The following is a 45,151-nucleotide window of genomic DNA, read 5'->3' on the forward strand; positions in this document are numbered from 1 at the left end:
GCGGCGTGTCGCAGCGGCACGGGCACCTCGCCGTCGGGTGCACCCGCCGCGAAGAGGTCGCGCAGCGGGCCCGACCAGCCCAGGCCGTCGAGGCGGGCGACCGCGCGTCCCGGCTCGGCGCGCTCGCCGGGCGCGATCTTGCCCTTGAGGTCGAGGCCGAGGGCGGCCAGCCCGGACGGCCACATCGCGCGCGGTCCGACCTCCACGCCGGGCCGGTCCATGTCGGCGCGCGCGGCGGCCACGGCCTCCGCGTCGGGGACGGCGGGCAGCGTGACACCGTCGCACCGGTCGCAGCGGCCGCAGGCCCAGCCGTCGGGCAGCTCCGGGTCGTCGAGCTGGGCGCGCAGGTACGCCATCCGGCACCCGGAGGTGGCCACGTAGTCGACCATGGCCTGCTGCTCCGCCTGGCGGGTGGCCTCCACCCGTGCGTAGCGCTCGGCGTCGTACGCCCAGGGGGTGCCGGTGGCGACCCAGCCGCCCTGCACGCGGCGCACCGCGCCGTCGACGTCGAGCACCTTGAGCATCGTCTCGAGCCGGGACCGCTTGAGGTCGACCTGCGTCTCGAGCGCGGCGGTCGACTGCGCGCCCTCGGACGCCCCGAGGGCGCCGAGCGTGGCGCGGACCTGCGGCTCGGCGGGGAACGCCTGCGACCCGAACCAGTCCCAGATCGCCCGGTCCTCGTGCCCGGGCAGGAGCACGACGACGGCGTCGTCCACGCCACGGCCCGCGCGGCCCACCTGCTGGTAGTAGGCGATGGGGGAGGAGGGGGCGCCGAGGTGCACGACGAACGCGAGGTCGGGCTTGTCGAAGCCCATGCCGAGCGCGGACGTCGCCACCAGGGCCTTGACCCGGTTCTCCTTGAGGTCCTCCTCCAGCTGCTCCCGCTGGGTGGGGTCGGTCCGGCCGGTGTAGGCCGCGACCGCCAGCCCCGCGCCCCGGAGCTGCTCGGCCACCTGCTCGGCGGCGGACACGGTGAGGCTGTAGACGATGCCCGACCCCTCGACGTCCTGCAGCGCCTCCACGAGCCACGCCACCCGCGTGGGCTGGTCGGGGAGCTCGAGCACGGCGAGGTGCAGCGACTCGCGGTCCAGCCCGCCCCGCAGCACGAGCACGTCCTCGTCGGGGACGGGGTCGCCGCCGGCGGCCGTTCCGTGCACGCCGAGCTGCTCGGCGACGTCGGCGGTGACGCGGGCGTTGGCCGTGGCCGTCGTGGCGAGGACGGGGATGCCGGGCGGCAGGTCGGCGAGCAGCGTGCGGATGCGGCGGTAGTCGGGCCGGAAGTCGTGGCCCCAGTCGGAGATGCAGTGCGCCTCGTCGATCACCACGAGGCCGGCGTCGGCCGCCAGCCGGGGGAGCACCTCGTCGCGGAACGCCGGGTTGTTGAGCCGCTCGGGCGAGCACAGGAGCACGTCGACCTCGCCCGCCGCGATGTCCGCGTGCACCTGGTCCCACTCGGTGACGTTCGAGGAGTTGATCGTCACGGCGCGGATCCCGGCGCGCGACGCCGCCGCGATCTGGTCGCGCATGAGCGCCAGGAGCGGGGACACGATGACGGTGGGACCCGCGCCCCGGGACCGCAGCAGGGACGTCGCGACGAAGTACACGGCGGACTTGCCCCACCCGGTGCGCTGCACGACGAGCGCGCGGCGGCGGAACGCGACGAGCGCCTCGATCGCGCGCCACTGGTCCTCCCGCAGCGTCGCGTCCTCGCGGCCGACCAGCGCGCGCAGCGACTCCTCGGCCTGCTCGCGCAGCGTGCCGCCGCCCTCGCCCGCGCTGTCGAGCAGCCCGCGGAGCATCGCGAGCTTCGCGCGCTTGGCGGCGTCGGGTGCCGACGCGGGTTCGGGGGACGGGACGGGCGGCGGGGCGGTCCGCGGCCCGGGCGGGGCGCCGTGCTCGTTCTCGTTCTCGGGCGCCTGGTCGTCAGGCGGCGGGACGTCCTCGTCCGTCGGGTCGAACACGAGGTCGGCGTACGGGTCGTCGGGGTGGCTCACGTCTTCGATCGTAGGGGGCGCCGCCGACGGCTCCGGCCCGTCCTCCACAGGCCGTCAGCGCACGTACTCCCGCAGGAGCGCCACGGACGACGCCACCACCGCGACCACCTCGGCCGCGGCGGCGACGATCTCGGTGGCCCCCGCGAACGTCTCGTTGACGCCGTAGAAGCCGACCGTCGTCGACAGGACGAACGCGAGCAGCGTCAGGCCGCCGAAGCCGATGCCGCCGACGAGCGGCAGCCAGTGCCGCCAGGCCACGAGCAGCCCGGCCAGCACGACGCCCGCCACGGCGTTGAGGAGGAAGAGGGGGCCGACGACGGCGATCGTGTCGTAGCCGTCGACGTACAGCACGACGTGGACGACGGCGGAGACGAGGACCGCGATCGCGGCCGCGAGTCGCCAGCCGCGCGCGACGGGCGGCCGGGCCGAGGGGGTGGGCCGCGGCCGGGGTGGCACCGCGCCGTGCGACGAGTCCATGATGATGATGCTCCCACTCCTCGGTGGTGCCGTCAGCGGAAGCGTCCGGCGGGCCGGGGCCCGACCCACCGGAGGCGCCATGCCGACCAGCCCAGCGACCAGCCCTCAGGCCAGCCCTCAGGCCAGCCCTCAGGCCAGCCCGACCGTGCCCGACGCGGCCGCCTGCTCCTGCGGCCCGACCCGCCGACAGCTGCTGCGCGGCACGGGCGCGGCGGCGGGCGCGATCGCGGGCGCCGGGGTGCTCGCGGCCTGTGCCGAGCAGAAGCCGACGCCGCAGGAGGCCGCGGCCTCCGCGAGCGCGGCGGGCGCGGGCACGGTCGTCGTCGCGCTCGCCGACGTGCCGGTGGGCGGCGCCGTCGCCGCGAAGGTCGGTGGTCAGGACGTGCTCGTGACCCAGCCGACCCAGGGCGAGGTGCACGCGTTCAGCGCGATCTGCACGCACGCGGGCTGCACGGTCGCGCCCGGCGAGGGCGAGCTGCTGTGCCCGTGCCACCAGTCGCGCTACGCGCTGACGGACGCCGCGGTGCTCGGCGGGCCGGCGCCCGAGCCGCTCCCGTCGATCCAGGTCGAGGTCTCGGGGGACGACGTCGTGCTCGCGTGACGGGGCGCACGGACGACGGGGGCCCCGCGGCCCCGGGCCCCCGGCCCCCCGCGGGGGCGGGGGGCGGCCGCACCCCAAGTGCAATACGACCCGGCCGTCGAAGGAGCCCCCCCTCAACTCCTCGAAAAAACCGTTGATGTCGCCGAGGGGGCGCACCGTGTAGGTCGGGTCGACCTTGCCGCGGGCGAAGAAGTCGAGGGCCTCCGCCATGTCCTTGCGGGTGCCGACGATCGAGCCGCGCACGGTGAGCCCGAACAGGACCGTGGTGAAGATGTCCAGCGGGAACTTCTCCGGGGGCAGGCCCACGAGGGACACCGTGCCGCCGCGGCGCAGCGCGCCGACGGCCTGCGGGAACGCGTGGGCGTTGACCGCGGTCACCAGTGCGCCGTGGACGCCGCCGCCGGTCTTCTCCTGCAGCTCGGCCGCGGCGTCGGCGGAGGTGGCCGCGTTCACGGTCACCTCGGCCCCGTGCTTGCGCGCCAGCTCGAGCTTGGCGTCGTCGACGTCGACCGCGGCGACGCGGCGGCCCATCGCGACCGCGTACTGCACGGCGATGTGGCCGAGGCCGCCGATGCCGGAGATCAGCACCCACTCGCCCGGCTTGGTGTCGGTGACCTTGAGGCCCTTGTAGACGGTGACGCCGGCGCACAGGATCGGGCCCACGGCCGACAGGTCGACGCCCTCGGGGACGATCGGGGCGTACCGGGAGTCGACGAGCATGTACTGGCCGAAGGAGCCGTCGACCGAGTAGCCGCCGTTCTTCTGGTTCGGGCAGAGGGTCTCCCAACCGGTCTCGCAGTACTCGCACTCGCCGCAGGCGCTCCACAGCCAGGCGTTGCCGACGGTGTCGCCGACCTTGACGCGGGTCACCTGGTCGCCGACGGCGACGACGTGCCCGACGCCCTCGTGGCCGGGGACGAACGGCGGGCTCGGCTTGACCGGCCAGTCGCCGTGCGCGGCATGCAGGTCGGTGTGGCACACCCCGGTGTAGTCGACCTTGACCAGGGCCTCGTGCGGGCCGGGCGTCGGGATCTCTCGGTCCTCGACGGTCAGGGGCTCGGTGAACGAGTGGACGACCGCGGCCTGCATGGTGCTCATCTGCTTCTCCCTCTCACGGGCCGCTCGCGGGCGGCCCACATGTCGAACTGCTGATACCTCGACGGTAGGCGCGATGCCTCCGCGACGCAGCCCCAGGGCCTTGTGAAGGCTGTCACAAGCCGCACGATCAGGCCGTTCGCTGCATGTGTAATCCTTCACAAAGTGGATGGTCGGTCGATCCGGCACGGTCGGCAGCGGTCGGCCCGACCCGGGCTCGCGTGCCCGGTCGAGGGGCGGACGCCGCCCTCGGGCGCTCCGGCCGTTCCGTAGACTGGCGCGGTGACCACCCCCCTGTCCGCCGCACCCGCGGGCGGCGTCGACGGCGCGCGGCTGCCGCTGCGTCCCGAGCTCGCCGCCGAGGTGCCCTACGGCGCCCCGCAGCTCGACGTGCCCGTGCGGCTGAACGTCAACGAGAACCCGTACGCCCCGTCGGAGGCCGTGGTCGCGACGATCGCCCACCACGTCGCCGAGGCGGCGCGCGGGCTCAACCGGTACCCGGACCGCGACTTCGCCGCCCTGCGCGGCGACCTGGCCGACTACCTGGCGCTCGAGTCGGGGGTGCGGGTGGCGCCCGAGCAGGTCTGGGCCGCCAACGGCTCCAACGAGGTCATGCTGCACCTGCTGCAGGCGTTCGGGGGTCCCGGCCGCACCGCGCTGTCCTTCGCGCCGACCTACTCGATGTACCCCGAGTACGCGCGCGACACGCACACGCGCTGGGTCACCGGCCGCCGCGAGACCGACTTCACGCTCGACGTCGACCACGCGGTCGCGACGATCGAGGAGGTCCGCCCGTCCGTAATCCTCCTCGCCAGCCCGAACAACCCGACCGGCACGGCGCTGCCGCTCGCGACGGTGGAGGCGATCCTGGACGCCGCGGCGAGGACCGAGGTGCTCGACGCCCCCGAGCGCGACGGTCGCCGCGCCGGCGCGGTCGTCGTGGTCGACGAGGCGTACGCGGAGTTCCGCCGCCCCGGCACGCCGTCGGCCCTCGAGCTGCTCGGCACGCACCCCCACCTCGCGGTCTCGCGCACGATGTCGAAGGCCTTCGCCGCGGCCGGGCTGCGGCTCGGCTACCTGGCCGCCTCCACCGCGCTCGTCGACGCCCTGCGTGTCGTCCGGCTGCCCTACCACCTGTCGGCCGTCACGCAGGCGGCCGCACGGGGAGCGCTGGCGCACCACGACGAGCTGCGGGCCCAGGTGCGTGACCTGCGCGACGAGCGCGACGCCCTCGTGGCGTGGCTGCGCGCGCAGCGCGTGGACGGCCGCCCGCTGCAGGTGGCGGACTCCGACGCGAACTTCGTGCTGTTCGGCACGTTCGAGGACCGGCACGCCGTCTGGCAGGGCCTGCTCGACCGCGGGGTCCTCATCCGCGAGACGGGGCCCGACGGCTGGCTGCGCGTCTCCGTCGGCACGCCCGGCGAGAACGCCGCGTTCCGGGCCGCGTTCATCGAGGTCGTCAGCGAGACGGTCACCGGCGCCACGGCGCCCGAGGAGGAGGACTGATGCAGCACCGCACGGCCCGCGTGGAGCGCACGACGAGCGAGTCGAGCGTCGTCGTCGAGCTGGACCTCGACGGCACGGGGCGCACGGAGATCTCGACGACCGTGCCGTTCTACGACCACATGCTCACCGCGCTCGGCAAGCACTCGCTGATCGACCTCACGGTGCGCGCGACCGGCGACACCCACATCGACGCGCACCACACGGTCGAGGACGTCGCCATCGTGCTCGGCGAGGCGCTGCGCGAGGCGCTGGGCGACAAGCGCGGCATCTCCCGCTACGGCGACGCGACCGTGCCGCTCGACGAGGCGCTCGCGCTCGCGGTCGTCGACGTCTCCGGCCGGCCGTACCTGGTGCACTCCGGCGAGCCGGAGGGGCAGGAGTACCACCTCATCGGCGGGCACTTCACCGGGTCCCTCACGCGGCACGTGCTCGAGTCGATCGCCCACCACGCGGGCATCTGCCTGCACGTGCGGGTCCTCGCGGGCCGCGACCCCCACCACATCGTCGAGGCCCAGTTCAAGGCGCTCGCCCGCGCGCTGCGCGCCGCCGTCGCCCCCGACCCGCGCGTCGAGGGCGTCCCGTCCACGAAGGGTGCGCTGTAGCCGCATGACCACCGATCCCGACCGGCAGCCCGAGCCGCAGCCGGACCTGCCCGACGACCTGCCCGAGGGCTTCGAGGTCCCCGACGACCTGTCGGGTCTCGACGGCACCCGCAAGGACCCCGACCTGGCGGTCCTCATCACACAGATCGCCGGCGCGGAGCCCTTGGCGGCCGCCTGCTCGCTCGCGGAGCTCGACGTCGACGCCGTGCCCACGCCCGTGGGCGCCGTCGCCGTGCTGCGCGACACGAGCGACGATGCCCCCGACCACGCCGCCGCGGCGATCTCGAAGCTCGTGGCGGGCGTCCCGCTGGTGCTCGTGACCCGCTGGGGCGAGCAGCTCACCTGCGTGCGCTACGCCGACGGCGAGGCGCAGGGCGAGCTGCCCCCGGGCCTGGTGCTGGGCGGCGCGCCGGAGGCGCTCGAGGACCTCGTCACCGGCCAGCTCACGGTGGCCGACCTGCCGGGCGTCGTGCCGTCGACGAGCATCGGCCGCTTCAAGGCGATGCGGATGCTCACGGGCGCCGCGCGCAAGGCCCGCAAGAAGCAGTAGGGGAGACGCATGCCGGACACGCCCAGCGACTCGACCAGCAACTCGACCAGCAACTCGACAGGCACGGTCGACCGGGACAGGATCACCGCGGCGCAGGAGGCGGCGGGGATCACGCCGTTGCTGCCGCACGGCGGCGCCGCGGCCGACCTCAACCCCGCGCCGGCGCCCGCGCGCCCGGACGGACGCTCCCACGTCGTGGTGCTCGACTACGGCTTCGGCAACGTCCGCTCGGCCGTGCGCGCGCTCGAGCGGGTCGGTGCCGACGTGGAGCTCACCGCCGACCTGGCGCGGGCCGCCGAGGCCGACGGCCTCGTCGTGCCGGGCGTCGGCGCGTTCGCCGCCTGCATGGCCGGCCTCCGTGCCGTGCGGGGCGACCAGGTGATCGACCGGCGCCTCGCGGGGGGTCGCCCGGTGCTGGGCATCTGCGTCGGCATGCAGGTCATGTTCGACGCCGGCGTGGAGCACGGCGAGCGCGCCGAGGGCCTGGGCGAGTGGCCCGGCGTCGTCGAGCGGCTCGACGCCCCGGTCGTGCCCCACATGGGCTGGTCGCCCGTGGAGGCTCCCGAGGGCTCCCGCCTCTTCGCGGGGGTCGAGCACGAGCGGTTCTACTTCGTGCACTCGTACGCGGCGCAGCAGTTCACGCAGGGGCACGACGGCGACGCGGACCCGCGCTACACGCCGCCGCTGGTCACCTGGGCGCGGCACGGGGCGCCGGGCGCGGAGTCCCGGTTCGTCGCCGCCGTCGAGAGCGGTCCGCTGGCCGCCACGCAGTTCCACCCCGAGAAGTCCGGCGACGCCGGCGCGACCCTGCTCGAGAACTGGGTCCGCTCGCTCTGAGCGCCGTCGACCCGATCACCCCCGCACCCGAACCTGCCGTTCCAGAAGCTGGAGACACCCTGATGACCGACCGCCTCGTGCTGCTGCCCGCCGTCGACGTCGCCGACGGCCAGGCCGTCCGCCTCGTGCAGGGGGAGGCCGGCTCGGAGACGTCCTACGGCGACCCGCTGGCCGCCGCCCGCGACTGGCAGGCGGGCGGCGCCGAGTGGATCCACCTCGTGGACCTCGACGCGGCGTTCGGTCGCGGCTCGAACGCCGACCTCCTCGCGCAGGTCGTCGCGGAGCTCGACGTCCAGGTCGAGCTGTCCGGCGGCATCCGCGACGACGCCTCGCTCGAGCGCGCGCTCGCCACGGGAGCCCGGCGCGTCAACATCGGCACCGCCGCCCTGGAGGACCCGGAGTGGACCGCCCGCGTCATCGCCGAGCACGGGGACGCCGTCGCCGTGGGCCTCGACGTGCGCGGCACGACGCTCGCCGCCCGCGGCTGGACCCAGGAGGGCGGCGACCTGTGGGAGGTGCTCGCCCGCCTGGACGACGCCGGCTGCTCCCGGTACGTCGTCACCGACGTGACCAAGGACGGCACGCTGCGCGGCCCGAACGTCGACCTGCTGCGCGAGGTCGCCTCGCGCACGCCGGCCAAGGTGGTCGCGTCCGGCGGCATCTCCTCGCTCGCGGACCTCGAGGCGCTGCGCGCCCTGGTGCCGGACGGCGTCGAGGGCGCCGTGGTGGGCAAGGCCCTGTACGCCGGGGCGTTCACGCTGCCCGAGGCGCTCGACGTGGCGGGCCGGCCGTGACGGCCGGGGACGGCCGGGCCCTGCCGGGCCACCTGAAGTCCATCCAGCCGACGTCGCAGTTCGCGGGCGACGACGGCTCGGCCGACCCGGAGCTCGCCGCGCTGCTGGTCGCGCACGCCGCGGGCACGGGGTCGCTGGAGGACGTCGTGCGGCGCCTCGCCGCGACCCGCGTGCTGGTCCCCGTGCTCGCCGAGCTGGCCGTCGCCGACGTCGTCGAGCACGAGGGGCCCTCGGGCACGCAGGAGCTGCACGTCGACAAGGAGGCCGCGGCCGGCGTGGTGGCGATCGAGGCGCCCGACGGTCGCCGCGCGCTCCCCGTCTTCACGTCGGTCGGCGCGATGACGGCCTGGCGGCCCGACGCCCGTCCCGTCCCGGTCGAGGCGGCCCGCGCGGCCCTCTCGGCGGTGAGCGAGGACTGGTCGCTGCTGGTCGTGGACCCGGCCGGGCCGGCCACCGCCCTCGTGCCCCGGCCTGCGGTCTGGGCGCTCGCCCAGGGCGAGGAGTGGCGCCCGGCGCTGGTCCCCGCGGGCCCGGACGGCGCCCTCGACGTGGACCCGGAGGTCGCGGCCGCGGTCGCGGACGCCGCGGCGCCGGTGCAGCACGTGGTGCGCGCGCACGCCGAGCGCGGACGCCGCGCGGAGGTCGCCGTCGTCCTGGCCCTGGACCCGGGGCTGGACCGGCCGGGGCTGGACCGCGTGCTCGCGCAGGTGAACGCCCGTCTCGGCGCCTCGACGGTGATCTCCGGCCGCGTGGACTCGCTCGAGCTGCGGGTGGGCGCGGCGCGCTGACCCGCGTGCCGACCCGGCGTGCCGACCCGGCGTCGCCGGGCCTCCTAGCCGGTGGGCGTCGCGGACGGGCTGCCGGACGGCTGTGCGCACGGCGGCAGCGCCCGGAAGCCGTCGGCGTCGTCGAGCAGCCGTTCCAGGGTGGAGAGCGGCACCAGCAGCGAGCGGCCGTCGGAGGTCTTCGCGTACACGACGCCGATCACCCGTCCCCGCGTGTCGAGGGCGGCCGACCCCGACGAGCCCGGTTCGACGGGGGCGTCGGTGAGCAGCACCTCGCCCAGGTTCTCGTGCAGCGGGTCGGTCGTCGGCCCGATGACCTCGCCGGCGGTGATCGTCAGCTCGCCGCCCTCGGGATAGCCGACCACGGTGACGGCGTCGCCGGGCCGCGGGTCGGCCTCCGCGAGCGTCGGGTAGCTGGGCAGCGGGTCCGCGGTGCGCACGAGGGCGAGGTCGGCCAGGGATGCGCTGCCCGCGGCGGAGACCTCCAGGTCGCGCCCGTCGTAGGTGCTGACCTCCAGGGACTCCGAGTCCGCCACGACGTGGCGGTTGGTGACGAGGGTGTGCGCGTCGACGGCGAAGCCGGACCCGGTCGACAGGCCGTCGCAGCCGACGTTCCGGATCCGCACGGCCATGCGCTGCACGGCGTCGAAGCCGTCGGGGGACAGGCCCTCCGCGTCGTCGGGGGAGAGCGACGCCGGGGCGGACGGCGCGACGCGCGTCGGGACGACGTCGTCCGGGACCGCGGGCGGGAGCGCGGGGAGCACCCCGCAGCCGGCGAGCGTCGCGGCGAGGAGGAGGGCCGGCGCCGGGCGCAGGCCGCGCGCGCGGCCTGGCCGGGTACCTGGCCGGGTACCTGGTCGGGTCACTGCTCGAGCTCCTGCTCGAGCTGGTCGTTCGCCTCGGAGGCCTGCCGGCACAGCGTCTCGACGTCGGAGGCGAACCGGTCGAGGTCCTTCGCGTCGTAGGAGCCGCGGTCCTCGAGGTACGTGATGAGCTGCGACTGGGCGTCGACGCAGTCGCCGAGCGCCGTGGTCACGACGCCCGCCGCCTCGCTCACGCGCCGCTGGTAGTCGAGGTACTGCTGCGAGGCGACGTTCTCGTCCCCGAGCTGGGCCTTCTCGTTGGCGAGGTCGGTGATGCGGGCCGTGGCGGTCGCGAGCTGCTCGCGGGCCGCGACCAGCTCGGCGTCGGTGGCGTCGAGCTCTGCGTCGAGGGACGCCACCCGGTCGGCGTACCCCCGCGCCTCGTCCTCCCAGGCCGCGCTGTGCGCCTGCCAGCGCGTGGTGGTCACCCACAGGTACGCGCCGATGCCGAGCGCCCCGGCGAGCAGCACGGCCAGGACCGCCACGACCGGGCGGCGGTCGCGGCGACGGACGGGTGCGCCGCTCCCCGCAGGGGGTGGCGAACGGTCCGGGGGCGGCGGCCAGGCGGACGGGGCGGACATCTCAGACGACGGAGCCCGTGAACTTCTCGCCGGGGCCCTCGCCGGGCGCGTCCGGCACGACCGACGCCTCGCGGAACGCGAGCTGCAGGGACCGCAGGCCGTCGCGCAGCGATCGGGCGTGCTGGTTGCCGATGTCGGGGGCGCTCGTCACGACGAGCGCGGCGAGCGCCGTGATCAGCTTCCGCGCCTCGTCGAGGTCCAGGTGCCCCTGGGCGTCGGCGTCCTCCGCGAGGCCGCACTTCACGGCGGCGGCGCTCATGAGGTGCACGGCCGCGGCGGTGATGACCTCGACCGCGGCGACGTCGGCGATGTCACGGGTGGCGTCGTCGGCCGCGGCGTCGGCGGTGGAGGGGGTCGCGGGGGTCGCGGTCGCGGAGTCGGTGGAGATGGCGTCGGGCGAGGTGCTCATGGGGTCCATCTTCGCATCGGGCGGGACCGTGACGGCCCGCGGGGGACGGCCGAGGCCGGGCCCCCGCGGGGACCCGGCCTCGGTGAGCGGCGACGGCGGACGCGCGTCGCCGTGCCTGTCGCGTCAGATGCCGACGGGCTCGACGTCCGGGCCCGAGCCGACGGCGGCCGGCGACGGCACGTGCCCGGCCGACACCTCGGCGCGGAGCTTGGCGCCGAGCTCGGCGTCGACGTTCGTCCAGTACTGGAAGAACCGCTCGCGGATCTCGTCGATCGTGATGGCGAGGCCCTGGCCGGTGAGGGTCTCGAGGAACCGCGCCTTGGCGCCGTCGTCGAAGACCTCGCGGTACAGGGTGCCGGCCTGGCCGAAGTCGTCGTCCTCGGCGTGCAGGGTCTGCGCGGAGCGCAGCAGCGCGCCGTCCGACTCCCACGCCGCCTCGACGCCGAGCAGCGGGTCGGCCACGGGGCCGCCGGCCTCGCCGAACGAGTTCGGCGTGTACACGCGGTGCTCGGCGCCGTTGAAGTGGTACTGCATGTTGCCCTGGTGCATGTAGTTCGCGACCGGGGCGGCGTGCGGCTGGTTGACCGGCAGCTGGTTGAAGTTCGTGCCGATGCGGTGGCGCTGGGCGTCCGGGTAGGAGAACACGCGGGCCATGAGCATCTTGTCCGGCGAGATGCCGGTGCCCGGCACCTGGTTGCCCGGCGAGAACGCGGCCTGCTCGATCTCGGCGAAGAAGTTCTGCGGGTTCCGGTTCAGCGTGAACGTCCCGACCTTGATGCGCGGGTAGTCCTTCTTCGACCAGGTCTTCGTCATGTCGAACGGGTTGAAGCGGTACGTCTTCGCGTCCTCGTACGGCATGACCTGCACGTAGACGTCCCACGAGGGGAACTCGCCGCGGTCGATGGCCTCGTACAGGTCGCGGCGGTAGTAGTCGGCGTCCTCGCCGGCGATGCGCTCGGCGTCCTCCGCCGACATGTGCTCCACGCCCTGGTTCGACAGGAAGTGGTACTGCACCCAGAAGCGCTCGCCCTCGGCGTTGACCCACTGGTAGGTGTGCGAGCCGTAGCCGTTGAGGTGCCGCCACGACTTCGACAGGCCGCGGTCGCCCATGACGTAGGTGACCTGGTGGGCCGACTCGGGGGAGAGGGTCCAGAAGTCCCACTGCATGTCGGCGTCGCGCAGGCCCGAGGCGCCGAGGCGCTTCTGCGAGTGGATGAAGTCCGGGAACTTCATCGCGTCGCGCAGGAAGAACGTGGGGGTGTTGTTCCCGACGATGTCGAGGTTGCCCTCGGTGGTGTAGAAGCGCAGGGAGAAGCCACGCACGTCGCGCCAGGTGTCGGGGGAGCCCTGCTCGCCCGCGACGGAGGAGAAGCGCAGCAGCGTCTCGCTCGTCGCGCCCTTCTGGAAGACCGCGGCGCGGGTGTACTGCGACACGTCCTCGGTGATCACGAGCTCGCCGAAGGCGCCACCGCCCTTGGCGTGCGGGTTGCGCTCGGGCACGCGCTCCCGGTTGAAGGAGGCGAGCTTCTCGACCAGGTAGCGGTCGTGCAGGACGGTGGGCCCGTCCGCGCCCACGGTCAGCGAGTGCGCGTCGCTCGCGACCGGGGTGCCGGTCTGCGTCGTCGTGAACGGCGTCGTCATGAGATGACGTCCTTTCTCAGGGGGGTTCCGGTTCAGAAGGTCGTGCCGTGGCCGGCCGCCGGGACGGGGTCGGCGGCGGAGCGTCCGGCACAGTCGGGGCACAGGCCCCAGAAGGTGACCTCGGCGAGGTCGACGGCGAACCCGTGGGACGCGCTGGGCGTCAGGCAGGGTGCGTGACCCACGGTGCAGTCGACGTCGGCGACGGCGCCGCACGAGCGGCACACCACGTGGTGGTGGTTGTCGCCGGTGCGGCGCTCGTAGCGCGCGGGGTGCCCGGCCGGCTCCATCCGGCGCAGGAGGCCGGACGAGGTGAGCGCGTGCAGGCAGTCGTAGACGGCCTGCACGGACACCGAGCCGAGGTCGGCCCGCACCGCGCGCACGACGTCGTCCGCGGTGGCGTGCGGGTGCTCGGAGAGCGCGCGCAGGACGGCGAGCCGGGAACCGGTGACGCGCAGGCCCCGCTCCCTCAGCAACGTCTCGTCCGTCCTCGCCGTGGTCATGGCCGCGACCCTGCCACACTTTCTGGAACGATTCCAGTAAAGGTCGTGGCAGGGTCGGCCGAGACGCTCGCCACACCGGCCGGACGGGCGGCGATCCCGTGCTAGCCTTGACAGCTGACCGACCTGGGTCCGTCCGTACGCCGCTCCGCGGAGCGTCTGCAGGGCTCAGGTGCATCAAGTGGATCTCATCCCACCCGAGCACCGACCGAGCGCCCCCGGCGCCGACAGGAGCCGGGTCCCGGTCGGACGTCCCTCGTGGACGTCCGCCTCGGTCGTCGGAGCGTTCGCGCCCCGGCGTCGGTAGATGGCCTCCACCTGTGCTCAGGTCGGGGGCCTTTCCCGTCCCTGGCGGTCTACCGACGAGTTCCTAGGAGCATCACCATCAGCGAGCCTCGCATCAACGATCGGATCCGCGTCCCCGAGGTCCGACTCATCGGCCCGGGCGGGGAGCAGGTCGGCGTGGTCGCCACGGGAGTCGCCCTGAAGCTTGCCCAGGACGCCGACCTCGACCTCGTCGAGGTGGCCCCGGACGCCCGTCCGCCCGTCGCCAAGCTCATGGACTACGGCAAGTTCAAGTACGAGTCGGACATGAAGGCGCGCGAGGCGCGGCGCAACCAGGCGAACACGGTCCTCAAGGAGATCCGGTTCCGCCTGAAGATCGACCCGCACGACTACGGCACCAAGAAGGGCCACGTCGTGCGCTTCCTGGAGGCCGGCGACAAGGTCAAGGTCATGATCATGTTCCGTGGTCGTGAGCAGTCCCGCCCCGAGATGGGCGTGCGCCTGCTGCAGCGCCTCGCGGAGGAGGTGTCGGACCTCGGCTTCGTCGAGTCGATGCCGAAGCAGGACGGCCGCAACATGACCATGGTGCTCGGTCCGGTGAAGAAGAAGGCCGACGCCAAGGTCGAGCAGCGCAAGCGGTCCAGCGAGATCAACGCGCAGCGCAAGACCAAGTCCGAGGTCAAGGCCGAGGCCCGCGCCCAGGCTGCGCCCTCGCAGCCGACGCCGGAGCCCGAGCCGACGGAGCCCGAGCCGACGCAGCCCGAGGTCGAGGTGCAGGAGGCGCCGGCCCCCGAGGCCGTGCAGCCGACCCCTGCACCGGTCGCCGAGGAGAAGCCCGCCGCTGCTCCGGCGAAGGCCGCCGCTCCGGCCAAGCCGGCCGCTGCTCCGGCCAGGCCGGCCGCTGCGCCGAAGCCGGCCGCCGCGACGCCGAAGCCCGCGACGCCGAAGCCGAGCACCCCTCGGCCGGCCGCGCCGCGGCCGCCGAAGCCGAGCCCCCGCGCAGGGCGCTGAGGCCGAACACACACGACCATCTGGCACCGGGCCGCTCGCCGGCCCCGGTCCGCACCACGTCCCCGCCGGCCGGCGGGTGACCGACACGAGGAGAGACGGCAGTCATGCCGAAGAACAAGACGCACTCCGGCGCCAAGAAGCGTTTCCGGGTCACCGGCAGCGGCAAGATCATGCGTGAGCAGACGAACGCTCGCCACTACCTCGAGCACAAGTCCAGCCGCCGCACGCGTCGTCTGGCCCAGGACCAGGTGGTCTCGGCCGCCGACGTCAAGACCATCAAGAAGCTGCTCGGCAAGTGAGCCCTCGGCGGCCACCCGCTCCCGGTGACACCGAGGAGCACGGCCGCCGGGTCCACTTCCGACCCGACACTGCAAGGAGCATCACGTGGCACGCGTGAAGCGGGCGGTCAACGCCCACAAGAAGCGCCGTACGACCCTCGAGCGCGCCAGCGGCTACCGCGGCCAGCGTTCGCGCCTGTACCGGAAGGCGAAGGAGCAGGTCACCCACTCCCTCGTCTACTCGTACCGCGACCGCAAGGCGAAGAAGGGCGACTTCCGCAAGCTGTGGATCCAGCGCATCAACGCTGCGTCCCGCGCGCAGGGGCTGACCTACAACCGCCTCATCCAGGGCCTCAAGGCCGCTGAGGTCGAGGTCGACCGTCGCATGCTCGCCGAGCTCGCGGTCAACGACGTGGCGGCGTTCAACGCGCTCGTCCAGGTCGCCAAGGACGCGCTGCCGGCCGACGTCAACGCGCCGAAGGCCGCCTGAGCCACCGCTCAGCACCCGGACGCCCGGACACCCCCGACCTGTCGATGCCGCGCATGATCTCAGGCATCCCCGACGTGACGCTCGCGAACCCGCGGGCGGACCGGGTCAAGCAGGTCAGGGCGCTGTCCGGGCGTCCTGCGCGTTCCCGGCACGCGCAGTTCCTCGTCGAGGGCCCTCAGGGCGTGCGCGAGGCGGTCCGCCACGCGGCCCACGACGTCCGGGACGTCTATCTGACGCCCGCCGCGGCCGAGCGCTACGACGAGATCCTGCGCGACGCCCTCGACGCCGGGCTGCACCTGCACGTCGGGACGCCCGAGGTGCTGGAGGCGATGAGCCCCGACGCCCAGGGCGTCCTGGCGGTCGTGCGGGCACGGTCGTACGGACTCGACGAGGCGGTGGCGTCGTTGGCCGCGGCGCGGGCCGCCGAGGGGCGCCCGCTGCTCGTCTCCGTGCTGGCCGCCGTGCGCGACCCGGGGAACGCAGGCACGGTGATCCGCGCGTCCGACGCCGCCGGCGCCGACCTGGTGGTCCTCGCGGGCCACAGCGTCGACCCGCACAACCCGAAGGTGGTGCGGTCCACGGCCGGCTCGCTCTTCCACCTCCCGGTCGTCACCGGGGCGTCGCTGGCCGAGGCCGTCGCCGTCCTCCGGTCCGCCGGCTGCGTCGTCCTCGCCGCCGACGGCGCGGGGACCCACGACCTGGACGACCTGCTCGACGTCGCGGGCGCGGCCTCGCGAGAGCCCGACCAGCCCGACCTCTCCGGCTCGACGGCATGGGTCTTCGGCAACGAGGCCTGGGGTCTGCCCGAGGCCGACCGTGCCCTCGCCGACGCGGTCGTGCGCGTGCCGATCCGCGGCCAGGCCGAGTCGCTCAACCTCGCGACCGCCGCGACCGTCTGCCTGTACGCCAGCGGGCGCGCCCAGCGCTAGGACGCGTCTCCTCGACGCGCGTCGAGGCGCGCGGCAGACCGACCAGGTGACGTCTTCCCGGTACCGCGTGTCCGGTCCTCGACCTCGTGCTGCGGACGCTGCCGGAGGCCGCCGCGCCAGGCTCTTGACGCGGTTCTTGACGCGGCGGCCTCCGGTCACAGGGTTCGTCGGACGTCGTGGGCGTCGGTCGAGCGAGGCGTCAGGCAGGAACCCTGTCGAGGAAGCCGCGAACGTCGCGGATGCGCTGGTCCGCGTCGACCACGAGGACGTCGAAGCCGATCACGACCGGCTCCTCGCCGGCCGGTCCGAGGCCCCACTGGAAGCGGACCTGCTGATGGTGGGCGTCGATGTCGCCCACGGGGGTGAAGACGAAGCCGGGGAACTGAGCCTGGACAGCCTGAATGGTCGTCTCGACCGCTTCGCGGCCCTGCGCCTCGGCGAGCGGGTCGACGTAGGCGCAGTCCTCGGCCCAGTGGCTGGTGAGGAGCTCGGCGCGGGCCGACGTGTCGGTGGCGTTCCAGGTGTCGAGGTAGCGGGTCACGATCTCGTTCATGGCGTCTTCCCTTCTCGAATGACGTTGCACCCGAAGACTCGCCGCTCGTCAACCGTCCGGTCGATGACCTCTGAGGTCATGGTCGCCTTCGACAGGTGCTGCCTACGCTCCTCCCATGACCTCGACGGTGATGGCTCCATCGGTCGGCAACGAACTGCGCCGTTGGCGTGAGCTGCGATCTTTGAGCCAGCTCGCGCTCGCCACCCAGGCGGAGGTGAGCACCCGGCACGTGAGCTTCGTCGAGACCGGAAGATCCCGGCCGACCCCGGAGATGATCCTCCGGCTGGCCGAGGTGATGCGGGTACCCCTGGGCGAGCAGAACCGCCTCCTGCTCGCGGGGGGCTTCGCTCCCCGTTACGCGCACCGTGCCACCGACGACGAGGCGCTCGCGCCGGTGATGGCCGGGTTGCGCACCTTGTTGGACGCCCACGCGCCGTACCCGGCGTTGCTCCTCGACGACCATTGGGACGTGGTCGACGCCAACCGGCCCGTCGACGCGCTGGTCGCCGGCTGCGACCCGAGGCTGCTCGAGCCTCCGCTCAACGTGATCCGGCTCTGCCTACACCCGCGAGGACTCGCACCACGCATCCGCAACCTGCCCACCTGGCGAGAGCACCTGCTTCACCAGCTCCAGCAGCGCATCGCCCGCACCGGCGGCGACCACGACCTGGTCGCGCTCCGGGAGGACGTCGTCGACTACCCCTGCGACGGTGAGCCCCCCACCCGACCATCGGCCGACCCTGTCGTCCCGCTGGAGATCGAAGCGGGTGGGGAGGTGCTCCGGATGTTCAGCGTGGCCAGCCAGATCGAGAGCGCCTCCGACGTCACCCTCGACGGTCTGCACCTCGAGACCTTCCTGCCTGCCGACGACCACACGCGCCGGCTGCTGAACCCCTGACGTGCGCCCGAGAAGCCGTGGCGGGTCCGTCCGCTTCTCGGTCGGCCGTCGAAGGTGGTCTCGAACGCGTCGCGGGCCATCACAGCGAGTCACCGAACGGGCGACGCGCCTGAGCCCCGCCGGTCCGCTCGCCCCTCGGCGCGGTCCCGGATGCCGCGCAGCATCGCGGCCGACATCACCCAGCTCGCCACCTGCGTGGCCTCGACGACGAGCCGCCCCGCGACGCCGTGCGACCGGTACCGCTCCCGCACGAGCAGCCGCGTCCCGGCGGACCGTCCGGGCCACGGGCACAGCACGAACGCCCACGAGAAGTCGAAGGGCGGCGCGCCGTCGGGACCGCCCTCGTCGCCCAGCAGGACCAGGTGGCGCCGCGGCTCCAGCGCGGCCACGCGGAGCCCGAAGCCCTCGGCGAGGTGCACCCGGTCGCCCGGGCCGAGGCGCTGCCACTCGGGCACCACGCGGTCCGCGGAGCGGATGTCCAGGCCCATCAGGCGCTCGATCCGGTCGTAGGAGTAGAACCCGCCGCGGCCGTAGCCGAGCTGCAGCAGCCAGGGCCACACGGCGGAGGCGGGCGTACGGACGCCAACCGCGCGGGTCGCGACCACGTCGGCCGACGGCACGAGGTCGTCCCCGGGCAGCGGCTGGTCGGCCTCCAGGGCGGCCGTGCCCCAGGTCTGGGTCATGCGCCGGGTCAGGAGCGCGGCGCCGACGCCGGCGACGGCCAGGGTCGTGCCGGCGAGCGCGCGGCGGGTCGTGGGCATGCCCCCAGCCTGCCGCGGGGCCTAGCATCGCGCCATGCGCCTGTTCACGGCCGTGTACCCGTCCGCCGAGGCCCTCGCCCACCTGGAGCTCGCCCTCGCCGGCGTGGGCGGCGCGTCCGTCACGGACCCGGGCCGCGGGCTGCGCTGGGTGCCGCCCGAGCAGCGTCACGTCACGCTGGTCTTCCACGGCGAGGTGCCGGACGGGGCCGTGCCGGACTACGTGGACGCGTTGGGCGACGCGCTGGCCGACGTGCCGCCGTTCGAGCTGGCCCTGAGCGGCGGCGGCACCTTCGGCGGCCGCACGCTCTGGGTGGGTGTGGCCGGGTCGGTCGACGACCTGAGGCGCGCCGGCGAGCTCGCGCAGGACGCCGCCGTCGGCGCGTCGGGCCTGCCCGCCGCGGACCGCACGTCGGGACGGCCGCACCTCACGGTCGCGCGGGCGACCGCTCGTGCGACCGTTCCTGCCGCGGCGGGCCGGCGGCGGGTGGACTCCGCACGCGGAGGCACGCGGGGGCCGCGCGGCCGGGAGGCCGACGCGTCGCCGCTGGTGCCGTGGGCGCGGGCGCTCGCCGTGTACCGGGGGCCGTCGTGGCGGGTGGACGCCGTGCACGTCGTCGCGTCCCTGCTCGGGGAGGGGCGGTCGGGCGGGCCGCTGCACGAGGCCGTCGCCGAGGTCCCGCTGGCAGGCGCCGCCTAGGGCGCGTCGGCCGCGCCGGGCGAGGCGTGCTGGACGTCCGCCAGGCGGTGCACGGTGTCCCGCGTCGTGCGGTACAGCTCCCGGTAGCCGTCGTAGAGGATGTCGTAGCGCGCCGCCCGGGCAGGGTCCGGCTCGATCCGGGCCGTCAGGGGGTTCCACCGCGCGATGTCGACCTCCGCCACGGCGGACGCGGCGAGGTAGGCCGCGCCGAGGCACGCGCCCGACGACCCGTCGGCGAGGACCTGGGGGAGCCCGGTGACGTCGGAGACGATCTGCGGCCACAGGGCGCCCTGCGACCCCCCTCCGACGGCCACCCCGCGCAGCGCCGGCGCTCCGGCGCCGCGCAGGAGCTCGAGGTTCTGGCGGACGCCGAAGGCGGTCGCCTCGAGCGCCGCGCGGTACACGTCCCCCCGGGAGTGCTCGAGCGTGAGCCCGGCGATGACGCCGCGGGCGTCCGGGTCGTGCAGCGGGGTCCGTTCGCCGGCGAAGTACGGGAGCATGAGGAGGCCGCGGCTGCCCGCCGGGGAGCGCTCGGCCTCCGCGACCAGCTCGCCGAACCCGGGGCCGCCGAACAGCCCGCGCAGCCAGCCGGTGACCGCCCCGCTGGTGGCGGTGCCGGCCGTGAGGTCGTACGTCCCGCGCCGGACACCGACCGCCGACCAGAGGTCGCGGTGGTGCAGCAGGCGGTGGCCCGACGCGATCATGAAGAGCGTGCTGCCGTACATGAGGGCGACGTCGTCCGGGGCCGTGGGGACGCTGGCCGCCTCCGCCCAGGCGTCGATCGTGCCGAGCACGACGGGGGTGCCCTCGGGCAGGCCGGTCCGCCGCGCGGCGTCGGCCGTGACCTTCCCGGCCACGTCGCCGGGCAGCCCGAGCGCGGGCAGGGTGACCTGGCCGCGCAGCCGGTCGGCCCAGCGCTCGTGCCAGGTGCCGGCGCGCAGGTCGTAGAGCGGCGCGGCCTGGCTGGCCGACGTGTGGTCGAGGCGGTAGGCGCCCGTGAGCCTCCAGACGAGCCAGGACGACGGCATGAACAGGCGGCGGGCGCGGGCCCAGACCTCCGGCTCGTGCTCGGCGACCCACGCGAGCTTGGGCCCCACGGCCTGGCTGGAGAGCCGGGAGCCGGTGGCCCGCTCGACGGCCTCGGCCCCGAGCTCTGCCTCCAGCCGGTCGATCTGCGCGGACGCGCGCGTGTCGACGCCGTAGAGGATGGCGGGGCGCAGGGGCGTGCCCGCCGCGTCCGTGAGGACGGCGCAGGGGCCGACGCCGCTGGTGCCCACCGCGACGACAGGGACGTCGCACCGGCGGCGCAGCCGCGCCGTGAGCTCCGCGAGCTCGTCCCACCAGACCTCCGGGTCCATCTCGACGTGCCCGGGACGAGGGCGGTCGGGCTCGTGCTCGATCGTGGCGCGCGCCAGCACACGACCGTCGAGGTCGACGAGCACCGCCTTCGCGCTCGAGGTCCCGATGTCGACGCCGAGGACGGCCCCGGTCATGGGCGGCGCGCCGCCGGCCGGTCGAGCGCCTCGAGCAGGGCGCGCGCCGTCGGCGCGTCGGTCACGAGGGAGCGCACGAGTCCGGCCCGCACGGCGCCGACGATGCTGGGCACCTTCTCGACGCCCACGGCGACGCCGACGCACCGGTCGAGCCCCTGGAGCAGCTCGCGGGGGGTGCGCACCATCCGGTCGCTGCCGGGGAACTCGATCGCGGCGCCGGCGGCGTCGAAGAAGTTCATGCACACGTCCCCGATGGCGTCGCGGAACGTCGACGCGTCCGCAGGGATCGAGCGGGAGATCGAGTTCCGGGTGGCGGTCGGCGCGCCGATGCCGACCACGGCGGCGCGGGCGGACCGCCAGAGGCCGATCACGTGCCGGAAGGTCGGGTCCTCGTCGAGCGAGCGGCGCATCGGGACCGTGGGCAGCACCTCGGTGAACAGGAACGCCGGGAAGGCGCCCGTGCTCTCGGCGGCAAGGCGGGCGATCTCGTTGGTCTGGTACCAGGCGACGGGCTCGCTGAGGCCGCCGACGGTCGGGACGACCTGCACGCCGGTCATCTTGGGCAGCGGCTCGCGCACGACCTCGTAGACGGTCCGCCCGGACGAGAGCAGCAGCACGTCGCCGGGCTCCAGGCCCATGTCCTCGATCTCCGCGCCGACGGCGGGGGCGAGGTCGGGGCCGAGCCGGCTGGGATGGACGGGCGGCACGACGCGGGCGCCGTCCAGGCCGAGGGCCTCGCGGAGGCGCGCGGCGAGCACGCCGCGCTCGTCGGAGCGGGGGTCCACGACCTCGATGCGCACCAGGCCGAGCCGGCGCGCCTCGGTGACGAGCCGGCTGACGGTGGGGCGCGAGACGTCCAGGCGCTCCGCGATGGCGGCCTGCGTCTCGTTGTCGACGTAGTACATCCGCGCCGCCTGGTACGCCAGGTCGGCGGCGGTCACCTCGTGATCGCTCCGGTGCTCGCTCCGGTGCTCGCTCAGGTGGTCCGTCCGGTCAGGCCTCGCGTCGTCGCGCTCGCTCACGGTGCTCCCAGGGTCTCGGGACGTCGTCGGACGACGGTGATTCTTCCCCTTCCGCGCGCCCGGCGCTCCTCTCCTGAACAAGTGTGCGTGACAAATGTTCACGGAGTGGCTACGGTGGCCGCGTCCGGAACCCAGAGCCAACGGAGGCCAGACCCGTGCCCCTCGTCACGAACGCCGAGACCACCCTTCCCGAGACCATGCGCGCCGTGGTCGTCCACGGTCCCGAGGACTACCGACTCGAGACCCTCCCCGTGCCCGTCCCCGGGCCGGGGGAGCTCCTGCTGCGCGTCGACGCCGTCGGCGTCTGCGCCAGCGACCTGAAGTGCTACCACGGCGCCGCGAAGTTCTGGGGCGACGAGCACCGCCCGGCCTGGGCGCAGAAGGGCGTGACGCCCGGCCACGAGTTCGCCGGCACCGTCGTCGCGGCCGGCGACCAGGGCGCGCTCGACAAGCGCGAGGCCGCGCTCGGCGACCGGCTCGCCTGCGAGCAGATCGTGCCCTGCTGGGAGTGCCGGTACTGCCTGCGCGGCGCGTACTGGATGTGCGGCCCGCACGACATGTTCGGGTTCAAGGGCTTCAACGGGGCCATGGCCGAGTACGTGCTGGTGCCGGAGCGAGCCCTGACGCACCAGGTCGACCCCTCGATCGCGCCGCAGCACGCCGCGTTCGCCGAGCCGCTGTCCTGCTCGATGCACGCCGTCGAGCGCGGCGGGATCCAGCTGGACGACGTCGTCGTGGTGGCCGGCGCGGGCCCGATCGGCCTCGGCGCCATCGCCGGCGCCCGCCAGAAGAACCCGTACCTCGTCGTCGCGCTCGACATGAGCGACGCCAAGCTCGAGCTGGCGAGCAAGGTCGGCGCCGACGTGACGATCAACATCACGACCGAGGACGCCGTCGCGCGGGTCAAGGAGCTCACCGGCGGCTACGGGGCCGACGTCTACATCGAGGCCACCGGCCACCCGTCCGCCGTCGCGCAGGGCCTCGACCTGCTGCGCAAGCTCGGCACCTTCGTCGAGTACTCGGTCTTCAAGGACGACGTGACCGTGGACTGGTCGATCCTCTCGGACGACAAGGAGCTCGACGTGCTGGGCGCACACCTCGGTCCGCACTGCTGGCGCCCCGCCATCAAGCTCATCGAGTCCGGCACCCTCCCGCTCGAGGAGGTGTGCACGCACCAGTTCCCGCTCGAGCGCTTCCAGGACGCCCTCGACCTGGTCGGCGACTCGGCGGGCGGCTCGGTCAAGGTGTCGATCGTCCCGTCGCTGTCCTGACCTCGCCCCACCGCCACGGATCCGACCGTTCGAAGGAGAACCATGTCTGAGACCACGACGCGCGACGACGCGCCGTCGCCGGCCACCGAGTCCCGGCTGGAGCGGATGGGCATCCCCCGCTCCGTCGCGTGGGGCTATCTGGGCGTCCTGCTGTTCATGACCGGGGTCGGCGTCGACTCCAACTTCATCACCCCGCACCTCGTCGAGGCGCTCGGCAGCCCCGAGGCGACCGTCGCCACGATCATCACGGCGTACAGCCTCACCGTGCTCGTGGGCAGCTATCTGTCCGGGGCGCTCGCGGACCTCCTCGGGCCGCGCAAGGTGATGCTGCTCGGGTTCGGCGTCTGGGTCGTCTTCCAGGCCCTGTTCCTCGTCGCCCTGGACAGCGGCAGCTTCTGGGCGGTCGCGCTGACCTACGCGATCCGGGGCTTCGGCTACCCGCTGTTCGCGTTCGGCTTTCTGGTCTGGGTGAACGTCGCCACGCGCCCCGAGCGCAACGGCTCCGCCGTCGGCTGGTTCTACGTCGCGTTCACCGGCGGGCTGCCCACCCTCGGCTCGCTCTTCGCCATCGGCGCCATCCCGACGTTCGGCGGCGGGTTCGCCGGCGAGGCCGGTGCGATGTGGGCGTCGCTGCTCCCGGTGACTCTCGGCTTCCTCGTCGCGTGGTTCGGCGTGCGCGACCCGCGCGGGTCGCGCCGGATCGCGCCCGCCGGCGACTCGGCCTCGACGGTCATGCTGTCCGGCCTGTCGCTGACGGTGCGCAGCCCCAAGGTGCTCATGGGCTTCCTCGTGCGCCTCATCAACACCGCGCCCCAGTACGGCATGTTCATCGTGCTTCCCGCCGTGATCGCCGACGAGCGCGGCTGGGGCCAGGCCCGGTGGCTGACGATGACCGTGCTCGTGTACGCGACCAACATCCTCGTCAACGCCCTCTTCGGGTGGATCGGCGACCGCATCGGCTGGCAGCGCACGGTGAAGTGGTTCGGCGTGTTCGGGTCGTCGCTCGGCCTGCTCGCCTGGTGGTACGTGCCGCAGCTCGTGCCCTACGGCTCCGACTGGGGCTTCTGGGTCGCGACCGCCGCCGGGTGCGTCTTCGGCTGCCTGCTCGCCGGGTTCGTCCCGATGGGCGCGATCATGCCGGCGCTCGCCCCCGAGCGGAAGGGCGCCGCGATGGCCATGTACACGACCGCCGCGGGCGGGGCCGCCTTCCTGGGCTCGGCCGTCGTCGCGCTGGGCTTCGCCGTCGGCCTCGGCGGCCAGGGCATCGTCTGGATGTTCGTGGCCCTCTACGCCGCGGCCTTCGTCATGGTCGGCCGCCTCACCGTCGACCAGCCGGGGCACACGCCGGCCGGCCGGTCGACCAGGCGGCCCGCCGCCGAGGCGGTCCGCTGACGGCGGGCCCCGCCGGCTTCCCGCTCCGCACGCCTCCGCACGACACCCGAACGAACGAAGGACGCTCCCATGACGAGGATCTTCGACGACCCGGAGGAGTTCGCCGACGACCAGCTCGCCGGATTCCTCGACCTCTACGCCGACCGCTTGCGCGGCGTGCCCGGCGGCGTCGTGACGCTGCCGGACGGCGAGCCGCAGGTCGCCGTCGTGATCGGCGGCGGCTCGGGCCACTACCCGGCCTTCTGCGGCACGGTGGGGTCCGGCCTGGCGCACGGCGCCGTGGTCGGCAACATCTTCACCTCGCCGTCCGCGGCCCAGGCGTACTCCGTCGCGAAGGCGGCCGACCAGGGGCGCGGGGTGGTGCTCAGCTTCGGCAACTACGCCGGCGACATCATGAACTTCGGCATCGCCGCCGAGCGGCTGCGCAAGGAGGGCATCGACGCGCGGGTCGTCGTCGTGACCGACGACGTCGCGTCCGCCGAGGACCCCGAGCAGCGCCGCGGCATCGCGGGCGACTTCTCCGTCTTCAAGGCGATGGGCGCCGCGGCCGCGGCGGGCCTCGACCTCGACGAGGTGGAGCGGGTCGGCCGCGCGTCGAACGCCGCGACCCGCACGCTCGGCGTGGCGTTCTCCGGCTGCACGATGCCGGGCGCCGAAGCCCCCCTCTTCCAGGTGCCCGCCGGGCACCTGGGGCTCGGCCTCGGCATCCACGGCGAGCCGGGCATCGAGGACGTCCCCCTGCTGCCGGCGGAGAAGCTCGCCGGCCTCCTCGTGGAGCGCCTCCTCGCCGCGGCGCCGGACTCGTCGTCGACGCGCCTCGCGCCGGTGCTCAACGGCCTCGGCACCACGAAGTACGAGGAGCTCTTCCTCCTGTGGCGGCACGTGGCCCGGCTGCTGCGCGAGCGGGGCTTCACCCTGGTGGAGCCGGAGGTCGGCGAGCTCGTCACGAGCCTCGACATGGGCGGCGTGTCCCTCACCCTCCAGTGGCTGGACGACGAGCTGGAGCGGTGCTGGACGGCCGACGCCTACACCCCGGCGTACCGCAAGCAGCGTGCGCCCCTCGAGCGGCTCGACGCCTCGGGGCGCGGGGGTGCCGCCGAGGGCGTGGCCCAGGACGAGGCCGTGCCGCCGGCGAGCGACGCCTCCCGGGCGCTCGCGGGCGCCGTCCGCGACGGGCTGCGCGCCCTGCACGCGGTCGTCGCCGAGCACGAGGAGGAGCTCGGCCGCATCGACGCGGTCGCCGGCGACGGCGACCACGGCCGAGGCATGCTCAAGGGCGCCACCGCGGCCCTGCGCAGCGCCGAGCAGGCGCCGCCCGAGGCCGGTGCCGCCTGGCTGCTCGGCCGCGCGGGGCGGGCGTGGGCCGAGCAGGCCGGCGGTACCTCCGGCGTGCTCTGGGGCGCCGCGCTGGAGGCGTTCGGCGGGTCGCTCGGGGACGACGGGGACGCGTACGACCCCCCGAAGGTCGCCGACGCGATCGACGCGTTCGCCGAGTCCGTGCAGGACCTCGGCCGCGCGCAGGCGGGGGACAAGACCCTGCTCGACGCACTGCTGCCGTTCGCCGCGTCGTTCCGTGAGCAGGCGGGGGCCGGCGCCCCGACGAGGGACGCCTGGGCGGCGGCTGCCGACGCGGCGACCGAGGGTGCCCGCGCCACCGCGGACCTGCGTCCGCGCGTCGGGCGGGCTCGGCCGCTCGCGGAGAAGTCCCTCGGCACCCCGGACGCCGGCGCGACCTCGTTCGCGCTCGTCGTCACCCGCGTGGGCGAGGTCCTCGCCCGCGACTGAACAGACCCATCAGCACCTGGCGGCGCCCGCAGCACCGGCGCGGCAGGAGAAGGAGACACCGGCATGACAGCAACGGACGACAGCGCGACCGAGGCGGGCGTGGGGTTGCGCCTCGTGGTCGGGTCCGACGACGCGGGCTTCGACCTCAAGTCCCTCCTCGCGGGGGACCTCGCCGACGACCCCCGCGTCGCGACGGTGACGGACGTCGGCGTGGGTGCCGACGGGCACACGGCGTACCCGCACGTCGCGGTCGAGGCGGCCCGGCTCGTCGCGGCCGGCGAGGCCGACCGGGCGCTCCTGGTCTGCGGCACGGGCCTGGGCGTCGCGATCGCGGCGAACAAGGTGCCCGGCGTCCGCGCGGTGACGGCGCACGACTCGTACTCGGTCGAGCGCTCCGTGCTCAGCAACGACGCGCAGGTGCTCTGCCTGGGGCAGCGGGTCGTCGGCCCGGAGCTCGCCCGCCGGCTCGTGCGCGAGTGGCTGGGCTACGCGTTCGACCCCGCCGGCGCGTCGGCGGCGAAGGTCGAGGCGATCTGCGGCTACGAGGTCGCCTGAGACGTGACGAGACCGGCGTGTCACGCCTCCCGTGCCATCATGGGAGGCGTGACACTCCGCGACCGCCGATTTACCGGGCCCGCCACGGGCCCGGCCCCGGCGACGCGCGCGCGCTGAGCGCGGCACCGCGGACGCCGACCTGACCGGCCCGGGCGGGCACATAAACTGACCCCGCCGCCCACACCCCTCGCAGGGCCCCTCTCAGGAAGGCACGCATGTCCACGCCCGCACCCACCCCAGAACCCGGCGTCGAACGGCAGAGCCCCGACCCGTTGGACGTCGCGGCGCTCGACGCCGTCGTCGACGAGGCCCTCGCCGCGGTCGCCGCCGCGCGCGACCTGGACGAGCTGAAGGCCGTCCGCACCGCGCAGACCGGGGACAAGAGCCCGCTCGCGCTCGCGAACCGCGCCATCGGGTCCCTGCCGGGGCCGGAGAAGGCGGCCGCCGGCAAGAACGTCGGGCCTCGCCGCGGCCGCGTGAACCAGGCGATCGCCGCGCGCCAGGCGGAGCTCGAGGCCGAGCGCGACGAGCGCGTCCTCGTCGAGGAGACCGTCGACGTCACGCTGCCGACGGACCGTCGCGCCGTCGGGGCGCGGCACCCGATCGAGCTGGTGCAGGAGCGCATCGCGGACTTCTTCGTCGGGCTCGGCTGGGAGATCGCCGACGGCCCCGAGGTCGAGGCGGAGTGGTTCAACTTCGACGCCCTGAACTTCGACCCGGACCACCCGGCCCGGCAGATGCAGGACACGTTCTACGTCGCGGGCGACGGGGACAAGCCGTCCAACCTCGTGCTGCGCACGCACACGTCGCCGGTGCAGTCGCGGTCCCTGCTCGAGCGCGGCGTGCCGCTGTACGTCGCGTGCCCCGGCAAGGTGTTCCGCACCGACGCGCTGGACGCCACCCACACCCCGGTCTTCCACCAGGTCGAGGGCCTCGCGGTCGACAAGGGCCTGACGATGGCGAACCTCGTCGGCACGCTCGACGCGTTCGCGCGGGCCATGTTCGGCCCCGAGGCGCGCACGCGGCTGCGCCCGAGCTTCTTCCCGTTCACGGAGCCCAGCGCCGAGATGGACCTGTGGTTCCCGCAGAAGAAGGGCGGCGCGGGCTGGATCGAGTGGGGCGGCTGCGGCATGGTCAACCCGAACGTGCTGCGCGCGGCAGGGATCGACCCCGAGGAGTACCAGGGCTTCGCGTTCGGGATGGGCATCGAGCGCACGGCGATGCTGCGCCACTCGATCGCCGACATGCACGACATCGTGGAGGGCGACGTGCGCTTCTCCACCCAGTTCGGGACGGAGATCTGATGCCCCGCATCGTCACTGACTGGCTCGGCGAGCACGTCGAGCTGCCGGCGGACCTCACCGCGGAGCAGCTCGCGGCGGCCCTGGTGAAGGTCGGTCTGGAGGAGGAGGAGATCCACCCCGCCGCCGTCACCGGTCCGCTCGTCGTGGGCCGCGTGCTCGCGCAGACCCCGGAGCCGCAGAAGAACGGCAAGACCGTCAACTGGTGCCTCGTCGACGTCGGTCCCGAGCACAACGAGGCGCACGTCAAGGGCGTCGACGACGCCGACGTCCCCGCCGGCGGCGCGCGCGGCATCATCTGCGGCGCGCACAACTTCGGCGTGGGGGACTACGTCGTCGTGTCGCTGCCCGGCACCGTGCTGCCCGGCGGCTTCGCCATCGCGGCGCGCAAGACCTACGGCCATGTCTCCGACGGCATGATCTGCTCGGTGCGCGAGCTCGGCATCGGCGAGGACCACGACGGCATCCTCGTGCTCACGCGCGCAGGCTTCGACGCCGCCGACCTCACGCCGGGCCAGGACGCGATCGCCCTGCTCGGCCTCGGCGACGAGGTGCTCGAGATCAACGTGACCCCGGACCGCGGGTACGCGTTCAGCTACCGCGGCGTGGCGCGCGAGTACGCCCACTCCACGGGCGCGCGGTTCACCGACCGCGGGCTGCCCGAGAACCTCGGCACCACCCCGCCCGCCCCCACGGCCGACGGGTTCGGCGTCGAGGTCGACGACGCGGCGCCGATCCACGGGCAGGTCGGCTGCGACCGGTTCGTCACGCGCATCGTGCGCGGCATCGACCCCGCCGCGCCCACCCCGCCGTGGATGAAGCGTCGCCTCGAGGGGTCGGGGATGCGGTCCATCTCCCTGGCCGTCGACGTCACGAACTACGTGATGCTCGACCTGGGCCAGCCGCTGCACGCCTACGACCTGGACCGGGTCGCGGCGCCGATCGTCGTCCGCCGTGCCGTCCCCGGCGAGCGCCTGACGACGCTCGACGACGTCGACCGCGCGCTGGACGCCGAGGACCTGCTCATCACCGACTCGCCGGCGGGCGAGCGCGGCGCGCGGGTGCTCGGGCTGGCCGGCGTCATGGGCGGCGCGTCGTCCGAGGTGAGCCCCACCACGACCGACGTCCTGGTCGAGGCCGCGCACTTCGACCCGATCACCGTGGCCCGCACCGCCCGGCGGCACCGGCTGCCGTCCGAGGCTGCCAAGCGGTTCGAGCGCGGCGTGGACCCGCGCTTGCCCGCCGTCGCCGCGCAGCGGGTGGTCGACCTGCTCGTGGAGCTGGGCGGCGGCGCCGCGGACGGCGCCGTGAGCGACCTCGACACCACGACCCCGCCCAAGCCGGTGCGGCTCGACGTCAGCCTGCCCACGCGGCTGTCCGGCGTGGAGTACGACCGCGCCACCGTGGTCGGCATCCTCGAGCAGATCGGGTGCACCGTGACGGACGCCGTCGCCGGGGCCAGCGTGGACGCCGTCCGCGTGACGCCCCCGTCGTGGCGCCCCGACCTCACCGAGCCGGCGGCGCTGGTCGAGGAGGTCGTGCGGATCGCCGGTTACGACCAGATCCCGTCCGTGCTCCCGTCCGCCTCGGGAGGCCGCGGCCTCACGCCCGAGCAGCGGGCCCGCCGGTCGGTGGCGCGCGCGCTCGCGGAGGCCGGCCTCGTCGAGGTGCTGTCCTACCCGTTCGTGGGCGAGGCCGACCTGGACGCGCTCGGGCTGCCCGACGACGACGTGCGCCGCACCACGCTGCGCCTGGCCAACCCGTTGGCCGACGACCGGCCGTTCCTGCGCGCGGACCTGCTCTCGACGCTGCTCGAGACCGCACGCCGGAACGTCTCGCGCGGCCTGCCCGACGTGGCGGTCTTCGAGGTCGGCCTGGTCACGCGGCCGACGCCGGGCACCCCGGCCCCGCCGCAGCTCCCGGTGGGCGTGCGGCCGTCCGAAGACGACCTGGCGGCACTGGTGGCCGCGGTCCCCGACCAGCCGCGGCACGTCGCGGGCGTGCTCACCGGCCGCGCGGTGCCCGCCGGCTGGTGGGGCGACGGCCGCGCGGCCGACTGGACGGACGCCCTCGACGCCGCGCGCCTCGTCGCCGAGCGCGCGGGCGCGGAGGTCACGGTCCGGGCCGACTCCGGCACGATGCCGTGGCACCCCGGCCGCTGCGCGGCGGTGACGCTGCCCGACGGCGCCGTCGTCGGGCACGCGGGCGAGCTGCACCCGAAGGTGGTCGAGGCCCTGGGCCTGCCCGCCCGGGCGGTGGCGTTCGAGCTCGACCTGGGCGCGCTGATCGCCGCCGGCGGGGACGCCCCGGTCGCGGCCGAGCCGGTGTCGGCGTTCCCCGCGGCGAAGGAGGACTTCGCGTTCGTCGTCGACGCGGGCGTGCCCGCCGCCGACGTGCACGCGGCCGTCGTCGCCGGCGCGGGCCCGCTGCTCGAGGACGCGCGCCTCTTCGACGTCTTCACCGGAGAGCAGGTCGGCGAAGGGAAGAAGTCGCTCGCCTACTCGGTGCGGCTGCGCGCCGCCGACCGCACGCTGACGGCCGACGACGTGCGCGCCGTCCGCGAGGGCGTGGTCGCCGCGGCGACCGAGCGTGTCGGGGCCGTGCTGCGTGGCTGAGCGCGCCGCCGGGTCCGGGCCGCGGGGCGACGTCCCCGCGGCCCGGACCGCGCTCGTCACCGGGGCGAGCCGCGGCATCGGCCGCGCGGTCGCGCTCGGGCTCGCCCGGGCCGGGCTGGACGTCGCGCTCGTGGCGCGAGACGCGGGCCGGCTGGCCGAGGTCGCGCGCGAGGTGCGCGCCCTCGGCCGGGTCGCCCTCGAACTGCCGGCCGACGTCACCGACGGCGCGGCGGTGGCGGCCGCCGTGCGGGCGGCCGAGGCGTCCCCGGCCGACGGGGGGCTCGGGTCGGTGGACCTGCTGGTCAACAACGCCGGCCGCATCGACGCCGAGGTGCCGCTGTGGGAGGCCGACCCGGACGAGTGGTGGTCGGTGCTCGAGACGAACGTCCGGGGCCCGTTCCTGCTCGCCCGGCACGCGGTGCCGGGGATGCTGGCGCGCGGCGGCGGGCGGGTCGTCGACCTCAACAGCGGCGCCGGCTCGCACGACAACGGCGACGCGACCGCCTACAACGCGAGCAAGACCGCGCTGATGCGCCTCGGCGCCGGTCTCCACCTCGCCGGCCACGACCGGGGCCTGCGCGTGCTGGAGGTCGCGCCCGGCGTCGTGCGCACGGACATGACGGGGGCGATGCGCGCCCACGAGGGGCGGACCGAGTGGACGCCCGTCGAGCGGACGGTCGACCTCGTGACGGCGTTCGCGCGCGGCGACCTCGACGCCTGCTCCGGCTGGTTCGTCCGCGCCTCGCACGACACCCCGGAGTCCCTGGCACGTCTCGCGCAGGAGGCGGCGGCCCCCGCCGCCCGCCGGCTGCGCGTGCAGCCCGCGGCGGCGGACGACCCGCTGGCCGAGGTGCTCACCGGTCGCTGACCGGGGCACCCCGGCCGGGGCGCGAGCGGCGGGTCAGCGGCGCTCGTCGCGCCAGCGCACCCACTGCTCGACGAGCGACAGGTCGTAGTCGGGCCCGCTCGTGCCGATCGTGAACAGCGTGGCCCCGGCGTCGAGCAGCTTCTGCCCGACCTCCTCGGGCGGCGCGCCCACGCCGACCGACCGCTCCACGAGGCGACCGGTGTCGCGCCCGACGGCCTCTCCGTGCTCGTCGAGGATCGCGGACTTGCGGGTCAGGGTGTCGACGTCGCCGAAGGAGTGCCAGACGTCGGCGTGCTCGGCCACGAGGCGCAGCGTCTTCTTCTCGCCGCCCCCGCCGATCAGGATCGGGATCTCCCGCGTCGGGGCGGGGTTGGCGGCCGCGAGCCGCGCCTTGATGCGGGGGAGCGCCGCGCCCAGGTCGGCGATGCGCGAGCCCGCCGTGCCGAACTCGTAGCCGAACTGCTCGTAGTCCTTGGCGAACCAGCCGGCGCCGATGCCGAGGATCAGCCGGCCGCCGCTGATGTGGTCGACCGTGCGTGCCATGTCCGCGAGCAGGTCGGGGTTGCGGTAGGAGTTGCAGCTGACGAGGGCGCCGATCTCGACGCGCTCGGTCTGCTCGGCCCAGGCGCCGAGCATCGTCCAGCACTCGTAGTGCTTGCCGTCCGGGTCGCCCGAGAGCGGGAAGAAGTGGTCCCAGTTGAAGATCACGTCGACGCCGGCGTCCTCGGCGCGCCGGACGGCGTCGCGCATCTGGGCGTAGTCGGCGTGCTGCGGCTGGAGCTGGACCCCGATGCGGATCGGGTGGCTGGTCTCGGTCACGGCGCGAGCCTACGACCGTTCGTGCCCGTCGCCGTCACGAGCTCCGCGTGGCGACCACGAAGACGCGGCGGAAGGCCAGGGGCGTGCCGAACGGGTACCTCGGGTAGGCCTCGCGCAGGGCGGCGCCGAGCTCGGCGTCGAACCGGGCGCGCAGGTCGGTGCCGTGCGCGGCGTCGTGCGCGTCGAGCGCGTGCAGCACCGGCTGGGCGCCGGTCGCCGAGATCCAGCGCAGCACCGGGTCCTCGCCGTCGAGCACGTGCGTGTACGTGGTCTCCCAGGTGTCGACCGACCATCCCGGCCGGCCGAGGAGCGCGAGGTACTCGGCGGGGTCGCCGACGGCGCGGCGCTCGACGGGCCCGACGACGGCGGCGTACGGCCCGCGCCCGGCGACCTCCCGCAGGGTGCGGTGGCTCGGGGCGTCGTGGTTGCCCGGGACGGAGAAGGCGAAGGTCTGGCGGGCCGTGGCGGCGAGGGCGGGGAGCAGGTCGCGGTGCCCGGGCACCCACTGCAGGGTGGCGTTGCTGATCACGAGGTCGGCCTCGGGGGCGGGGCCGCGTCCGGCGGCGTGGTCGCGCACGTCGGCGAGCTCGTAGCGGCCCCCGGGGTCCGCGGCGCGCGCCTTCTCGATCATCGCGGGGGAGGCGTCGAGCCCCACGAACGTGGCGGCCGGCCACCGCTCGCGCAGCACGGGGGTGAGGTGCCCCGGGCCGCAGCCCAGGTCGACGATGCTCGCCGGGTCGCGCACGACGCGCGCGACGAGCTCGCCGAAGGGGCGCGACCGTTCGTCGGTGTAGCGCAGGTACGCGGTGGGGGACCAGTCGGCCACGACAATTCCTCTCGACATCAAGTCTCTTGATGTCGAGAGACTAGCGTGCGGGCCCCGCACGCACCAGGCTGTCGACGTGGAGCCCGACAGGATCGCGCCGCCAGGCCGCGGAGGGGCGACCCCCGCGACCGTCGTCCCGTACCTCGCCGTGCGGGGGGCGTCCGAGGCGATCGACTACTACCGCAGGGCCTTCGGCGCGCAGGAGCGCTTCCGGATCGAGGAGGCCCGTCTCGAGCGCGGGGTCGACGACGGGCCCCAGGAGGGCTGGCGCAGCGCGTGGGTGGTGGACCCGTACGGGCACCGCTGGCATGTCTCGAGCCCGACGGCGGGCTGACCGCCACCGGTCAGGGGACCAGGAGGACCTTGCCCGTCGTGCCGCGCCCCTCCAGGGCGCGGTGCGCCTGCGCCGCGTCGGCGAGCGGGAGCCGCTCGCCGATCCGCACGTCCAGGTCGCCCGCGGCGGCCGCCCCCAGCACCTCGGCGGCCCGCCACTCGAGCTCGCCCCGGGTGAGGAGGTAGTGGGCCAGCGTCGGCCGGGTGAGGTAGAGCGACCCGCCGGAGTTCAGCCGCTGCGGGTCGAAGGGCGGCACCTGTCCCGACGCCCCGCCGAACAGCACGAGCGTGCCGCGCGGGCGCAGGGACGCGAGCGAGGCGTCGAACGTGGCGCGGCCCACGCCGTCGTACACGACGTGCACGCCGCGCCCGTCGGTGAGGTCCCGCACGACGGCGGGCAGCTCGGTCGCGAGGTCGCCCATCGCCGCGTAGTCGACGGTGTGCGCGGCGCCGGCCGCTGACGACAGGGCCGCCTTCTCGGGCGAGGACACGGTGGTGATGACACGCCCGCCGCGCGCCACCGCGAGCTGGGTCGCGAGCAGGCCGACGCCGCCGGCGCCGGCCGTGAGGAGCACGTCGTGGCCGGGCCCGACCTCGAAGGTCGACGCGACGAGGTAGTGCGCCGTCATCCCCTGCAACGGCAGGGCGGCGGCCGTGACGAGGTCGAGGCCCGCGGGGACGCGCACGGCGTTCGCCGCCGGGACGGCGGCGAGCTCGGCGTACGAGCCGGGCGCCTCGTTCCAGGCCACCTCGTCGCCGACGGCGAAGCCCTCCACGCCGTCGCCGAGCGCCTCGACCGTCCCGGCGCCCTCGACGCCCACGACGTGCGGGTAGCGCATGGGGTACACGCCCGCCCGGCGGTAGGTGTCGATGAAGTTGACCCCCGCCGCCGCGACGCGGACGAGGAGCTCGCCCGCGCCGGGCGCGGGGTCGGGCTGCTCGACGTACTCCAGGACCTCGGGACCACCCGCCGCGCGGGCCACGACTGCGTGCATGCGTCCGAGCCTACGCAGCCGGAGGCCGGTCCAGCCGCTCGCCCGCGCGCACGGGCGCGTCGACCCGGTTGCCGGCCGGGGCGAGCGGGCAGGTCCAGGCGGGGTCGTACCGGCAGGACGGGTGGTACGCCAGGTTGAGGTCGACCACGACGAGGCCGTCGCGCCCGCCGAGGTCGGCGCCCTTGGCGGTGTCGAGGACGTACCGTCCGCCGCCGTACGTCTCGGCACCGGCGGTGCCGTCCCGCAGCGGCACGAACAGCCCGCCGCCGTACTGCGCCAGCCACCAGGCGTCGAGCGTGCCCAGCCCGGGGAGCTCGAGCACGCCGACCCGCTCCATCGTCGTCGTGCCGTCCGCGCCCGTCTCGAGCTCGAGCCGCGCCGGCGGCGCCGGACGCAGCGGCACCTCGAAGCGCACGGCCGGGTCGTACGGCCAGTACGGCAGGCCGGTGGCGCGCAGCGGGTCGTCGGCGGACAGCGGGCTCTGCGGGTGGTCGCGGAAGAGGCCGTCGCGGCCCGCCCGCCACGTCGCGTGCCCGCTCGCGGGGTCGGGCGCCGCGCGGACGGCGGCGTAGAGCTCGGCCACGCTCCGCCGCCAGTCCGCGAGCTCGAGGGCGACCTGCGGCGTCATGCCGCCACCTCGAGCTCGCCGAGCAGGAAGGCGTCGCCGTTGTCGTGGCGCCAGTCCGCGTGCCGCCGCAGGCGCAGCCCTGCGGCCGCGGCCTGCGTCGCCAGCAGGCCCGGGTCCGCGAACGCGTCGTGGTGGGTGGGGAAGGCGCGCGGTCCGGGCCCGGGCCCGCCGAACGCCGTGAACGTCGCGGTGACGGCCCGGCCGCCGGGCCGCAGCACGCGCGCCCACTCGCGCAGCACCGCCCGCGGGTCGGGGACCAGGTGCAGGGCCGTGACGCAGGTGACGAGGTCTGCCGACCCGTCGGCCAGGGGGAGGGCGGCGGCGTCGGCCCGCAGCAGGGTCGCGCCCGGCGAGCCGCGGTGGGCGACGGCGAGCATGTCGGGGGACAGGTCGACGCCGGTCAGGCGCAGCGGCCGCGGGGCCAGCGCCACGAGCGCCCGCAGCACCAGGCCCGTCCCCGTGGCGACGTCGAGCACGTCGCGGACGTCGTCGAGCTCGCAGAACGCGGCGACCCGGGCGGCGAGGTCGCGGTGCATGGCGCTCTCGTCGTACGTCGCGGCGCGGGCGTCGTAGGCCGCCGCGACCGCGACGGACACGTTGTCGGCCGGGGCGTCGGCGGGGAGGTCTGCCGGACGGGAGGTCACGGCCTCGACCCTATGCTTCGCCCGTGACCCGAGACACCCGCGCGCCGTTCATGATCCGTCCCGCGACCGACGACGACTGGCCCGCCCTCTGGCCGACCGTCGAGGCGGTGGTGCGCGAGGGCGAGACCTACGTCTACCCGCTGGACCTCACGAGCGCGCAGGCGCGGGAGATCTGGATGGAGCGCGCCCCGGGCGCGACGGTCGTGGCGGTGGGCGCCGACGGGGCGCTGCTGGGCACGGCCAAGATGGGGCCGAACCGGCCGGGCCACGGCGACCACGTGGGCACGGCGTCGTTCATGGTGTCGCCCGCCGCGCGCGGGCTCGGGGTGGGCCGGGCGCTCGGCGAGCACGTCGTCGCGTGGCACCGGGAGCAGGGCTTCCGCGGCATCCAGTTCAACGCGGTGGTGGAGTCCAACGAGGTGGCCGTGCGGCTGTGGCGGTCGCTGGGGTTCGAGGTCGTCGGCACGGTGCCGGGCGCGTTCCGCAGCCCGTCGCACGGGTACGTCGGGCTGCACGTGATGTACCTGCCGCTCGTCGGGTGACCCGCGGCGCCCGTGCCGTGAGAAACAGGTCCCGACGCTCTGCATAGGTATGTATAGTGCTGCATATGGTCAGCACTGAGTCGCGCACGTTTCGTGTCGCCGTCGCCGGTGCCTCCGGGTACGCCGGGGGCGAGTTCCTGCGCCTCGCGTCGCGCCACCGCGCGCTGGAGATCGGGGCGCTCACGGCGCACTCGAACGCGGGCGCGCGGCTCGGCGCGCTGCAGCCCCACCTGCGCTCGCTCGCCGACCGTGTCCTCGAGCCGACCACGCCCGAGGCGCTCGCGGGCCACGACGTCGTCGTGCTCGGACTCCCGCACGGGGCGTCCGGGGAGATCGCCGCGCAGCTGCCCGACGACGTGCTCGTCCTCGACCTCGGTGCCGACCACCGCCTCGCGTCCGCCGCCGACTGGGAGCAGTTCTACGGCTCGGCCCACGCAGGCACCTGGCCCTACGGCCTGCCGGAGCTGCTCCACGCGGACGGCGCGGGGCACGTCACCGGGGCCCAGCGCGACCACCTCGCGGGCGCCCGCCGGATCGCCGTGCCGGGCTGCAACGTCACCGCCGTCACCCTCGGCCTGCAGCCGGGCGTCGCCGCCGGCCTGGTCAGCCCGGCCGACGTCGTGGCGGTTCTCGCCAACGGCTACTCGGGCGCGGGCAAGTCGCTCAAGCCGCACCTGCTCGCTGCCGAGGGCCTGGGTTCCGCCGTGCCGTACGCCGTCGGCGGCACGCACCGGCACATCCCCGAGATCGCGCAGAACCTGCGCACCGCCGGGGCGCCCGCGGTGTCGATCAGCTTCACGCCCACCCTGGTGCCCATGTCGCGCGGCATCCTCGCCACCGTCACGGCGCGCCTCGCGCCGGGCCACGAGGACGCCACGGCCGCCGACGTCCGCGCCGCCTGGGCGGAGGCCTACGCCGACGAGCCGTTCGTCGAGCTGCTGCCGGAGGGTCAGTGGCCGACGACGGCCGCCACGCTCGGCGCCAACACCGCCCTGGTGCAGGTCGCCCTCGACGCCGCCGCCGGGCGGGTCGTGACCGTCACCGCCATCGACAACCTGGTCAAGGGCACCGCCGGTCAGGCGGTCCAGGCCATGAACCTCGCCCTCGGCCTGCCGGAGACGGCCGGCCTCGTCACCGAAGGAGTCGCACCGTGAGCGTCACCTCCCCGCGGGGGTTCCGGGCCGCCGGCGTCGTCGCCGGCCTGAAGGCGTCGGGCGGGCGCGACGTCGCGCTCGTCGTCAACGACGGGCCCCTCACCACCGCCGCCGCCGTGCTGACGACCAACCGGGTCCAGGCCGCCCCTGTCCTGTGGACCCGGCGGGCCGTGTCCGACGGCTCCGCGCGCATGGTCGTGCTCAACTCCGGGGGAGCGAACGCCTGCACGGGCCCGGAAGGATTTGCCGACACGCACCGGACCGCAGAGCTGGCCGCCGAGTGGATGGGCGACTTCGAGTACGAGGTCGGGGCGGGCGACGTGCTGGTCTGCTCGACGGGGCTCATCGGGGTGCGGCTGCCCATGACGGAGCTCCTCGACGGCGTGCACGACGCGATCACCGACCTCTCGGCGGACGGCGGCGACGCCGCGGCCGACGCGATCCGCACCACCGACACGGTGTCCAAGCAGGCCGTCGCGCTGCGCGCCGGCTGGCGCGTCGGCGGGATGGCGAAGGGCGCGGGCATGCTCGCGCCCGGCCTGGCCACGATGCTCTCCGTGATCACGACCGACGCCGTGGTCGACGCCGCGACGGCCGACGCCGCGCTGCGCGCCGCGACCCGCGCCACGTTCGACCGGGTCGACTCCGACGGGTGCATGTCGACCAACGACACCGTGATCCTGCTCGCCAGCGGGGCGTCGGGCGTCGAGGTCGGGCTCGCGGACCTCACGGCCGCGGTCACCGAGGTCACCGCCTCCCTCGCGCGCCAGCTCGTCGCGGACGCCGAGGGCGCGAGCCACGACATCGCCGTGACCGTCACCGGCGCCACGACCGAGGACGCGGCGGTCACCGTCGCGCGGGCCGTCACGCGCTCCAACCTCTTCAAGGCCGCCATCTTCGGCAACGACCCGAACTGGGGCCGCATCGTGGCCGCCGTCGGCACCGTGCCCGAGGACGTCGCGCCGTACGACCCGCTGGCGCTCGACGTCACCGTCAACGGCGTCCAGGTCTGCCGGGCGCAGGGGGTGGGGGAGCCGCGCGAGCTCGTCGACCTCGCCGCCGCGCGCGAGGTCACCGTCGTGGTCGACCTGCACGCGGGCGACGCGTCCGCCACCGTGTGGACCAACGACCTCACGCACGACTACGTCCACGAGAACAGCGCGTACAGCTCATGAGCAGCGACGTCGTGAACGGGCTCGCGCCCGAGCAGAAGGCCGAGGTGCTCCTCGAGGCGCTGCCGTGGCTCCAGGAGTTCGCCGGGGCGCTCGTCGTCGTCAAGTACGGCGGCAACGCCATGATCGACGGCGAGCTCAAGGCCGCGTTCGCCCAGGACATGGTCTTCCTGCGCCAGGTGGGCCTGCGGCCCGTCGTCGTGCACGGGGGCGGCCCGCAGATCAACGCCATGCTGGAGCGCCTGGACATCCACAGCGAGTTCCGCGGCGGCCTGCGCGTCACCACGCCCGAGGCGATGGACGTGGTGCGCATGGTGCTCACGGGCCAGGTCTCGCGCGAGCTCGTCGGCCTCATCAACGCGCACGGCCCGCACGCCGTCGGGATGTCGGGGGAGGACGCCGGGCTGTTCCGCGCCGCCCGCCGCCACGCCGTGGTCGACGGCGAGCCGGTCGACGTCGGCCTCGTGGGCGACGTCGTGCAGGTGGACGCCGGGGCGGTGCAGGACCTGCTCGACGCCGGCCGCATCCCGGTCGTGTCGACCGTCGCGCCCGACGTCGACGACCCGACCCAGGTGCTGAACATCAACGCCGACACGGCCGCCTCCGCGCTCGCGGTGGCGCTCGGCGCGAGCAAGCTCATCATGCTCACCGACGTCGAGGGTCTGTACACGTCGTGGCCCGACAAGGACTCCCTCGTCGAGGAGATCTCCGCGCCGGACCTCGCGGCCCTCCTGCCGAGCCTGACGTCCGGCATGGTGCCCAAGATGGAAGCGTGCCTGCGCGCCGTCCAGGGCGGCGTGCCGCGCGCCACCGTGATCGACGGCCGCCAGCCGCACTCCGTGCTCCTGGAGGTCTTCACCACCCGCGGCAACGGCACCATGGTCGTGCCCGCGCCGACGGCCACCACCACCGATCCCACTGCGAGCAAGGAGGCAGGCGCGTGAGCGACACCCTGCAGTCGGTGAGCGGAGGCGCCCTCGCCGACGCCTCGAACGCCGCCTGGACCGTTCGCTACACCCATGCGGTGATGGACACGTTCGGCCCGCCCCAGCGTGTGCTGGTGCGCGGCGAGGGCGCCTACGTGTGGGACGCGGACGGGCGGCGCTACCTCGACCTGCTCGCCGGGATCGCGGTGAACGCGCTCGGCCACGCGCACCCCACCCTCACGGCGGCGATCAGCGCGCAGCTGGGCACCCTCGGGCACGTGTCGAACTTCTTCGCCACGCCCACCCAGATCGGCCTGGCCGAGCGGCTCCTGCACCTCGCGGGCGCGCCCGAGGGCTCCCGGGTGTTCTTCACCAACTCGGGCACCGAGGCGGTGGAAGCGGCGTTCAAGATGGCGCGCCGCAACCGTTCCGACGGACCTGGCGACGACGGCACCCGCACCCGCGTCCTGGCCCTGGAGGGCGGCTTCCACGGCCGGTCGATGGGCGCCCTCGCCCTCACGGCGAAGTCCGCCTACCGCGAGCCGTTCGAGCCGCTGCCCGGCGGCGTCGAGCACGTGCCGTTCGGCGACACCGCCGCCCTCGACGAGGCGTTCTCGCCGGAGGCCGTCGCGGAGCGGGGCGGCGTCGCGGCGCTCGTCGTCGAGCCGCTGCAGGGCGAGGCCGGCGTGCGGCCGCTGCCCCCGGGCTACCTGGCGCACGCCCGCCGGCTCACCGCCGAGGCGGGCGCGCTGCTCGTCCTCGACGAGGTCCAGACGGGCGTCGGCCGCACAGGCTCCTGGTTCGCCTTCCAGCAGCCGGAGATCGGCGGCGGCGTCGTGCCCGACGTCGTCACCGTGGCCAAGGGTCTCGGCGGCGGCTTCCCGGTGGGTGCCGCGATCGCGTTCGGCGAGCGCGCCGCGACGCTGCTCGGCCGTGGCCAGCACGGCACCACGTTCGGCGGCAACCCCGTCGCGGCCGCCGCCGGGCTGGCGACGCTCGGCGTCATCGAGCGCGACGGCCTCCTCGAGAACGTCCGCCGCGTCGGCGAGGTGCTCCGGACCGAGATCGAGGCGGCGGGCAACCCGCTCGTCGCCGGCGTGCGCGGGCAGGGTCTCCTGCTCGCCGTCCAGCTCACCCGGCCCGTCGCGGCCGACGTCGCGGCGGCGGCCCTCGAGGCGGGCTTCGTCGTCAACGCCGTCGCACCGGACGCGATCCGCCTGGCCCCGCCGCTGATCCTCACGGCCGAGCAGGCGCGCGACGTCGCCCGGTTCTTCGCCGCCGTCACCGTCCCCGCCTCGACGCCCGTCGACCAGCCCGTTGAAGGGAAGCCCTGATGCCCCGCCACTTCCTCCGCGACGACGACCTCACCCCGGACGAGCAGCGCGAGGTCCTCGAGCTCGGCATGGCGTTCCGGGAGGACCGGTTCGTGCGCACGCCGCTCGCGGGCCCGCAGGGCGTCGCCGTGCTGTTCGACAAGCCGACGCTGCGCACGCAGGTCTCGTTCTCGACCGGCGTCGCCGAGCTCGGCGGCTTCCCGGTGATCGTCGACGGCCGCCTCGCCCAGGTGGGCGTGCGCGAGTCCGTCGCGGACGTCACGCGCGTGCTCGACCGTCAGGTGTCGGCCATCGTGTGGCGCACGTTCGGCCAGGAGCGCATCGACGAGATGGCCGCCGTCTCGCGGGTGCCGGTCGTCAACGCGCTCACCGACGGCTTCCACCCGTGCCAGATCCTGGCCGACCTGCTGACGGTCGCGCAGCACCGGGGCGGCATCTCCGCCCTGGCCGGGCAGCGGCTCGCGTACGTCGGGGACGCCGGCAACAACATGGCCGCGTCGTACCTGCTCGGCGGCGTCACCGCCGGCCTCCACGTCGCCGTGGCGGGCCCCGAGGGCTATCTCCCGCCCGAGGACGTCGTCGCCCGCGCCCGGGAGATCGCCGCCACGACCGGTGGCTCGGTGACGGTCACGACCGACGTCCGGGAGGCGGTCGCCGGGGCCGACGTCGTCGCGGCGGACACCTGGGTCTCGATGGGCGACGAGGACGAGGCCGCCGAGCGGCTCGCCGCGCTCGACGCCTACCGCGTGGACGACGCGCTGCTGGCCGCCGCGGCCGACGACGCGATCTTCCTGCACTGTCTGCCCGCCTACCGCGGCAAGGAGGTCAGCGCCTCGGTGATCGACGGCCCGTCCTCCGTCGTCTGGGACGAGGCGGAGAACCGCCTGCACGCGCAGAAGGCGCTGCTGACCTGGCTGCTGGAGCACCGGTGAGCGCGGCGGACGGGGCCCCGTCGGGCCAGGTCGCGGGCCCGACGACGAAGGCCGCCCGGCACGCGCGGATCGTCGAGATCGTGCGGCGCACGGCGATCCACTCGCAGGCCGAGCTGGCCCGCGAGCTCGCCGACGCGGGCGTCAGCGTCACGCAGGGCACCCTGTCGCGCGACCTCATCGAGCTGCGGGCCGAGAAGGTGCGCAACGCGGCAGGGGCGCTCGTCTACGCCGTCCCCGGCGAGGGCGGCGACCGCAGCGTGCAGGCCGCGGGCGTGGGGGAGCACGACGTCGAGTACGTCGCCGCGCGTCTCGCGAGGCTCTGCAACGACCTGCTCGTGTCGGCGGAGGCGTCCGCCAACCTCGTGGTGCTGCGCACGCCCCCCGGCGCGGCCAACTACCTCGCGTCCGCGATCGACCACTCGGTCTTCCCGGGCGTCCTCGGCTCCATCGCGGGCGACGACACGATCCTCGTGATCGCCCGCGACCCGCTCGGCGGCGACGACCTGGCCCGGCGCTTCCTCGAGCTGACCGGGCCCTGACCCGGTCCGGACGACGCGGGACCGTGGCCCCCACGGTCCCGCACTGCCAGACTTGACCCGAACCCCCTCGCAAGAAAGAGAACTGTGATGACTGATCGCGTCGTGCTCGCCTACTCGGGCGGCCTGGACACCTCCGTGGCCATCGGCTGGATCGCCGAGGCCACCGGGGCCGAGGTCGTGGCCGTGGCCGTCGACGTCGGCCAGGGCGGCGAGGACATGAACGTCATCCGCAAGCGCGCGCTCGACTGCGGCGCCGTCGAGGCGTACGTCGCCGACGCGCGCGACGAGTTCGCGGCGGAGTACTGCATGCCCGCGCTCAAGGCCAACGGGATGTACCTCGACCGCTATCCGCTGGTCTCCGCGATCTCCCGCCCGGTGATCGTCAAGCACCTCGTGCGCGCCGCGCGCCAGTTCGGTGCGACGACCGTCGCGCACGGCTGCACCGGCAAGGGCAACGACCAGGTCCGCTTCGAGGTCGCGACGACGTCGCTGGCCCCGGACCTCAAGTCCATCGCCCCGGTGCGCGACCTCGCGCTCACGCGCGAGAAGGCCATCGACTACGCGGAGCGGCACGACCTGCCGATCGCGACCACCAAGAAGAACCCGTTCTCGATCGACCAGAACGTGTGGGGTCGCGCGGTGGAGACCGGCTTCCTCGAGGACATCTGGAACGAGCCCACCAAGGACGTCTACTCCTACACGGACGACCCGACGTTCCCGCCGGTCGCCGACGAGGTCGTCATCACCTTCGACCAGGGCGTGCCGGTCGCGCTCGACGGCGTCGCCGTGACCCCGCTGCAGGCGATCCAGGAGATGAACCGCCGCGCCGGCGCCCAGGGCGTGGGCCGCATCGACATCGTCGAGGACCGCCTCGTGGGCATCAAGTCCCGCGAGATCTACGAGGCGCCCGGTGCCGTCGCGCTCATCGCCGCGCACCAGGAGCTGGAGAACGTCACGCTCGAGCGCGAGCAGGCCCGCTTCAAGCGGCAGGTCGAGCAGCGCTGGACCGAGCTGGTCTACGACGGCATGTGGTTCTCCCCGCTGAAGAAGAACCTCGACACCTTCGTCGACGAGACCCAGAAGTACGTCTCCGGCGACATCCGCATGGTGCTGCACGGCGGCCGGGCCACCGTGACCGGCCGTCGCTCGGAGTCGAGCCTGTACGACTTCAACCTCGCCACCTACGACGAGGGCGACTCGTTCGACCAGTCGCACGCCCGGGGCTTCATCGAGATCTACGGCCTCGCCGCCAAGCAGGCCGCGGCCCGTGACGAGAAGTTCGGCAACGGCGTGGACTTCGGCGTCGGGGAGTTCTGACGTGGGCTCCGAGGTCACGCCGGGCGCAGGGCCCGGCGCGGTGACGACGCAGGGCGACAACGTCTCCCTGTGGGGCGGCCGGTTCTCCGGCGGCCCGTCGCCGGAGCTGCAGGCGCTGTCCCAGTCGACGCACTTCGACTGGGTGCTCGCGCCGTACGACATCCGCGGCTCCCGGGCGCACGCCCGCGTGCTGCACGCGGCGGGCCTGCTGACCGACGACGAGCTGGCCGGCATGCTCGACGCGCTGGACGTCCTGCTGGCCGACGTCCAGTCGGGCGGGTTCCTCCCGGTGCTGGGCGACGAGGACGTGCACACGGCCCTCGAGCGCGGCCTCATCGAGCGCGCGGGCACCGAGCTCGGCGGCAAGCTCCGCGCGGGCCGCTCGCGCAACGACCAGATCGCCACCCTCGTGCGGCTGTACCTGCGCGACCAGGCGCGCGTCGTCGTGCGGCAGGTGCTCGACGTCGTGGACACGCTCATCGTGCAGGCGCAGGACGCCGGCGAGGCCGTGATGCCGGGCCGCACGCACCTGCAGCACGCCCAGCCGGTGCTGCTGGCGCACCAGCTCCTGGCCCACGCGTGGCCGCTGCTGCGCGACGTCGACCGGCTCGTGGACTGGGACGTGCGCGCGGCACGCTCGCCCTACGGGTCGGGGGCGCTCGCGGGCTCGTCGCTGGGGCTCGACCCGGCGGCGGTCGCGACCGAGCTCGGCTTCGACGGCCCGGTGGAGAACTCGATCGACGGCACGGCCGCGCGCGACGTCGTCGCGGAGTTCGCGTTCGTGTCCGCGATGGTCGGGATCGACCTGTCCCGGCTCTCGGAGGAGATCATCCTCTGGAACACGAAGGAGTTCGGCTTCGTGCGGCTGGACGACTCGTGGTCGACCGGGTCGAGCATCATGCCGCAGAAGAAGAACCCCGACATCGCGGAGCTCGCCCGCGGCAAGGCGGGCCGGCTCGTGGGTGACCTCACCGGGCTGCTCACCACGCTCAAGGGCCTGCCGCTGGCGTACAACCGCGACCTGCAGGAGGACAAGGAGCCGGTCTTCGACCAGGTCTCCACCCTCACGGTGCTGCTTCCTGCGTTCGCGGGCATGGTCCGCACCCTCACGTTCGACACGGCGCGGATGGCCGAGCTCGCCCCGCAGGGCTTCTCGCTGGCCACCGACATCGCCGAGTGGCTGGTGCGCGAGGGCGTGCCGTTCCGGGTCGCGCACGAGGTGGCGGGCGCCTGCGTCCGGGTCTGCGAGGAGCGCGGCATCGAGCTGTGGGACCTCACGGACGCCGATCTCGCCGCGATCTCCGAGCACCTGACCCCGGGGGTGCGCGAGGTGCTGAGCGTCGAGGGCTCCGTGGCGTCGCGCGACGGCGTCGGCGGCACGGCGCCCGCGCGGGTCACCGAGCAGGTGGAGGCCGCCAAGGAGCGCTCGGCCGAGTTCCGCATCTGGGCGGACAGCTGAGCGGATCCGTACCGACGTCGGCCGCGCGGCGGGCCGAGGGGCCGGGCGTCAGGGGCCCCGGGGCGGGACCGACCGCCAGGGGGGAAACCCGACTG

The 45,151-nt window shown here is 74.8% G+C and carries 46 protein-coding genes and 1 pseudogene (1 of these 47 running past the window's edge); 30 read left to right on the plus strand and 17 right to left on the minus strand.

The genetic code is table 11. From position 1 onward, the window contains the following. Nucleotides 1–1,799: the 5' portion of a RecQ family ATP-dependent DNA helicase gene (locus tag ACFQ8Y_RS17480; protein ID WP_430586300.1), read on the minus strand. The gene continues 436 nt to the left of window position 1, outside the view; the window shows 1,799 of its 2,235 coding nt (coding positions 1–1,799); it begins with the start codon at nt 1,797–1,799; the stop codon falls past the left edge of the window. Nucleotides 1,800–2,048: 249 nt separating this feature from the next. After that, the gene (locus ACFQ8Y_RS17485; RefSeq protein ID WP_430563395.1) at nt 2,049–2,471 is read right to left on the minus strand and encodes a hypothetical protein; all 423 of its coding nucleotides are present in this window, start codon (nt 2,469–2,471) and stop codon (nt 2,049–2,051) included. Between the two features lie 79 nt (nt 2,472–2,550). On the opposite strand from ACFQ8Y_RS17485, the gene ACFQ8Y_RS17490 reads away from it, so the two are divergent. Beyond that, the gene (locus ACFQ8Y_RS17490; RefSeq protein ID WP_430586274.1) at nt 2,551–3,072 is read left to right on the plus strand and encodes a Rieske (2Fe-2S) protein; all 522 of its coding nucleotides are present in this window, start codon (nt 2,551–2,553) and stop codon (nt 3,070–3,072) included. A gap of 81 nt (nt 3,073–3,153) precedes the next feature. On the opposite strand, the pseudogene adhP reads toward ACFQ8Y_RS17490, so the two are convergent. Beyond that, a pseudogene (gene adhP, locus ACFQ8Y_RS17495) lies at nt 3,154–4,170 on the minus strand (alcohol dehydrogenase AdhP); the annotation flags it as partial. Between the two features lie 279 nt (nt 4,171–4,449). On the opposite strand from adhP, the gene ACFQ8Y_RS17500 reads away from it, so the two are divergent. The 6 genes from ACFQ8Y_RS17500 (at nt 4,450) to ACFQ8Y_RS17525 (ending at nt 9,244) form a co-directional block, all read left to right on the plus strand. After that, nucleotides 4,450–5,673, plus strand: a complete 1,224-nt coding sequence (locus ACFQ8Y_RS17500) for a histidinol-phosphate transaminase (protein ID WP_430586275.1) — start codon at nt 4,450–4,452, stop codon at nt 5,671–5,673. After that, on the plus strand, nt 5,673–6,275 hold the full coding sequence (gene hisB, locus ACFQ8Y_RS17505; protein WP_430547395.1) for an imidazoleglycerol-phosphate dehydratase HisB: 603 nt from the start codon (nt 5,673–5,675) through the stop codon (nt 6,273–6,275). The genes ACFQ8Y_RS17500 and hisB overlap by 1 nt, the downstream gene beginning before the upstream one ends. Before the next feature lie 4 nt (nt 6,276–6,279). Continuing rightward, nucleotides 6,280–6,825, plus strand: coding sequence for a hypothetical protein (locus tag ACFQ8Y_RS17510; RefSeq protein ID WP_430586276.1), 546 nt, complete (start codon nt 6,280–6,282; stop codon nt 6,823–6,825). 195 nt (nt 6,826–7,020) lie between these two features. After that, the gene (gene hisH, locus ACFQ8Y_RS17515) at nt 7,021–7,662 is read left to right on the plus strand and encodes an imidazole glycerol phosphate synthase subunit HisH (protein ID WP_430586301.1); all 642 of its coding nucleotides are present in this window, start codon (nt 7,021–7,023) and stop codon (nt 7,660–7,662) included. 62 nt (nt 7,663–7,724) lie between these two features. Further along, nucleotides 7,725–8,456, plus strand: a complete 732-nt coding sequence (gene priA / locus ACFQ8Y_RS17520) for a bifunctional 1-(5-phosphoribosyl)-5-((5-phosphoribosylamino)methylideneamino)imidazole-4-carboxamide isomerase/phosphoribosylanthranilate isomerase PriA (RefSeq protein WP_429762153.1) — start codon at nt 7,725–7,727, stop codon at nt 8,454–8,456. Next, nucleotides 8,453–9,244: an SseB family protein gene (locus tag ACFQ8Y_RS17525; protein ID WP_430586277.1), complete on the plus strand. Its 792-nt coding sequence runs from the start codon at nt 8,453–8,455 to the stop codon at nt 9,242–9,244. Before priA ends, ACFQ8Y_RS17525 begins: the two co-directional genes overlap by 4 nt. 44 nt (nt 9,245–9,288) lie before the next feature. Here ACFQ8Y_RS17525 and ACFQ8Y_RS17530 read toward each other — a convergent pair whose 3' ends face one another. The 5 genes from ACFQ8Y_RS17530 to ACFQ8Y_RS17550 form a co-directional block, all read right to left on the minus strand. Then, the gene (locus ACFQ8Y_RS17530; RefSeq protein ID WP_430552248.1) at nt 9,289–10,107 is read right to left on the minus strand and encodes a S1C family serine protease; all 819 of its coding nucleotides are present in this window, start codon (nt 10,105–10,107) and stop codon (nt 9,289–9,291) included. Beyond that, nucleotides 10,104–10,589 carry a hypothetical protein gene (locus ACFQ8Y_RS17535; RefSeq protein ID WP_430552247.1) on the minus strand — a complete coding sequence of 162 codons (486 nt, stop codon included), beginning with the start codon at nt 10,587–10,589 and terminating at the stop codon, nt 10,104–10,106. Before ACFQ8Y_RS17535 ends, ACFQ8Y_RS17530 begins: the two co-directional genes overlap by 4 nt. Nucleotides 10,590–10,686: 97 nt before the next feature. Further along, nucleotides 10,687–11,094: a DUF1844 domain-containing protein gene (locus tag ACFQ8Y_RS17540; protein WP_430552246.1), complete on the minus strand. Its 408-nt coding sequence runs from the start codon at nt 11,092–11,094 to the stop codon at nt 10,687–10,689. Nucleotides 11,095–11,217: 123 nt separating this feature from the next. Further along, entirely contained in the window at nt 11,218–12,735 is a 1,518-nt protein-coding gene (locus ACFQ8Y_RS17545) for a catalase (protein WP_430586278.1), read from the minus strand. Between the two features lie 32 nt (nt 12,736–12,767). After that, nucleotides 12,768–13,235 (minus strand): Fur family transcriptional regulator, encoded by a 468-nt coding sequence (locus tag ACFQ8Y_RS17550; protein ID WP_430552244.1) that lies wholly within the window; start codon nt 13,233–13,235, stop codon nt 12,768–12,770. Nucleotides 13,236–13,667: 432 nt separating this feature from the next. Between ACFQ8Y_RS17550 and infC the strand changes: the two genes are divergently transcribed. The 4 genes from infC to ACFQ8Y_RS17570 all read left to right on the plus strand — a co-directional run bounded on the left by infC (nt 13,668) and on the right by ACFQ8Y_RS17570 (nt 16,225). Further along, complete coding sequence (infC, locus tag ACFQ8Y_RS17555) at nt 13,668–14,528, plus strand: translation initiation factor IF-3 (RefSeq protein ID WP_430586302.1); 861 nt, start codon at nt 13,668–13,670, stop codon at nt 14,526–14,528. Between the two features lie 104 nt (nt 14,529–14,632). Next, complete coding sequence (gene rpmI / locus ACFQ8Y_RS17560; protein WP_079576291.1) at nt 14,633–14,827, plus strand: 50S ribosomal protein L35; 195 nt, start codon at nt 14,633–14,635, stop codon at nt 14,825–14,827. Between the two features lie 85 nt (nt 14,828–14,912). Then, the gene (rplT, locus tag ACFQ8Y_RS17565; RefSeq protein ID WP_430552243.1) at nt 14,913–15,296 is read left to right on the plus strand and encodes a 50S ribosomal protein L20; all 384 of its coding nucleotides are present in this window, start codon (nt 14,913–14,915) and stop codon (nt 15,294–15,296) included. 53 nt (nt 15,297–15,349) lie between these two features. Continuing rightward, nucleotides 15,350–16,225, plus strand: coding sequence for a TrmH family RNA methyltransferase (locus tag ACFQ8Y_RS17570; RefSeq protein WP_430586279.1), 876 nt, complete (start codon nt 15,350–15,352; stop codon nt 16,223–16,225). Nucleotides 16,226–16,424: 199 nt separating this feature from the next. Here ACFQ8Y_RS17570 and ACFQ8Y_RS17575 read toward each other — a convergent pair whose 3' ends face one another. Then, entirely contained in the window at nt 16,425–16,778 is a 354-nt protein-coding gene (locus ACFQ8Y_RS17575; protein WP_430586280.1) for a nuclear transport factor 2 family protein, read from the minus strand. A gap of 115 nt (nt 16,779–16,893) precedes the next feature. Here ACFQ8Y_RS17575 and ACFQ8Y_RS17580 point away from each other — a divergent pair, with 115 nt between their 5' ends. Continuing rightward, nucleotides 16,894–17,676, plus strand: a complete 783-nt coding sequence (locus tag ACFQ8Y_RS17580; protein ID WP_430564204.1) for a helix-turn-helix domain-containing protein — start codon at nt 16,894–16,896, stop codon at nt 17,674–17,676. An 89-nt stretch (nt 17,677–17,765) separates the two neighbouring features. Here the strand turns inward: ACFQ8Y_RS17580 and ACFQ8Y_RS17585 are convergent, their stop codons facing one another. Then, on the minus strand, nt 17,766–18,437 hold the full coding sequence (locus ACFQ8Y_RS17585) for an SRPBCC family protein (protein ID WP_430586281.1): 672 nt from the start codon (nt 18,435–18,437) through the stop codon (nt 17,766–17,768). 34 nt (nt 18,438–18,471) lie between these two features. Between ACFQ8Y_RS17585 and ACFQ8Y_RS17590 the strand changes: the two genes are divergently transcribed. Beyond that, nucleotides 18,472–19,134, plus strand: a complete 663-nt coding sequence (locus ACFQ8Y_RS17590) for a 2'-5' RNA ligase family protein (RefSeq protein WP_430586282.1) — start codon at nt 18,472–18,474, stop codon at nt 19,132–19,134. Here the strand turns inward: ACFQ8Y_RS17590 and ACFQ8Y_RS17595 are convergent. Both ACFQ8Y_RS17595 and ACFQ8Y_RS17600 read right to left on the minus strand, forming a co-directional pair. Next, nucleotides 19,131–20,627 (minus strand): FGGY-family carbohydrate kinase, encoded by a 1,497-nt coding sequence (locus ACFQ8Y_RS17595; RefSeq protein ID WP_430586283.1) that lies wholly within the window; start codon nt 20,625–20,627, stop codon nt 19,131–19,133. The two genes, ACFQ8Y_RS17590 and ACFQ8Y_RS17595, sit on opposite strands and share 4 nt — an antisense overlap. Continuing rightward, the gene (locus ACFQ8Y_RS17600; RefSeq protein WP_430552236.1) at nt 20,624–21,568 is read right to left on the minus strand and encodes a sugar-binding transcriptional regulator; all 945 of its coding nucleotides are present in this window, start codon (nt 21,566–21,568) and stop codon (nt 20,624–20,626) included. The genes ACFQ8Y_RS17595 and ACFQ8Y_RS17600 overlap by 4 nt, the downstream gene beginning before the upstream one ends. 236 nt (nt 21,569–21,804) lie before the next feature. Here ACFQ8Y_RS17600 and ACFQ8Y_RS17605 point away from each other — a divergent pair, with 236 nt between their 5' ends. The 7 genes from ACFQ8Y_RS17605 to ACFQ8Y_RS17635 all read left to right on the plus strand — a co-directional run bounded on the left by ACFQ8Y_RS17605 (nt 21,805) and on the right by ACFQ8Y_RS17635 (nt 31,436). Further along, complete coding sequence (locus ACFQ8Y_RS17605; protein WP_430564209.1) at nt 21,805–22,920, plus strand: zinc-binding dehydrogenase; 1,116 nt, start codon at nt 21,805–21,807, stop codon at nt 22,918–22,920. 42 nt (nt 22,921–22,962) lie between these two features. Continuing rightward, on the plus strand, nt 22,963–24,312 hold the full coding sequence (locus ACFQ8Y_RS17610) for an MFS transporter (RefSeq protein WP_430586284.1): 1,350 nt from the start codon (nt 22,963–22,965) through the stop codon (nt 24,310–24,312). A gap of 69 nt (nt 24,313–24,381) precedes the next feature. Beyond that, nucleotides 24,382–26,097, plus strand: coding sequence for a dihydroxyacetone kinase family protein (locus tag ACFQ8Y_RS17615; RefSeq protein ID WP_430586285.1), 1,716 nt, complete (start codon nt 24,382–24,384; stop codon nt 26,095–26,097). Nucleotides 26,098–26,160: 63 nt separating this feature from the next. Beyond that, on the plus strand, nt 26,161–26,652 hold the full coding sequence (locus ACFQ8Y_RS17620; RefSeq protein WP_430586286.1) for a ribose-5-phosphate isomerase: 492 nt from the start codon (nt 26,161–26,163) through the stop codon (nt 26,650–26,652). A 215-nt stretch (nt 26,653–26,867) separates the two neighbouring features. After that, the gene (gene pheS / locus ACFQ8Y_RS17625; protein WP_430552231.1) at nt 26,868–27,956 is read left to right on the plus strand and encodes a phenylalanine--tRNA ligase subunit alpha; all 1,089 of its coding nucleotides are present in this window, start codon (nt 26,868–26,870) and stop codon (nt 27,954–27,956) included. Next, nucleotides 27,956–30,568, plus strand: a complete 2,613-nt coding sequence (gene pheT, locus ACFQ8Y_RS17630; RefSeq protein ID WP_430586287.1) for a phenylalanine--tRNA ligase subunit beta — start codon at nt 27,956–27,958, stop codon at nt 30,566–30,568. The genes pheS and pheT overlap by 1 nt, the downstream gene beginning before the upstream one ends. Then, the gene (locus tag ACFQ8Y_RS17635) at nt 30,561–31,436 is read left to right on the plus strand and encodes an SDR family NAD(P)-dependent oxidoreductase (RefSeq protein ID WP_430586288.1); all 876 of its coding nucleotides are present in this window, start codon (nt 30,561–30,563) and stop codon (nt 31,434–31,436) included. Before pheT ends, ACFQ8Y_RS17635 begins: the two co-directional genes overlap by 8 nt. Before the next feature lie 33 nt (nt 31,437–31,469). On the opposite strand, the gene ACFQ8Y_RS17640 is transcribed toward ACFQ8Y_RS17635, so the two are convergent. Next, a complete protein-coding gene (locus ACFQ8Y_RS17640) occupies nt 31,470–32,255 on the minus strand; it encodes an LLM class F420-dependent oxidoreductase (protein WP_430552228.1) in 786 nt (261 codons plus the stop codon). Nucleotides 32,256–32,289: 34 nt separating this feature from the next. Beyond that, nucleotides 32,290–33,081 (minus strand): methyltransferase domain-containing protein, encoded by a 792-nt coding sequence (locus ACFQ8Y_RS17645; protein ID WP_430552227.1) that lies wholly within the window; start codon nt 33,079–33,081, stop codon nt 32,290–32,292. 76 nt (nt 33,082–33,157) lie between these two features. Here ACFQ8Y_RS17645 and ACFQ8Y_RS17650 point away from each other — a divergent pair, with 76 nt between their 5' ends. Continuing rightward, nucleotides 33,158–33,415, plus strand: coding sequence for a VOC family protein (locus ACFQ8Y_RS17650; RefSeq protein WP_430586289.1), 258 nt, complete (start codon nt 33,158–33,160; stop codon nt 33,413–33,415). Between the two features lie 10 nt (nt 33,416–33,425). Here the strand turns inward: ACFQ8Y_RS17650 and ACFQ8Y_RS17655 are convergent, their stop codons facing one another. The 3 genes from ACFQ8Y_RS17655 to ACFQ8Y_RS17665 are packed head-to-tail and all read right to left on the minus strand — an operon-like array spanning nt 33,426 to nt 35,681. Next, nucleotides 33,426–34,409 carry a quinone oxidoreductase family protein gene (locus ACFQ8Y_RS17655; protein WP_430586290.1) on the minus strand — a complete coding sequence of 328 codons (984 nt, stop codon included), beginning with the start codon at nt 34,407–34,409 and terminating at the stop codon, nt 33,426–33,428. Between the two features lie 10 nt (nt 34,410–34,419). Further along, nucleotides 34,420–35,037, minus strand: coding sequence for a DUF1684 domain-containing protein (locus ACFQ8Y_RS17660; protein ID WP_430586291.1), 618 nt, complete (start codon nt 35,035–35,037; stop codon nt 34,420–34,422). Beyond that, on the minus strand, nt 35,034–35,681 hold the full coding sequence (locus ACFQ8Y_RS17665) for a class I SAM-dependent methyltransferase (protein WP_430586292.1): 648 nt from the start codon (nt 35,679–35,681) through the stop codon (nt 35,034–35,036). The genes ACFQ8Y_RS17660 and ACFQ8Y_RS17665 overlap by 4 nt, the downstream gene beginning before the upstream one ends. A gap of 23 nt (nt 35,682–35,704) precedes the next feature. On the opposite strand from ACFQ8Y_RS17665, the gene ACFQ8Y_RS17670 reads away from it, so the two are divergent. From ACFQ8Y_RS17670 to argH, 9 genes are all read left to right on the plus strand, one after another. Next, a complete protein-coding gene (locus ACFQ8Y_RS17670) occupies nt 35,705–36,223 on the plus strand; it encodes a GNAT family N-acetyltransferase (protein WP_430564220.1) in 519 nt (172 codons plus the stop codon). 65 nt (nt 36,224–36,288) lie between these two features. After that, a complete protein-coding gene (gene argC / locus ACFQ8Y_RS17675; RefSeq protein ID WP_430586293.1) occupies nt 36,289–37,377 on the plus strand; it encodes an N-acetyl-gamma-glutamyl-phosphate reductase in 1,089 nt (362 codons plus the stop codon). Then, nucleotides 37,374–38,552 (plus strand): bifunctional glutamate N-acetyltransferase/amino-acid acetyltransferase ArgJ, encoded by a 1,179-nt coding sequence (argJ, locus tag ACFQ8Y_RS17680; RefSeq protein WP_430586294.1) that lies wholly within the window; start codon nt 37,374–37,376, stop codon nt 38,550–38,552. The genes argC and argJ overlap by 4 nt, the downstream gene beginning before the upstream one ends. Further along, nucleotides 38,549–39,493 (plus strand): acetylglutamate kinase, encoded by a 945-nt coding sequence (gene argB / locus ACFQ8Y_RS17685; protein ID WP_430552220.1) that lies wholly within the window; start codon nt 38,549–38,551, stop codon nt 39,491–39,493. Before argJ ends, argB begins: the two co-directional genes overlap by 4 nt. Then, complete coding sequence (locus ACFQ8Y_RS17690) at nt 39,490–40,809, plus strand: acetylornithine transaminase (RefSeq protein ID WP_430586295.1); 1,320 nt, start codon at nt 39,490–39,492, stop codon at nt 40,807–40,809. The genes argB and ACFQ8Y_RS17690 overlap by 4 nt, the downstream gene beginning before the upstream one ends. Continuing rightward, nucleotides 40,809–41,741, plus strand: coding sequence for an ornithine carbamoyltransferase (argF, locus tag ACFQ8Y_RS17695; protein ID WP_430564223.1), 933 nt, complete (start codon nt 40,809–40,811; stop codon nt 41,739–41,741). The genes ACFQ8Y_RS17690 and argF overlap by 1 nt, the downstream gene beginning before the upstream one ends. After that, nucleotides 41,738–42,280 carry an arginine repressor gene (locus ACFQ8Y_RS17700; RefSeq protein ID WP_430564224.1) on the plus strand — a complete coding sequence of 181 codons (543 nt, stop codon included), beginning with the start codon at nt 41,738–41,740 and terminating at the stop codon, nt 42,278–42,280. Before argF ends, ACFQ8Y_RS17700 begins: the two co-directional genes overlap by 4 nt. 87 nt (nt 42,281–42,367) lie before the next feature. Further along, entirely contained in the window at nt 42,368–43,597 is a 1,230-nt protein-coding gene (locus ACFQ8Y_RS17705; protein WP_430552216.1) for an argininosuccinate synthase, read from the plus strand. 1 nt (nt 43,598) lies between these two features. Then, entirely contained in the window at nt 43,599–45,056 is a 1,458-nt protein-coding gene (gene argH / locus ACFQ8Y_RS17710; RefSeq protein ID WP_430586296.1) for an argininosuccinate lyase, read from the plus strand. Nucleotides 45,057–45,151: the final 95 nt, after the last annotated feature.

This window comes from Isoptericola sp. NPDC056605 (genome assembly GCF_042792795.1).
Classification (GTDB): Bacteria; Actinomycetota; Actinomycetes; order Actinomycetales; family Cellulomonadaceae; genus Isoptericola.

Excerpts from the sequence above, each read along its gene's own strand:
- ACFQ8Y_RS17660 (WP_430586291.1), bottom strand. The coding sequence starts at position 35,037 with ATGACGCCGCAGGTCGCCCTCGAGCTCGCGGACTGGCGGCGGAGCGTG.
- ACFQ8Y_RS17585 (WP_430586281.1), bottom strand. The coding sequence starts at position 18,437 with ATGCCCACGACCCGCCGCGCGCTCGCCGGCACGACCCTGGCCGTCGCC.
- ACFQ8Y_RS17485 (WP_430563395.1), bottom strand. The coding sequence starts at position 2,471 with ATGGACTCGTCGCACGGCGCGGTGCCACCCCGGCCGCGGCCCACCCCC.
- ACFQ8Y_RS17575 (WP_430586280.1), bottom strand. The coding sequence starts at position 16,778 with ATGAACGAGATCGTGACCCGCTACCTCGACACCTGGAACGCCACCGAC.
- pheS (WP_430552231.1), top strand. The coding sequence starts at position 26,868 with ATGTCCACGCCCGCACCCACCCCAGAACCCGGCGTCGAACGGCAGAGC.
- ACFQ8Y_RS17655 (WP_430586290.1), bottom strand. The coding sequence starts at position 34,409 with ATGCACGCAGTCGTGGCCCGCGCGGCGGGTGGTCCCGAGGTCCTGGAG.
- ACFQ8Y_RS17620 (WP_430586286.1), top strand. The coding sequence starts at position 26,161 with ATGACAGCAACGGACGACAGCGCGACCGAGGCGGGCGTGGGGTTGCGC.
- argF (WP_430564223.1), top strand. The coding sequence starts at position 40,809 with ATGCCCCGCCACTTCCTCCGCGACGACGACCTCACCCCGGACGAGCAG.
- ACFQ8Y_RS17705 (WP_430552216.1), top strand. The coding sequence starts at position 42,368 with ATGACTGATCGCGTCGTGCTCGCCTACTCGGGCGGCCTGGACACCTCC.
- ACFQ8Y_RS17490 (WP_430586274.1), top strand. The coding sequence starts at position 2,551 with ATGCCGACCAGCCCAGCGACCAGCCCTCAGGCCAGCCCTCAGGCCAGC.
- pheT (WP_430586287.1), top strand. The coding sequence starts at position 27,956 with ATGCCCCGCATCGTCACTGACTGGCTCGGCGAGCACGTCGAGCTGCCG.
- ACFQ8Y_RS17570 (WP_430586279.1), top strand. The coding sequence starts at position 15,350 with ATGATCTCAGGCATCCCCGACGTGACGCTCGCGAACCCGCGGGCGGAC.
- hisB (WP_430547395.1), top strand. The coding sequence starts at position 5,673 with ATGCAGCACCGCACGGCCCGCGTGGAGCGCACGACGAGCGAGTCGAGC.
- rpmI (WP_079576291.1), top strand. The coding sequence starts at position 14,633 with ATGCCGAAGAACAAGACGCACTCCGGCGCCAAGAAGCGTTTCCGGGTC.
- ACFQ8Y_RS17540 (WP_430552246.1), bottom strand. The coding sequence starts at position 11,094 with ATGAGCACCTCGCCCGACGCCATCTCCACCGACTCCGCGACCGCGACC.
- ACFQ8Y_RS17590 (WP_430586282.1), top strand. The coding sequence starts at position 18,472 with ATGCGCCTGTTCACGGCCGTGTACCCGTCCGCCGAGGCCCTCGCCCAC.
- ACFQ8Y_RS17545 (WP_430586278.1), bottom strand. The coding sequence starts at position 12,735 with ATGACGACGCCGTTCACGACGACGCAGACCGGCACCCCGGTCGCGAGC.
- ACFQ8Y_RS17595 (WP_430586283.1), bottom strand. The coding sequence starts at position 20,627 with ATGACCGGGGCCGTCCTCGGCGTCGACATCGGGACCTCGAGCGCGAAG.
- ACFQ8Y_RS17580 (WP_430564204.1), top strand. The coding sequence starts at position 16,894 with ATGACCTCGACGGTGATGGCTCCATCGGTCGGCAACGAACTGCGCCGT.
- ACFQ8Y_RS17550 (WP_430552244.1), bottom strand. The coding sequence starts at position 13,235 with ATGACCACGGCGAGGACGGACGAGACGTTGCTGAGGGAGCGGGGCCTG.
- priA (WP_429762153.1), top strand. The coding sequence starts at position 7,725 with ATGACCGACCGCCTCGTGCTGCTGCCCGCCGTCGACGTCGCCGACGGC.
- argB (WP_430552220.1), top strand. The coding sequence starts at position 38,549 with ATGAGCAGCGACGTCGTGAACGGGCTCGCGCCCGAGCAGAAGGCCGAG.
- ACFQ8Y_RS17610 (WP_430586284.1), top strand. The coding sequence starts at position 22,963 with ATGTCTGAGACCACGACGCGCGACGACGCGCCGTCGCCGGCCACCGAG.
- argC (WP_430586293.1), top strand. The coding sequence starts at position 36,289 with ATGGTCAGCACTGAGTCGCGCACGTTTCGTGTCGCCGTCGCCGGTGCC.
- ACFQ8Y_RS17510 (WP_430586276.1), top strand. The coding sequence starts at position 6,280 with ATGACCACCGATCCCGACCGGCAGCCCGAGCCGCAGCCGGACCTGCCC.
- ACFQ8Y_RS17615 (WP_430586285.1), top strand. The coding sequence starts at position 24,382 with ATGACGAGGATCTTCGACGACCCGGAGGAGTTCGCCGACGACCAGCTC.